The 55,187-nt window shown below is 64.2% G+C and carries 56 protein-coding genes and 1 tRNA gene (2 of these 57 only partly in view); 26 read left to right on the top strand and 31 right to left on the bottom strand.

The window, feature by feature from the left end; all coding sequences use genetic code 11:
- A protein-coding gene (locus FJ490_RS09380) for an error-prone DNA polymerase (protein ID WP_140728713.1) crosses the window boundary here: on the top strand, positions 1 to 1,572 show its 3' portion. 1,785 nt of this gene lie to the left of the window's left edge; 1,572 of the gene's 3,357 nt are visible here — the last part of the coding sequence; its start codon lies beyond the left edge, outside the window; the stop codon is at positions 1,570 to 1,572.
- Positions 1,573 to 1,949: 377 nt separating this feature from the next.
- On the opposite strand, the gene FJ490_RS09370 is transcribed toward FJ490_RS09380, so the two are convergent.
- From FJ490_RS09370 to FJ490_RS09355, 4 genes are all read right to left on the bottom strand, one after another.
- Positions 1,950 to 2,198 (bottom strand): Trm112 family protein, encoded by a 249-nt coding sequence (locus FJ490_RS09370; RefSeq protein ID WP_140514079.1) that lies wholly within the window; start codon positions 2,196 to 2,198, stop codon positions 1,950 to 1,952.
- A 19-nt stretch (positions 2,199 to 2,217) separates the two neighbouring features.
- Positions 2,218 to 2,889, bottom strand: coding sequence for an LON peptidase substrate-binding domain-containing protein (locus FJ490_RS09365; RefSeq protein ID WP_140514078.1), 672 nt, complete (start codon positions 2,887 to 2,889; stop codon positions 2,218 to 2,220).
- Between the two features lie 163 nt (positions 2,890 to 3,052).
- Complete coding sequence (gene trxA, locus FJ490_RS09360; RefSeq protein ID WP_140625342.1) at positions 3,053 to 4,045, bottom strand: thioredoxin; 993 nt, start codon at positions 4,043 to 4,045, stop codon at positions 3,053 to 3,055.
- 78 nt (positions 4,046 to 4,123) lie between these two features.
- Positions 4,124 to 4,621, bottom strand: a complete 498-nt coding sequence (locus FJ490_RS09355) for a prolyl-tRNA synthetase associated domain-containing protein (protein ID WP_140728712.1) — start codon at positions 4,619 to 4,621, stop codon at positions 4,124 to 4,126.
- Between the two features lie 216 nt (positions 4,622 to 4,837).
- On the opposite strand from FJ490_RS09355, the gene FJ490_RS09350 reads away from it, so the two are divergent.
- A tRNA-Gly gene (locus FJ490_RS09350) sits at positions 4,838 to 4,912 on the top strand.
- Positions 4,913 to 5,147: 235 nt separating this feature from the next.
- Here the strand turns inward: FJ490_RS09350 and pcaF are convergent.
- The 3 genes from pcaF to FJ490_RS09335 are packed head-to-tail and all read right to left on the bottom strand — an operon-like array spanning position 5,148 to position 7,747.
- On the bottom strand, positions 5,148 to 6,356 hold the full coding sequence (gene pcaF / locus FJ490_RS09345) for a 3-oxoadipyl-CoA thiolase (protein WP_140728711.1): 1,209 nt from the start codon (positions 6,354 to 6,356) through the stop codon (positions 5,148 to 5,150).
- Positions 6,357 to 7,028 carry a 3-oxoacid CoA-transferase subunit B gene (locus tag FJ490_RS09340; protein WP_140728710.1) on the bottom strand — a complete coding sequence of 224 codons (672 nt, stop codon included), beginning with the start codon at positions 7,026 to 7,028 and terminating at the stop codon, positions 6,357 to 6,359. It abuts the gene before it with no gap.
- A complete protein-coding gene (locus FJ490_RS09335) occupies positions 7,025 to 7,747 on the bottom strand; it encodes a 3-oxoacid CoA-transferase subunit A (protein ID WP_140563884.1) in 723 nt (240 codons plus the stop codon). The genes FJ490_RS09340 and FJ490_RS09335 overlap by 4 nt, the downstream gene beginning before the upstream one ends.
- A 123-nt stretch (positions 7,748 to 7,870) precedes the next feature.
- Between FJ490_RS09335 and FJ490_RS09330 the strand changes: the two genes are divergently transcribed.
- Entirely contained in the window at positions 7,871 to 8,632 is a 762-nt protein-coding gene (locus FJ490_RS09330; protein ID WP_140728709.1) for an IclR family transcriptional regulator C-terminal domain-containing protein, read from the top strand.
- A gap of 382 nt (positions 8,633 to 9,014) precedes the next feature.
- Here FJ490_RS09330 and FJ490_RS09320 read toward each other — a convergent pair whose 3' ends face one another.
- Positions 9,015 to 9,857, bottom strand: a complete 843-nt coding sequence (locus FJ490_RS09320; protein WP_140728708.1) for an IclR family transcriptional regulator — start codon at positions 9,855 to 9,857, stop codon at positions 9,015 to 9,017.
- Between the two features lie 292 nt (positions 9,858 to 10,149).
- Between FJ490_RS09320 and FJ490_RS09315 the strand changes: the two genes are divergently transcribed.
- The 8 genes from FJ490_RS09315 (at position 10,150) to FJ490_RS09280 (ending at position 18,127) form a co-directional block, all read left to right on the top strand.
- Positions 10,150 to 11,697, top strand: coding sequence for an aldehyde dehydrogenase family protein (locus tag FJ490_RS09315; protein ID WP_140728707.1), 1,548 nt, complete (start codon positions 10,150 to 10,152; stop codon positions 11,695 to 11,697).
- An 86-nt stretch (positions 11,698 to 11,783) separates the two neighbouring features.
- The gene (locus tag FJ490_RS09310) at positions 11,784 to 13,082 is read left to right on the top strand and encodes an aspartate aminotransferase family protein (RefSeq protein ID WP_224618152.1); all 1,299 of its coding nucleotides are present in this window, start codon (positions 11,784 to 11,786) and stop codon (positions 13,080 to 13,082) included.
- A 62-nt stretch (positions 13,083 to 13,144) separates the two neighbouring features.
- Positions 13,145 to 14,314: an FAD-binding oxidoreductase gene (locus tag FJ490_RS09305; RefSeq protein WP_140728706.1), complete on the top strand. Its 1,170-nt coding sequence runs from the start codon at positions 13,145 to 13,147 to the stop codon at positions 14,312 to 14,314.
- Positions 14,315 to 14,353: 39 nt separating this feature from the next.
- Positions 14,354 to 15,115, top strand: coding sequence for an amino acid ABC transporter ATP-binding protein (locus tag FJ490_RS09300; RefSeq protein ID WP_263483292.1), 762 nt, complete (start codon positions 14,354 to 14,356; stop codon positions 15,113 to 15,115).
- Entirely contained in the window at positions 15,112 to 15,756 is a 645-nt protein-coding gene (locus FJ490_RS09295) for an amino acid ABC transporter permease (protein WP_140492029.1), read from the top strand. The genes FJ490_RS09300 and FJ490_RS09295 overlap by 4 nt, the downstream gene beginning before the upstream one ends.
- Positions 15,753 to 16,412 (top strand): amino acid ABC transporter permease, encoded by a 660-nt coding sequence (locus FJ490_RS09290; protein WP_140492032.1) that lies wholly within the window; start codon positions 15,753 to 15,755, stop codon positions 16,410 to 16,412. The genes FJ490_RS09295 and FJ490_RS09290 overlap by 4 nt, the downstream gene beginning before the upstream one ends.
- Positions 16,413 to 16,450: 38 nt before the next feature.
- Entirely contained in the window at positions 16,451 to 17,266 is an 816-nt protein-coding gene (locus tag FJ490_RS09285) for a transporter substrate-binding domain-containing protein (protein ID WP_181165194.1), read from the top strand.
- A 297-nt stretch (positions 17,267 to 17,563) separates the two neighbouring features.
- On the top strand, positions 17,564 to 18,127 hold the full coding sequence (locus tag FJ490_RS09280; protein ID WP_140514067.1) for a type 1 glutamine amidotransferase domain-containing protein: 564 nt from the start codon (positions 17,564 to 17,566) through the stop codon (positions 18,125 to 18,127).
- A gap of 51 nt (positions 18,128 to 18,178) precedes the next feature.
- Here the strand turns inward: FJ490_RS09280 and FJ490_RS09275 are convergent, their stop codons facing one another.
- A complete protein-coding gene (locus FJ490_RS09275) occupies positions 18,179 to 18,976 on the bottom strand; it encodes a SapC family protein (protein ID WP_140563890.1) in 798 nt (265 codons plus the stop codon).
- Between the two features lie 349 nt (positions 18,977 to 19,325).
- On the opposite strand from FJ490_RS09275, the gene FJ490_RS09270 reads away from it, so the two are divergent.
- The gene (locus tag FJ490_RS09270) at positions 19,326 to 20,567 is read left to right on the top strand and encodes a Xaa-Pro peptidase family protein (RefSeq protein ID WP_140728705.1); all 1,242 of its coding nucleotides are present in this window, start codon (positions 19,326 to 19,328) and stop codon (positions 20,565 to 20,567) included.
- Positions 20,568 to 20,808: 241 nt separating this feature from the next.
- Here the strand turns inward: FJ490_RS09270 and FJ490_RS09260 are convergent, their stop codons facing one another.
- The 5 genes from FJ490_RS09260 to FJ490_RS09240 form a co-directional block, all read right to left on the bottom strand.
- Positions 20,809 to 22,245 (bottom strand): amidase, encoded by a 1,437-nt coding sequence (locus FJ490_RS09260; RefSeq protein ID WP_140728704.1) that lies wholly within the window; start codon positions 22,243 to 22,245, stop codon positions 20,809 to 20,811.
- Between the two features lie 214 nt (positions 22,246 to 22,459).
- A complete protein-coding gene (locus FJ490_RS09255; RefSeq protein WP_140728703.1) occupies positions 22,460 to 23,551 on the bottom strand; it encodes a Gfo/Idh/MocA family oxidoreductase in 1,092 nt (363 codons plus the stop codon).
- Positions 23,552 to 23,723: 172 nt separating this feature from the next.
- Positions 23,724 to 24,896: an ABC transporter substrate-binding protein gene (locus tag FJ490_RS09250; protein ID WP_140554766.1), complete on the bottom strand. Its 1,173-nt coding sequence runs from the start codon at positions 24,894 to 24,896 to the stop codon at positions 23,724 to 23,726.
- A 78-nt stretch (positions 24,897 to 24,974) separates the two neighbouring features.
- Positions 24,975 to 25,829 (bottom strand): ABC transporter permease, encoded by an 855-nt coding sequence (locus FJ490_RS09245; protein ID WP_140728702.1) that lies wholly within the window; start codon positions 25,827 to 25,829, stop codon positions 24,975 to 24,977.
- Positions 25,826 to 26,659 carry an ABC transporter ATP-binding protein gene (locus tag FJ490_RS09240; RefSeq protein WP_140563894.1) on the bottom strand — a complete coding sequence of 278 codons (834 nt, stop codon included), beginning with the start codon at positions 26,657 to 26,659 and terminating at the stop codon, positions 25,826 to 25,828. Before FJ490_RS09240 ends, FJ490_RS09245 begins: the two co-directional genes overlap by 4 nt.
- Positions 26,660 to 26,985: 326 nt before the next feature.
- On the opposite strand from FJ490_RS09240, the gene FJ490_RS09235 reads away from it, so the two are divergent.
- Entirely contained in the window at positions 26,986 to 27,930 is a 945-nt protein-coding gene (locus FJ490_RS09235; protein WP_140728701.1) for a MurR/RpiR family transcriptional regulator, read from the top strand.
- Positions 27,931 to 28,125: 195 nt separating this feature from the next.
- On the top strand, positions 28,126 to 29,916 hold the full coding sequence (locus FJ490_RS09230) for an NAD(P)/FAD-dependent oxidoreductase (RefSeq protein ID WP_140662653.1): 1,791 nt from the start codon (positions 28,126 to 28,128) through the stop codon (positions 29,914 to 29,916).
- 230 nt (positions 29,917 to 30,146) lie between these two features.
- On the opposite strand, the gene FJ490_RS09225 is transcribed toward FJ490_RS09230, so the two are convergent.
- Positions 30,147 to 31,382: an amidohydrolase/deacetylase family metallohydrolase gene (locus FJ490_RS09225; protein WP_140563897.1), complete on the bottom strand. Its 1,236-nt coding sequence runs from the start codon at positions 31,380 to 31,382 to the stop codon at positions 30,147 to 30,149.
- 42 nt (positions 31,383 to 31,424) lie between these two features.
- Positions 31,425 to 31,790, bottom strand: a complete 366-nt coding sequence (locus tag FJ490_RS09220; RefSeq protein ID WP_140524551.1) for a RidA family protein — start codon at positions 31,788 to 31,790, stop codon at positions 31,425 to 31,427.
- Positions 31,791 to 32,002: 212 nt separating this feature from the next.
- Between FJ490_RS09220 and FJ490_RS09215 the strand changes: the two genes are divergently transcribed.
- Positions 32,003 to 32,488, top strand: a complete 486-nt coding sequence (locus FJ490_RS09215; RefSeq protein WP_140728700.1) for a hypothetical protein — start codon at positions 32,003 to 32,005, stop codon at positions 32,486 to 32,488.
- Positions 32,489 to 32,528: 40 nt separating this feature from the next.
- Here the strand turns inward: FJ490_RS09215 and FJ490_RS09210 are convergent, their stop codons facing one another.
- Complete coding sequence (locus FJ490_RS09210) at positions 32,529 to 32,957, bottom strand: Lrp/AsnC family transcriptional regulator (protein WP_140492118.1); 429 nt, start codon at positions 32,955 to 32,957, stop codon at positions 32,529 to 32,531.
- Positions 32,958 to 33,083: 126 nt separating this feature from the next.
- Between FJ490_RS09210 and FJ490_RS09205 the strand changes: the two genes are divergently transcribed.
- From FJ490_RS09205 to FJ490_RS09185, 5 genes are all read left to right on the top strand, one after another.
- Positions 33,084 to 34,187: a saccharopine dehydrogenase family protein gene (locus FJ490_RS09205; RefSeq protein ID WP_140514046.1), complete on the top strand. Its 1,104-nt coding sequence runs from the start codon at positions 33,084 to 33,086 to the stop codon at positions 34,185 to 34,187.
- Between the two features lie 111 nt (positions 34,188 to 34,298).
- Positions 34,299 to 34,682, top strand: coding sequence for a RidA family protein (locus FJ490_RS09200; RefSeq protein WP_140625361.1), 384 nt, complete (start codon positions 34,299 to 34,301; stop codon positions 34,680 to 34,682).
- Positions 34,683 to 34,696: 14 nt separating this feature from the next.
- A complete protein-coding gene (locus tag FJ490_RS09195) occupies positions 34,697 to 35,047 on the top strand; it encodes a VOC family protein (RefSeq protein ID WP_140728699.1) in 351 nt (116 codons plus the stop codon).
- Between the two features lie 248 nt (positions 35,048 to 35,295).
- Entirely contained in the window at positions 35,296 to 36,399 is a 1,104-nt protein-coding gene (gene leuB / locus FJ490_RS09190; protein WP_140492129.1) for a 3-isopropylmalate dehydrogenase, read from the top strand.
- Between the two features lie 4 nt (positions 36,400 to 36,403).
- On the top strand, positions 36,404 to 36,886 hold the full coding sequence (locus FJ490_RS09185) for a GNAT family N-acetyltransferase (RefSeq protein ID WP_140728698.1): 483 nt from the start codon (positions 36,404 to 36,406) through the stop codon (positions 36,884 to 36,886).
- On the opposite strand, the gene FJ490_RS09180 is transcribed toward FJ490_RS09185, so the two are convergent.
- The 3 genes from FJ490_RS09180 to FJ490_RS09170 all read right to left on the bottom strand — a co-directional run bounded on the left by FJ490_RS09180 (position 36,876) and on the right by FJ490_RS09170 (position 40,312).
- Entirely contained in the window at positions 36,876 to 37,547 is a 672-nt protein-coding gene (locus tag FJ490_RS09180) for a DUF805 domain-containing protein (RefSeq protein ID WP_140492135.1), read from the bottom strand. The two genes, FJ490_RS09185 and FJ490_RS09180, sit on opposite strands and share 11 nt — an antisense overlap.
- Positions 37,548 to 37,619: 72 nt before the next feature.
- Positions 37,620 to 38,333 (bottom strand): DUF805 domain-containing protein, encoded by a 714-nt coding sequence (locus tag FJ490_RS09175; protein WP_140728697.1) that lies wholly within the window; start codon positions 38,331 to 38,333, stop codon positions 37,620 to 37,622.
- A 116-nt stretch (positions 38,334 to 38,449) separates the two neighbouring features.
- Positions 38,450 to 40,312 (bottom strand): DEAD/DEAH box helicase, encoded by a 1,863-nt coding sequence (locus tag FJ490_RS09170; protein WP_140514040.1) that lies wholly within the window; start codon positions 40,310 to 40,312, stop codon positions 38,450 to 38,452.
- 463 nt (positions 40,313 to 40,775) lie between these two features.
- Here FJ490_RS09170 and FJ490_RS09160 point away from each other — a divergent pair, with 463 nt between their 5' ends.
- A complete protein-coding gene (locus FJ490_RS09160) occupies positions 40,776 to 41,810 on the top strand; it encodes an aspartate-semialdehyde dehydrogenase (RefSeq protein ID WP_140492147.1) in 1,035 nt (344 codons plus the stop codon).
- Positions 41,811 to 41,986: 176 nt separating this feature from the next.
- Here FJ490_RS09160 and FJ490_RS09155 read toward each other — a convergent pair whose 3' ends face one another.
- Positions 41,987 to 42,394: an ACT domain-containing protein gene (locus FJ490_RS09155; protein ID WP_140524566.1), complete on the bottom strand. Its 408-nt coding sequence runs from the start codon at positions 42,392 to 42,394 to the stop codon at positions 41,987 to 41,989.
- Between the two features lie 276 nt (positions 42,395 to 42,670).
- On the opposite strand from FJ490_RS09155, the gene FJ490_RS09150 reads away from it, so the two are divergent.
- Positions 42,671 to 42,934, top strand: coding sequence for a glycine zipper domain-containing protein (locus FJ490_RS09150; RefSeq protein WP_140492153.1), 264 nt, complete (start codon positions 42,671 to 42,673; stop codon positions 42,932 to 42,934).
- Between the two features lie 84 nt (positions 42,935 to 43,018).
- Here the strand turns inward: FJ490_RS09150 and rpsP are convergent, their stop codons facing one another.
- The 6 genes from rpsP to FJ490_RS09120 form a co-directional block, all read right to left on the bottom strand.
- A complete protein-coding gene (gene rpsP / locus FJ490_RS09145; protein WP_140628282.1) occupies positions 43,019 to 43,420 on the bottom strand; it encodes a 30S ribosomal protein S16 in 402 nt (133 codons plus the stop codon).
- 57 nt (positions 43,421 to 43,477) lie between these two features.
- Positions 43,478 to 43,804 carry a chorismate mutase gene (locus tag FJ490_RS09140; RefSeq protein ID WP_140492160.1) on the bottom strand — a complete coding sequence of 109 codons (327 nt, stop codon included), beginning with the start codon at positions 43,802 to 43,804 and terminating at the stop codon, positions 43,478 to 43,480.
- Between the two features lie 7 nt (positions 43,805 to 43,811).
- Positions 43,812 to 45,395 carry a signal recognition particle protein gene (ffh, locus tag FJ490_RS09135; protein WP_140492163.1) on the bottom strand — a complete coding sequence of 528 codons (1,584 nt, stop codon included), beginning with the start codon at positions 45,393 to 45,395 and terminating at the stop codon, positions 43,812 to 43,814.
- A 289-nt stretch (positions 45,396 to 45,684) separates the two neighbouring features.
- Entirely contained in the window at positions 45,685 to 46,650 is a 966-nt protein-coding gene (locus FJ490_RS09130; protein WP_140628279.1) for a type II CAAX endopeptidase family protein, read from the bottom strand.
- 172 nt (positions 46,651 to 46,822) lie between these two features.
- Positions 46,823 to 47,419: a DUF1236 domain-containing protein gene (locus tag FJ490_RS09125; protein ID WP_140559212.1), complete on the bottom strand. Its 597-nt coding sequence runs from the start codon at positions 47,417 to 47,419 to the stop codon at positions 46,823 to 46,825.
- A gap of 62 nt (positions 47,420 to 47,481) precedes the next feature.
- Positions 47,482 to 48,579, bottom strand: coding sequence for a putative zinc-binding metallopeptidase (locus FJ490_RS09120; RefSeq protein ID WP_140628278.1), 1,098 nt, complete (start codon positions 48,577 to 48,579; stop codon positions 47,482 to 47,484).
- Between the two features lie 258 nt (positions 48,580 to 48,837).
- Here FJ490_RS09120 and FJ490_RS09115 point away from each other — a divergent pair, with 258 nt between their 5' ends.
- Positions 48,838 to 49,638, top strand: a complete 801-nt coding sequence (locus FJ490_RS09115) for a lytic transglycosylase domain-containing protein (protein WP_140492175.1) — start codon at positions 48,838 to 48,840, stop codon at positions 49,636 to 49,638.
- Between the two features lie 187 nt (positions 49,639 to 49,825).
- On the opposite strand, the gene FJ490_RS09110 is transcribed toward FJ490_RS09115, so the two are convergent.
- Positions 49,826 to 51,049 carry an argininosuccinate synthase gene (locus tag FJ490_RS09110; protein ID WP_140492178.1) on the bottom strand — a complete coding sequence of 408 codons (1,224 nt, stop codon included), beginning with the start codon at positions 51,047 to 51,049 and terminating at the stop codon, positions 49,826 to 49,828.
- 192 nt (positions 51,050 to 51,241) lie between these two features.
- Between FJ490_RS09110 and FJ490_RS09105 the strand changes: the two genes are divergently transcribed.
- Positions 51,242 to 51,883 carry a LysE family translocator gene (locus tag FJ490_RS09105; protein WP_140728696.1) on the top strand — a complete coding sequence of 214 codons (642 nt, stop codon included), beginning with the start codon at positions 51,242 to 51,244 and terminating at the stop codon, positions 51,881 to 51,883.
- Positions 51,884 to 51,962: 79 nt separating this feature from the next.
- On the opposite strand, the gene FJ490_RS09100 is transcribed toward FJ490_RS09105, so the two are convergent.
- The 3 genes from FJ490_RS09100 to rlmN are packed head-to-tail and all read right to left on the bottom strand — an operon-like array spanning position 51,963 to position 54,093.
- On the bottom strand, positions 51,963 to 52,415 hold the full coding sequence (locus tag FJ490_RS09100) for a hypothetical protein (protein WP_140728695.1): 453 nt from the start codon (positions 52,413 to 52,415) through the stop codon (positions 51,963 to 51,965).
- Positions 52,412 to 52,822, bottom strand: a complete 411-nt coding sequence (locus tag FJ490_RS09095) for a hypothetical protein (protein WP_140728694.1) — start codon at positions 52,820 to 52,822, stop codon at positions 52,412 to 52,414. The genes FJ490_RS09100 and FJ490_RS09095 overlap by 4 nt, the downstream gene beginning before the upstream one ends.
- A gap of 35 nt (positions 52,823 to 52,857) precedes the next feature.
- Positions 52,858 to 54,093: a 23S rRNA (adenine(2503)-C(2))-methyltransferase RlmN gene (rlmN, locus tag FJ490_RS09090; RefSeq protein ID WP_140728693.1), complete on the bottom strand. Its 1,236-nt coding sequence runs from the start codon at positions 54,091 to 54,093 to the stop codon at positions 52,858 to 52,860.
- Between the two features lie 266 nt (positions 54,094 to 54,359).
- Between rlmN and FJ490_RS09085 the strand changes: the two genes are divergently transcribed.
- Together FJ490_RS09085 and FJ490_RS09080 are read left to right on the top strand one after the other, a co-directional pair.
- Positions 54,360 to 54,659, top strand: coding sequence for a hypothetical protein (locus FJ490_RS09085; protein WP_140563905.1), 300 nt, complete (start codon positions 54,360 to 54,362; stop codon positions 54,657 to 54,659).
- A gap of 307 nt (positions 54,660 to 54,966) precedes the next feature.
- On the top strand, positions 54,967 to 55,187 hold the 5' end (the start) of the coding sequence (locus tag FJ490_RS09080) for a chloride channel protein (RefSeq protein ID WP_140728692.1). 1,135 nt of this gene lie beyond the right edge of the window; only the first 221 of its 1,356 coding nucleotides appear in the window; the start codon lies at positions 54,967 to 54,969; its stop codon lies off the right edge, out of view.

Below are 55,187 nucleotides of genomic sequence, written 5' to 3'. Positions count from 1 at the left end.
CGCGCGCAGATGTCGATGCTGCCGCGTCTCAAGCCAAAAGAATTCTATGACCTTGTCATCGAGGTGGCGATCGTGCGGCCCGGCCCGATCCAGGGCGACATGGTCCACCCCTATCTGCGCCGCCGGCAAGGCAAGGAGCAGCCCGAGTATCAGAAACCGGAGCTGGAGGCGATCCTCCACAAGACGCTGGGCGTTCCTCTGTTCCAGGAACAGGCGATGAACATCGCCATCGTGGCCGGTGGCTTCAAGCCTGGCGAGGCCGACGAGTTGCGCCGCGCCATGGCCACCTTCAAGCGCACCGGCACGATCGGCAATTACCGCCGGCGCATGATCGACGGCATGGTCGGCAAGGGCTACACCCGGGATTTCGCCGAACGCTGTTTCAAGCAGATCGAGGGTTTTGGCGAATACGGCTTTCCCGAAAGCCATGCCGCCTCCTTCGCGCTGCTGGTCTATGCCTCCTGCTGGTTCAAGACCTTCTATCCCGACGTGTTCTGCGCCGCGATCCTGAATTCACAGCCCATGGGGTTTTACCAGCCGGCCCAGCTTGTTCGTGATGCACGCGATCATGGCGTCGACATCCGCGAGGTCGACGTCAATTTCTCCGTCTGGGACTGCACGCTGGAACAGGCGACTTTCGACCCGGCCCACATCCTGCCGCGCCATGCCGACATGCGCGGCGTCATCGCGACGCAGCACGCAGTGCGGCTCGGCTTCAGGCAGATCAAGGGACTTTCCAAGGAGCGCATGGACGCCTTCGTCGAGCGGCGCGGTTCAGGCTACGCATCCGTGCGGGATGTCTGGCTGCGCTCCGGCCTCGATGTCGCCGAGATCGAAAGACTGGCGCAGGCCGATGCCTTCCGCTCGCTCGGCCTCGACCGCCGCGCCGCACTTTGGGCGGTGCGCGCCCTCGACGGCAAGAGTGCCGCCGAAAAGCTGCCGCTTTTCGATCAGCCGGCGCTGCGGCTACGCGAGCTGGAGCCGGAGACGAAGCTGCCGAAAATGCCGCTCGGCGAGCATGTCATCCACGATTACCGCTCGCTCGGCCTGTCCTTGAAGGCGCACCCGGTCGCCTTCCTGCGCGAGCGGCTCGACCGGGCCGGCGTCACGCCCAATGCCAGGCTGTGCTCGGTGCGGGACGGACGGCGCGTCTCGGTCGCCGGGCTCGTTCTGGTGCGGCAGCGCCCCGGCAAGGGCAATGCGGTCTTCCTGACGCTGGAGGATGACGAAGCCGTCGTCAACGTCATTTTCTGGCAGCGGACCTTCGACCGCTTCCGTCCCATCGTCATGGGCGCGCGCTTCGTCAAGGTCACCGGCAAATTGCAGTCGGAATCGGATGTCGTCCACATCGTCGCCGAGAAGATCGAGGATCTGACGCCCTGGCTCACGGTGTTGCTGGAGAAGGTCGACCAGGCCAGTTTGCCGGGCGCCGGTTCTCAGGGGCACGCCTCGAGGGAGGATCCGGATCGTCCCGGCCGGCCCGCGATGCGGAACCCACCGGCCGGGCAGGATTTGGCAACACTGTCGGAAGAAGCGGAAAGCGTCATGCCCAGGGGCCGCAATTTTCAGTAGACACATCAATGCCTTCGTCATCCACCGGCGGAGCAAGGAGCGAAGCGACGCGGCGCGAGGATTCATGCCGCGACGTCTCCGCACCGCAGCGGTGCGAAACTTGACGCTGGCGGGCGAGCCCCCCTCTCGCCTGCCGGACCCGGCCCTTCGCTGTCGCTTCGGGCGCTCTTCGTTCGCAAAGCCAAGCAATTGGCTTTGCGTCCACTTCATGGACCACTCCTCGCCCCCTCAAGGGGGAGATTGGCAGTTTCAACGCTCCGCCAATTCCTGCAACAATGGAGATTGGCGAAGGCGGAGGTGACATTCGATCTCCCCCCTTGAGGGGGAGATGCCCGGCAGGGCAGAGGGGGGCGCCGTAGAATGCCGACCGATAATTTTCACGTCGAGCCGGCCGGCCCGCCCAGCCGCGGCGGCAGCACGTCTTCCGCCGAGATGCTCCGTGCCTCCGAAGGCAGCATGATCGGGATGCCGTCGCGCACGGGATAGGCGAGCTTGGCGACCCGCGAGATCAGTTCGCCGCGCTCGGGATCCCAGGCCAGCGGCCCCTTGGTCAGCGGGCAAGCCAGCAGCTCCAGCATCCTGGGGTCGACATTCGCTCTCTTTCCGTCACGCCCATCCGCCGCCATCGTGCCCTCTCTCAACATCCTACTGCAGGCTCGAGCCAAAATCCTCGTTCTCGCGCGCCAGCGCCATTTCGGTGATGGCGATCAGCGTTTCGGCGCGGGTCTTGAGATCGGCCGCTTCGAGCAGCGCCTGCTTCTCGGCCGGTCCATAGGGCGCCATCATCGACAGCGCGTTGACCAGCATGGCGTTTTCGGCCCGGCTGACGCTTTCCCAGTCGGCCTCCAGGTCGTTGGCCTGCAGATAGGAGCGGAACGCCCGCAGCAGCGCCGGCCGGTCGACCTCGGCGGCCGCCTGGTCGTCGTCGAGATCGGCGAGAAAGGGGGCGATCTTGCCTTGGCGGAACGGCGTCTTGACCGTCAGCTCATGGGTGACACGGAACCGGCACACACCCTGCAGCGAAATCAGGTAGCGGCCGTCGCCGGTCTCGGAAAGCGCTATGATGCGGCCGGCGCAGCCGACATTGCAGAGTTCCGGCTCGCCATCGTCGCGCAAGGCGCCGTCAAGGCTGGGCTGGATGACGCCGATCAGCCGTGAGCCGGCGATCGCCTCGTCGACCATCTGCAGGTAGCGCGGCTCGAAGATGTTGAGCGGCATGCGGCCGCCCGGCAGCAGAAGCGCGCCCTCGAGCGGAAAGACCGGGATGGTCGACGGCAGATCCCTGGCGAGCCGGTAGTGAGCGTTTCCCGCTTGCACCTCGTTCCTCCGATCGCTTCGCCTGGGAAGCGCCTCCATGCCGCGATCCGCCTGTCGCTGCCCGGGGTTGTTGGCTTCCCGAGGGAAAGGCGGGCCGGATTCGTCCTATCTGGCGCGGCCGGCGCCGGGTGCAAGCCCCGCGCGACCATTCGGCCGCGCCGGCTCAGGAAAACAGCAGCGACGACAATTTGCGCCGCGCGGCAAGCGTCGCCTCGTCGGTCATGCCCCAGGCCTCGAAGAAGCGCAGCAATTGCGCCTTGGCGCCGTCCTCGTTCCAGCCGCGGTCAGCCTTGATGATGGCCAGGAGATTGTCGGCGGCCGCATCGCGCTCGCCCCTGGCGTTCTGGACCATGGCCAGATCGAAGCGGGCCTGATGGTCGCCGGGATTCTCAGCCAGCCGGCGCTCGAACTCCGCCGGGTTGCCGAGTTCGGACGCTTGCGCGGCCAAGGTCATCCTGGCGCGCAGCGCGGCCAGCGGCGGCGCATCGGCCTTGGCCTGCGGCGCCCGCGCCAGCATCGCCTCGGCGCCTTCGGTATCACCGGCCTCGAACAGCAATTCGCCTAGCCCCGCTATCGCCTCGATCGTCTCCGGCGCCTGCTCGAGCACGGCGTCATAGATGTCGGCCGCCGTCTGCACGTCGCCGGCAGCGCGCGCCTCGGCCGCCGCCGTCAGCGCCTCGGTTACATCAGCCGCACCATTGCCCTTGCCGCCGACCTTGTCGATGAACTGGGTGATCTGGCTCTCGGGGATGGCGCCCATGAAGCCATCGACCGGCTGGCCGTCCTTGAAGGCGATGACCGCGGGAATGGACTGGATGCCGAGCTGGCCGGCGATCGAGGGATGGTCGTCGATGTTCATCTTGACCAGCTTGACCTTGCCGCCGGCGGCGCGGACCGCCTTTTCCAGTTGCGGCGTCAGCTGCTTGCACGGCCCGCACCACGGCGCCCAGAAATCCACCAGCACCGGCTGGCGGCGCGATTCCTGGATGACATCGGCGGCAAAGGCCGCGGTGGTCGTATCCTTGATGACGTCGCCGGCGGGGGCGGCGCCGGCCGCAGGTTTCTGCGGTTCCGCGCCGCCGCCATACTGCACCGTCGTGGCATACTGGCCGCCGCTATTGCCAAAGGAGCCGCCAAACGGATTGTTGTCACTCATGTCGTCGCCCTTTCGGTGGCGCCAGCGGATCGGCGCACTGTCCTTGGTTGGAAACCGGTTTCGCCATCCATGTGGCGATCATGCCGAGACTTTCAAGATAGCAGCATCGTGCCCGGTTGCCTCGACGAATCTGACGAGGTCGCCCGATGCGATCGACGTCGTCGCCTCATTGGTCAGCGGATGCGCGTTGATCACCGCATGCCGCATCAGCGCCTCGTCGAGCACGACCTTGACCCTGTGCTGCGTGTCGTTGATCAGGCCAAACACCGTGACTGCGCCCGGCGCGACCCCCAGAAGCTCCATCAGCATCTCCGGCTTGCCGAAGGAAACGCGGCCGGCGGCGCCGATCACATGATGGATCTGCTTCAGGTCGACGACAGCGTCCTCGCCGACCGTGACCAGGAAAAAGGCGTGCTTCTTGTCCTTCAGGAACAGGTTCTTGGTGTGGCCGCCGGCGATTTCGCCGCGCAGCGCCTGCGAATCGGCGACCGTATAGAGCGGCGGATGGCGTTTCGTCGAAACGGCGATGCCGAGTTCGGCAAGAAAGGCAAAGAGCTCGGCTTCGGTCCTGGGCATGGGGTTCTCGTCTTCGGCTGGTTTCCAGCCATGCCGTTTACGGCCAATGACATGGTCGAGACAAGACCGCCGCGCGACGCGGCGCCGAATCCTTCCGGCTGCCGCCGGCGGCCCGCCGGCCTCGTCCGGCGCATTGAAAAAAGCCTGCGATTTCCCTGTTGCAATCGCCGCGCTCTTCAGCCATATAGGCCCGGCTTGCGGCCCAAAGCCGCGCGAGCGGGTGTAGCTCAGGGGTAGAGCACAACCTTGCCAAGGTTGGGGTCGAGCGTTCGAATCGCTTCACCCGCTCCAGTTTCCTCCTTGGGGAATCAAGCAATTAGAAGAAAGCGCCGCCCAGTGCGGCGCTTCTTTTTTGCCCGTAGGTCATAGATATCCACGACTTGGCGAGCCAGGGCACGATCTTTGTCGGTTCGCCACAGCGCTGGTCTGTTAGCGAATCGACAAGCTGACGAACCGATCCATACCCGTAGTTACTTCGCTGCGGATCGATGCAATCCGCCTGACTCGGACCGTCGCATCATCTCCGCTACGCACTGGCCAGAGCGATCGCGATACCCTGTCCGACACCGATGCACATCGTGGCCAGGGCCAGTCGTGCTTTTCGGGACCGCAACTCAAGCGCGGCAGTGCCGGTGATGCGAATGCCCGACATCCCAAGCGGGTGCCCGAGCGCGATCGCTCCGCCGTTCGGGTTCACATGCTCCGCGTCCTCGGGGATACCGAGTTCGCGGAGCACGGCGATGCTTTGGGAGGCAAATGCTTCATTCAGCTCGATGATGTCGAAGTCCGAAGGCGCGATGCCGAGCCGCGCGCAAAGCTTGCGTGTCGCCGGAGCCGGACCGATTCCCATGATCCGTGGGGCAACCCCGGCGGTCGCGACGCCCGCAATCCGGGCGATCGGTGTGAGCCCGAATGCCTTGACGGAAGCTTCGGACGCGATGATCAGCGCTGCCGCGCCGTCGTTCACGCCAGAGGCGTTGCCCGCGGTGACGGTGCCGCCTTCCTTTTTGAACGGCGCTGCAAGCTTGGCGAGCGACTCGGTTGTCGTTCCGGCGCGTGGATGTTCGTCGCGATCGACCATGATCGCATCGCCTTTGCGCTGGGGCACAGTCACCGGCGTGATCTCCAGCGCGAGCCGGCCATTTTCCTGAGCGGCGGCGGTCCTGGCCTGGCTGCGTGCGGCGAAGCCATCCTGATCGGCGCGGCTGACCTTGAAGGCTTCCGCAACGTTTTCACCCGTCTCCGGCATCGAATCGACGCCGTACTGCTTCTTCATCAATGGATTGACGAAGCGCCAACCGATCGTGGTGTCGTAAATCTCGGCGTTGCGCGAGAACGCCTCGCCCGCCTTCGGAAGCACGAACGGCGCGCGGCTCATGGATTCGACGCCACCGGCGATGATCAGGTCGGCTTCGCCGGCCTTGATGGCCCGTGCAGCGATGCCCACGGCGTCCATTCCAGAACCGCACAGGCGGTTGACCGTGCTGCCCGGGACTTCGATCGGCAGTCCCGCCAACAGCGATGACATGCGCGCGACATTGCGGTTGTCCTCGCCTGCCTGGTTGGCGCAGCCAAAGATGACCTCATCCACCGCGGACCAGTCCAGGCCTGGATTGCGTTGCCGCAGCGCTCGCAGCGGCACTGCGCCGAGATCGTCGGTCCGGACCGAGGACAGCGAACCGCCAAACCTGCCGATCGGGGTGCGGATGTAGTCGCAGATGAAGGCCTCGGTCATTCAGAGCTCCGGTGCAGTCAAGGATTTGATTTCGCCATCGACCTTAAGCTCTGCGCCGGTCAGCGCCTGCAATTCATCGAAGCTCATCGCAAACAGCTTCTCGCGCAGCACGAAACGACAATCGATGATGTCTATGACCGCAAGGCTCGTGTAGACCCTCGTCACGCAATGCACGCCGGTCAGGGGAAGGCTGCAGGCCTTCACCAGTTTCGGACGACCGTCCTTGGTGACGTGATCGGTGATGACGGCCACGCGTTTTGCTCCGTGCACCAGATCCATAGCACCACCGACCGCTGGTATGCCCTTGGGTCCTGTGCTCCAGTTCGCGAGGTCACCGGTCTCGGCCACCTCGTAGGCGCCGAGAATGGCAACGTCGAGGTGTTCGCCGCGCACCATCGCGAAGCTGTCGGCATGGTGGAAGAACGAAGCGCCCGGATTGAGCGTGACCGCCTTCTTCCCCGCATTGATCAGATCCCAGTCCTCGTCGCCTGCCGCCGGGGCTTCGCCAAAATTGAGGATGCCGTTTTCGGTGTGGAAGATCGCCCGACGCCCAGGCGGCTGAAAGCTCGCCACCATCTCGGGAAAGCCTATGCCGAGGTTCACATAAGCGCCGTCCTCGATGTCCTGCGCGGCGCGCCATGCAATCTGCGCGTTGGTCAGCTTGACTGTCATGCGTATGCGACCCCTTGGCGGATAAGCGCCTCTTCTTGCATCGGGTTCGAGACCTCGATCACCTGGTCCACGAAGATCCCGGGCGTCACGACCAGCTCGGGATCAATCGCACCGGGCTGGACGATCCGGCGCGCCTGAACGACGGTCGTGCGTGCGGCCATCGCCATCAGCGGCGAGAAGTTGCGTGCCGCCTTCCTGTAGGTGAGGTTACCATGAGGGTCGGCAAGTTCCGCCTTGATGAGGGCCACATCCGCCTTCAGCCAACGTTCCTGCACATAGTGGCGCCCCTCGAACTCGGCCACAGGCTTGCCGGCCGCGAGATCGGTCCCGTAGCTCGTCGGCGTGTAGAAAGCCGGGATACCCGCGCCACCGGCGCGGATTCGTTCGGCCAGGGTCCCCTGTGGAACCAGTTCGAGCGCGATTTTCCCGGCGAGATACCGCTCGGTGAATGCCCGCGGATCGGACGAGCGCGGGAACGAGCAGATCATCTTGGCGACCATGCCATTGTCGATCATGGCGGCGATGCCGATCCGTCCGTTCCCTGCATTGTTGTTGACGATCGTAAGGTTTTTCGGGGCGCCGGTAGCGCGAAAACGGTCAATCAGGGCGTGGATCAGCTCTATCGGAGCACCTGCGCCGCCGAAGCCGCCGATCATGACGGTCATGCCGTCTTCGACGATTGCCACTGCTTCCGCGAGGCTCGCGATTGTCTTGTCCACGTAACCAGCCTTTCCCGGCACCAAGATCGATTTCGCCGCCACACGTATCGGCAGATGAGATCTTTCGGCAAGCCGGCTTGTGCGATATCATTCGTTTGTTGACATATCGCACAAGGTGAATGGATGCCCATTTCCGAACGGGACAAGATGGGTGGCTTGGCCAAGGGATTGTCCGTCATAGAGACGTTCACGGTGGAACGGCCACGGCAGTCGATCACGGACGTCGCGAATGCATCCGGTCTCGACAGGGCGACAGCCAGACGCTGTCTCCTTACGCTTTCCCATCTCGGCTACGCAGACTACGACGGAAAGTTCTTCACGCTCACGCCGCGCGTGTTGAGGCTCGGGACAGCCTGTCTGGCAACCATGCCGCTGCCGCATCTGGTGCAGCCTTTGCTGGATGGCCTTTCGGAGCGGCTCGGCGAAAGCTCGTCCGTCTCGATTCTGGACGGCACCGACGTCGTCTATGTCGCGCGCGCGGCGCAGCGAAAGGTGATGTCGATCGCGCTGATGCCCGGCTCGCGGCTTCCGGCATACTGCACTTCCATGGGGCGCGTGCTCCTGGCAGCCATGCCTCCGGAACGCGCTGCACATCTTCTATCTTCCCATGCCCTGCCGGCGCGGACTGCTCACACCTTGACCGACCCCGACACCATCCTTGCGGAGTTAGGGCGGGTGCGGACGCAAGGGTTCGCGTTGATCGATCAGGAGGTCGAGCTCGGATTGCGCTCGATCGCCGTGCCGTTGATGACCGTGCGCGGGACGGTGATCGCAGCCGTGAACGTCGGCGTTGCGGCGACACAGGTGAGTGTCAGCAATCTCGTTGCGCTCTACCTGGAGCCGTTGCGTGCACTTCAAGCTGAGCTGCGGGCAGTGCTGCGTTAGGGCGCTGCCATGGAGGGAATTAGCGTCCAAGTCGCTCGAAGTAGGAGAGCATGTTCCCACCCATGATCTTGTCGACGCCCGCTTCATCGTAGCCGCGGCGGGCGAGCTCATGGAAGATCGAGGTGGCGGATCACGCCGAACACATCCTCGTCCGGAACATCCGCGAGAAGGCGGTCTCCAGCGCCTGCACCCTTGGGCGTGAGGCGATATTCGATCCGGGCAGCAAACCCTGAACGCAATGGGCGAGGCCTTCAACATGAAGGATTTCTATCGAGTGGCTTTCGGAGGGGCGGAGCCGGACATTCGCCTCCGTCGAGACGGAGATCGCGAACTACATTCTCGGTTCAAAGCGCGACGTGTCTTCGCGCAAGTGACCGGCCTCTCACACACCGCCCTGTCGCTGATCCGCGGCGGCATTCTTTGCGGCCATAGCCCATCCGTTGTAGGCGTGCATCTGCGCCAGCTTCGCCATGCGCTGGGCGGCCTCTGCGAGCGCTGCGCAATGCTGCTTGAAGTTTTGCTCTATGATCTGACCGTAGGGTCCCGTAAGTCCCACCGCGTATATCACCTCACCGCTCGTCGGCCTTATCGGAAATGCTATCGAGCCCAGGCCCGGAACATGCTCGGCCAGGTCCATGGCGTAACCCTGCTCCCGAACCTCGGCCAATTCCCTGGTCAACTCCGCGATCTTCGTTTTCGTCCGATCGGTGTAGCTGCGCAGCTCCGTCGCCAGGATCCTCTTCACGGTCTCCTGCGGATGAAACGCAAGGATCGCCTTGGCCGAAGCGGTCGCATTTACAGGCATGGCCATGCCCGGCATGACATAGGTCCGGACCGGAGTGTCGGGCGCGACGCAGGTGACCGAGCGCACTTCGGTACCGTCGAACTTCGACAGGAACGCCGACTGGCCGGTGCGGTCGGCCAAATCCTGAAGCGGTCGCTGCGCGAGCGTCGTCAGCCAGCCGCTATCCGGAGACATCTGTAGCAGCTGCAGCAGGCGATCGCCGAGACGGTATGTCCGATTGCGAACGCTCTCGGCGGTGATCATCCCGCTTTCGATCAAGGCATGCAGCAGCCTGTTGATCGTGGTTTTGGGCAATCCAAGCGTCGTTTCGAGTTCGATCGCCGTCAGGCCATGCTCGAACGGCGCGACCGTCTCCATGATCGAGATGTAGCGCTCGAGGGGGCTGTCCTTGGCGCTCGGCTTCTTCGACTTCGTATTCAAGGGCACCTACGCCGATCTGACAATTGCAACTGCAAGAAGGTTATCGTTCAAAACAGACATGAGGGGCAAGGTCAGTCCCTTGTTATTCCGCCGCGCCTTGAGCCCGGGGTCTCCGTAGAATAGCCGAACGGCCGCACGCCCTCGATCAATCGGGCTCCGTTAGTACCCGAATCCGGAAATGTCCTCGCAAATTCCGAAATTCGGTATTATCCCCATTTTATGGTCCCCTCGATTGACTCGCAAGCCAAATCCTGATTATCGGACTAAATACCGATTTTCGGAGGAACTTGAAATGGCTGAACTCCCGCGTGTGACCTACTCGAACATCGGAGTGGATTTTTCCCCGGTTCACGCTCACCTCGACGCAATGATCCCGGATTTCGAGAAGAACACACTGGGTCGCGAGTGGTCGACGCCGTTTGCGACTGGCGCTCGGAAAGAGATCCTGAGCCCGATCGACAAGAAGATCTCTCTCGGCAAGTTCCCGGCTTCAACCCCGTCAGACGTCAAGTCGGCGATCCAGGCTGCCCGAGCCGGCGCGAAGGCCTGGAACCGTTCGACGCTGGACGATCGCCTTGCATTCGGCGCCCGCTGGCGAGAGGCGCTGGCGGAGCGGAAGTATGACCTTGGTTTGGCGGCGCTATACGAGATCGGAAAGTCCCGCCTCGAGGCAGTCGGCGAAGCCGAGGAATGCCTCGACATGGTCGAGTACTACGCATCGGAGATGAAGGCGAACAACGGGTTCGTCCGGCCGATGAACATGTTGGTCGAAAACGAGACCGCTACGAGCGTCATGAAGCCCTATGGCGTCTTCGCGGTCATCGCTCCTTTCAACTTTCCGCTCGCCTTGTCGATCGGCATGGTCTCGGGTGCGCTGTTGACAGGCAATGCGGTGGTCTACAAGCCGTCGCCGGGTTGCGCGCTGACCGGACTGCTGATTGCCGAAACGCTTCGCAAGGCGGGATTGCCCGAAGGTGTTTTCAACATCGTGCTTGGCGATGGAGAGGTGGGGCGCCTTCTTGCCACCGACAACGGCATCGACGGCGTTGCATTCACGGGCTCCCATAAGACCGGCATGAGCATCTTCCGTCACATGGCAACGCTGCCCCACATGAAGCCCGTCATCGCCGAAATGGGTGGCAAGAACCCTGCCTACGTGACCAGCAAGGCCGATCTCGACCGTGCGGCGCAGGGAGTGGCGCGCTCCGCTTTCGGCCTGCAAGGCCAGAAGTGCTCCGCATGCTCGGTCGTGTATGTCGACGAGAAGGTCAAGGCGGAATTCATCGAGAAGCTGGTAGCATTCGCCGCAAAGCTGGTGGTCGGAGATCCTCGCAAGGCCGAGACCTTTATGGGCCCTGTCTATGGCGACGCCACAGTCGCCCGTTTCCAGGCCGCACTGTCGGAAGTCGAGGGCAAAGGCAAGGTGCATTTTGGGGGCGCCGCCCTGGGCCAGGGCTTTGCGGACAACTACGTCCTGCCGACGGTCGTCGAACTTGATGGTCCGGGCCGGCTGACCCGCGACGAACTCTTCATGCCTTTCGTGGTCGTCCGCGGTTTCGACAGTCTCGATGCCGCGATCGAAGAGGGCAACGACATCGCCTACGGACTATCCGCCGGCATCTTTACCAACGACCAGGAAGAGTTGCGTCACTTCCTCGACACCGCCGAAGCAGGGGTTCTCTACGCCAACCGTGCGAGCGGCGCGACGACGGGTGCATGGCCAGGCGCGCAGCCATTCTGCGGCTGGAAGGGCACCGGGGTCAGCGGCAAGGGCGGTCTCGGCTCGTGGTTCCTGCCACAGTACCTGCGCGAGCAGAGCCACACGATCATGACCAGGTGATCGAAAGAGGTCGCGCTCTTCGCCGCGGCCATCCAAGGCTGTCTCCTTCATCGGTTTACAAGATTATGCGCCACTATCCAGATTCAATGTCGAAATCCCGCGAGATGTTCGAACGGGCCCGCAAGGTCATGCCGGGAGGGAACACCCGGACAACGGTCTTCATCGACCCGTTTCCGATCTATGCCCAGCGCGGCGAGGGCTGCCGCGTCTGGGACGTCGATGGAAACGTCTACTACGACTGCATCAACAATTTCACGGCCATGATCCATGGCTACGGCCATCCCGCCGTCACGGCGGCGGTGGTGGACCAGATGCCCCGGGGATCGGCTTTCGGAGCGCCCACCGAGAGCGAACTTGATCTTGCTGAACTGTTGGTGGAGCGCCTCCCGTCGGTCGAGCAGGTTCGCTTCGCCAACTCCGGCACGGAAGGCGTCATGATGGCGATCAAGGCGGCTCGGGCGTTCACCGAACGGCCGAAGATCGTCAAGATCGAAGGTGCCTACCATGGCTCCTACGACTTCGCGGAAGTCAGCCTGGACAGCTCGCCCGCCAACTGGGGCGACATGCCTGCCTCGACGGCATACGCGAAAGGCACGCCGAAGGGAGTTCTCGACGACGTCATCGCGGTGCCGTTCAACGATACGGAGGCGCTGCGTGCCGTCTTCGACGCGCATGGAGACTCGATAGCGGGTGTTCTGATCGACCCGATGCCGAACCGCGCCGGACTTATTCCCGCGCGGAAGGATTATCTCGACGCGATGGTCGAGATCGCTCATGCCGCCGGCTCGCTGGTGATCTTCGACGAGGTGATCTCGCTCCGCCTTGGCTATTCGGGGGCGCAGGGCCTGTGGAGCATCACGCCCGATCTGACGGCTCTCGGCAAGATCATCGGCGGAGGGTTCCCGGTCGGCGCCGTCGGCGGCCGCGCCGACGTGATGGCGGTGTTCGATCCAACGCGAGGCAAGCCTGCATTGCCGCATGGCGGCACCTTCACCGCGAACCCGGTGACGATGCGAGCCGGTCTGGCGGCGATGCGCGCGTTGACCCCGGCCAGCTTCGCGCATCTGGACGCTATCGGCAGCCTGCTTCGCGACGGCATCACGGCCTCGCTTGCCCGCCATGGCCTCAACGGGCAGTGCGTCGGTCTCGGCTCGCTCTTCAAAGTCCATTTCACGGCGTTGCCGATCACGGACTATCGGTCGGTCTATCCGGGTGCGTCCGAACGCACGAAGCTCGACCTGTTCCACAAGGGTCTGCTCGACCGCGGCGTGCTTTCGGCGAGTTACGGACTCTTCGCGCTTTCCACCTCGATGACCGAGGAAGACGCACGCGAAATCCTTTCCGCAATCGACGGCGCCCTCGCAGCAATCGCGGCGAAGCAATGACGTAGCGCGTCCGGCGCCGGATCCATCCGGCACGGGACGACGCAGCAACAGATGGAAGTCACATGACAGCTTCTCCTCACGTCGTCGTCATCGGTGCAGGCACCCTCGGCATGTGCTCTGCGCACGCGCTCGCGGAACAGGGCGCTCGCGTCACCGTCATCGACGCACAATCCATTGCGTCAGGATCCAGCGGCCGCTCGGTCGGGGTCGTTGGTACACAGCTGACGGATCCGTTCGAGATCCAGCTGCGCATGCAATCCGTGCAGCGCATCCGCCGGTGGCAGGAGCGCCTCGGTCTCGGCTTCAGCCCTATCGGCTATCTGCGTCTGGCGCGCACCTCCGAGCAGATGGAACTGTTCGCCCGCTCGGTGGAGATCCAGCGCAATGCCGGCTTCAGATCCAGGGTCTACCAGGCGAACGAGCTCCAGCAGCTCGTGCCGCACTTGAGTTCAGATGGGCTCGAAGGCGGCATCTTCGGGCCGGACGACGGCTTCCTCGATCCCCACGAAATGTGCACGTTGCTGGCGCAAGAGGTGAAGAAGCTCGGCTCCGAGGTTTTCCAGTTCCGCAAGCTGCTTGGTGTCGCGCGGACATCCGGTGGCTATCGGTTGGACACCAGCAAGGGTCCGATCGGCTGCGACTTCGTCGTGAATGCGGCAGGCGCCTGGGCGCCACGCGTTGCCGAGATGCTTGGACAGACGCTTCACATCCGCCCCGAGCGCCACGAGGCGCTGACAATCCACCTGGACGCGCCGCTTCCCTACACAATGCCGATGGTCATGGATCTGGTGAACGGGCAGGGCACCGGACTCAACTTTCGGCACGAGAAAGCGAGCGAGCTCATCGCCGAGATACACAAGGTAAGCTCGCCCTCGCCCGAGGATCCGGACAATTACAACGAGCAGTGCGAGGAAGGGTCCAAGGTCATGCTGGCCGAGATGCTGATCGAGCGCGTGCCTGATCTGCCGGGCGCCCGGCTCGGCCGGGGCTGGGCAGGCCTCTACCCTGTCACCGCCGACCACCGTCCCTATGTCGGACCAGTCGATCAGTCCGAGCCCGGTCTGATCACTGCGGCCGGTGCGGGCGGCTACGGGATACAGCTCGCGCCGGTGATAGGCCTGATCGTCGCGGACTGGGTGCTCAAGGGCTCTCCCGCATCGATCCCAGGCACCGAGAGTCTCGCTCCAACTCCGGAAAGAAACGTCCCCGCCGTACATACCGCGGCGGCTTGACCAGTAGGACACCGGCGTTAGCGCAAGGACAAAGAAGCCATGCCCGAGGCAGAAAACATCGTCCGCATCAAGAACATCAACGTGATCTATGGCGGCCATCACGCCGTGAAAAACGTCTCGCTCGACATTACGCGCGGCGAGGTCGTGGCGATCGTCGGACCCAGCGGCGCGGGGAAGAGCACGCTGCTGCGTGCGATCAACATGCTCGAACAGCCGTCATCCGGTACCCTCGAAGTGGGCGCCATCCGGTTTTCGGTCGACCGCAATCTGTCCGCCGGAGAGCTGTTGAGGCTCCGACGTTCCACCGGGATGGTTTTCCAGTCCTTCAACCTGTTTCCGCACATGACCGTGCAGCGCAACATTTCGCTGCCGCAGATGCGGGTTCTGGGGCGCACCAGGGAGCAGGCGGACGCGCGCACCGCCCAATTGCTCGAACGCGTACACCTTACGGACAAGGCGCACTCCTACCCGGCGCGCCTGTCGGGTGGCCAGCAGCAGCGTATCGCGATCGCACGCGCCCTGGCTCTTGACCCCAAGGTGATGCTCTTCGACGAACCCACGAGCGCCCTGGACCCCGAACTCGGGCTTGAGGTGTTGGCCGTGATGCGCGAGCTCGCCCAGGAAGGCATGACAATGATCATCGTCACGCACGAGATCGCCTTTGCCGCAGACGTCGCCGACCGCGTGATCGTCATGGCCAATGGAGAGATCATCGAGCAGGGTCCGCCTGATGCCGTGATCCGCAACCCGTCGTCGCCGCGCACGCGGCAGTTCTTCCGTGCCGTGGTCGATCGCAGATGATCGACCTGCTGGTTTCACTGCTCAGAGGCGTTCCGGCCACGCTGCTGGTGACCTTCGGCGCTTTCGCAGTCGGAGCCATCGCAGCCGTGCCGCTGGTGCTGATGCGACGGTCCCGGTGGCTCCTTCTAAGCATGCCGGCGCGCATATACATCGACGTTGTCCGGGGAATCCCGCCGATCGTCTGGCTGTTCATTATCTTCTTCGGATTGGGCAGCGGAGTGATCGTTCTCAGTTCCTATCAGGCTGCCATCCTGGGTATGGGGCTGGTATCAACGGCCTATCTCGCTGAAATCTACAGGGGTGGCTTCCTGGCCCTCTCGAAGGGCCAGCGGGAGGCGTCCACGGCGCTCGGTATGACGCGCCTGGATACGCTGCGCTACATCCTGGCGCCGCAGGTCCTGCGCGTCTCGGTTCCGCCCATGGCGACCTTTCTTGTCAGCCTGCTCAAAGACACGACCGTGGCCTCCACGATCGGTGTCCGCGACGTGATGATGTACGCGTCGCAGCAGGCCCAAGGCGGAGGCGGCAGCTTCATGCCGTTCATTTTCGCTGCGCTTCTCTACATCGCGCTGTCGATACCCGTTGTCGTGTTGGCACGCGCCGTGGACGAGCGGCTGCGCTCAAGAGGGCAAGCGAAATGAGCGAGATGCTGGCCAACTGGCTGGACTGGTCCCCCCAGCTTTTCCAAGGAGTTCTTGTCAGTCTCCAGTTGGCGGGCCTGGCGCTGCTGTTCGGATTGCCTATCGGTCTCGTTCTTGCGCTTGCCTCCTCCTCTGGAAACAGGCTCGTCCGCTATTTCGCGGTGGTACTGGTCGAGATCGGGCGCGGCGCGCCTGCACTCGTCGTCCTGCAGATGGTCTACTATGGATTGCCTGCTTCGGGGATGACCGTAAGTGCCTTCACCTCTGGCGTGATTGCGTTGGCGCTAACGACAGGCGCCTACACCAGCGAGATCCTTCGGGCCGGTCTGAACGCGGTTCCGCATTGTGAGATCGAGGCGGGCTTGGCGCTCGGCATGACCCGCCGGGACATCCTGCGCTTCGTGGTGGTCCCCCAGGGAATCCTGTTCGCAATACCCGCGCTGATGGGCTTTGCCATTCTCATCTTCCAGGCGACGGCCCTTACATACACGATCGCCATCCCCGAACTTCTGGCGCGCGCCTATCGCGTGGGTGCGGCCACCTACCTCTACCTCGATGTCCTGATCCTGGCGGGCCTGTTCTACCTCGCCATCACCGTCCCGTTCGGGTGGCTGGTCTCGTACACCGAACGTAGGCTGGGCAGCCATCTCGGCTGACCTGCAATCAAAAACCATCAATGTCAGAGGAGAGCAAAGTGAAAAATTGGAGTAAGATCATCTCGGCCGCAGCCATTGCCACGGCCTTGGGTGCCAGCGTCGCGTCCGCACAGGATTGCAAGCCGCAGCATGCTTTCGAAACCGTGTCGGCGGGCAAACTCACCGTCGCGCTCACCAACACCGCTCCGTATTCGCTCGAAAAAGACGGCGGCATCGCGGGTATCGACGGCGATCTCGTGAAGCGTTTTGCCAAGGAGAACTGCCTGGAGATCGCTTATGAGATCTTCACATATCCAGGCGCGGTTTCCGCAGTTCAGTCGCGGCGCGCGGACATCGCGCTTGGCGGCTTCTATCGTACCGCCGCCCGCGCGAAGGTCGTCGCTCTGTCCACGCCGGTCTATCTCGACCAACTGTCCGTCACCTCGACCAACGGCATTGATACCGTGGACGGTCTGCTGGGCAAGAAGGTCGGCACCGTGGAAGGATATCTGTGGGTCCAGGACATGGAGAAGCTCTACGAAGGCTCCAAGACCTATCCGTCGTCGCTGAACCTCGCTCAGGACCTTCATGCCGGTCGTATTGAGGCGGCGCTCGACGGCTTCGGCTCCGCTGTCATTCAGAACGAAGGGCAGAACTACAAGGTGCATGTCCTGAAGCCGGATCCGCGCATCGATGCGACCATGAACCCGTCGCAGACCGCCTTCCTGCTGGACAAGAGCAATGAGGGCTTCGTTAAGGCGGTTGACGCTTCGCTCGATGTCTACCGCAAGAACGGGGCTATCGCCGAAGCGCTCAAGGCTTACGGGCTGGATCCGTCGGCCGCAGATGTCGGTGAAGCCCGCGTCATCGAGTAAGCCGCTGGTATGAAGGGCCGCCCTGCCTGCCCCGCTTCTAGGAAGAAAACCGGGTGCGGGGGGCGGCCTGTACGTTTGCCGCGCGGCTGCGATCCGCGAGCAGAATTCCGTAGTGCACCCCGAGTCTGAGACACGAAAAGGGTAACAGTCCTTCACTAAGGAGAGCTGATGAGGAAAGGAGACCCGTGGTGCAGTACAGCGCACCACAGATCCCTCCGGTCACATAAGGTTACAGCGAGGAACGGTACCGGTTCAGGCTCGTTAGCCCTGCATCCAATCCAATCATGGAGAAAAACGATGCAGGATATTTCCGGCAAGCGCGTCGCCATCCTTGCGACGAATGGTTTTGAACAGTCCGAGCTTGAGGTACCGCTGAACAAGCTGCGCCAGGCCGGCGCCGAGGTCGAAATCGTGTCGCTCGAAAGCGGCAAGATCAAGGGCTGGGACCACAAGGATTGGGGCCGCGAAGTTCCGGTCGACAAGACCTTGGACGAGGCCCGCGCCGATGCCTACGATGCGATCGTTCTGCCCGGCGGCGTCATCAATCCCGACCTCTTGCGGGTCGAGCGCAAGGCGCTGGATTTCATCAGTTCGTTCTGGTCGGCCAACAAGGTCGTCGGCGCGATCTGCCATGCGCCCTGGCTTCTGGTCGAGACCGGGATCATCAAAGCCCGCCGCGTCACATCCTACAAGTCGATCAAGACCGACGTGATCAATGCCGGCGGCCTGTGGCAAGACAGCGAGGTCGTCACCGACCAGGGGCTGGTCACCAGTCGCAATCCCGGCGATCTCGAGGCCTTCTGCGACAAGCTCACGGAGGAGATCAGGGAAGGGCGGCACGACAGGCGGGCCGCGGCTTAGCACCGAACCTTGTTCCCCAGCCGCGCCGCGAAGGATCTCGGCGTGGGTTGTTCAGGCGCTCTTCGCCCCCTCCGCCTTGCGCAGCGACGCCTGATGCACCAGCGACGTCCAGCTGTTGGTCGAAGCAAGGTGGCAGTAGAGCAGGCTGAGCGCGCCTGACTTTCTCAGGTCGAGGAAGGCCTCGTCGCTCAATCTGTTGAAGGCAGCCTCGTCTATCACCTGGAAATCGGTGAGGTTCAGCACCTCGCCTCCTTCCAGCGTCACCTTGCTCTGGCGCGGCGCGAACAGGGCATGCGCGTCGATCTTGTCGACCATCTCGCGGGTCTCCCTGAAGTCGATCTGGAACTGGTTGCAGAAGGCGAGCGCCTGCTTCGTCGCCTCGGTCGCTTCGTTACCGCTGAAGAACGGCAGCACCTTGTCGTCGCGGAACGGCGCCAGCAGCTGGTCGATGACGCGCTCGCTCGCCCGGTCGACGCACAGCGTCAGCCGGCCGGGCTGCTTGGGATCGTCGGCGAGAATGAAGGGATAGCGGCGGACATAGGCGGGGATGTAGTGCGGCCCGGCCCAGTTGCCGTCGGCGTCGACGAACAGGTTCTCGTCCTGGCGCAGGCCGGTGATGATGACGGGCGCCTTGGCGGTGCCGATGAAAACGATCGGGTAGGAGCGCATCGCCGCCGGCATTTCCGAGGCCACCACCGGGATGGCATGCGCCGAGCGGGCGAAGGAGAAATCGCTGCGCGCCGTCAGGCCGAGTGAACCGTGCCGCGCCGGATTGAGCGCCTCGGGCCTGGAATAGAACAGCGGCAAGGCCTCGCCCGCCGTTTCCGTCTTCGCACCGCTGTCAGCCATGTGTCCGTTTTCCTCCTCGCGCCGGCCAACCAGGCCGGCCCGTCCAGCATTGAATTCCCAAAGCGGGGTCTGTTCTTGTCGCGCCGGCCTTGCTTCGAAGCAATCCTGCGCAGGGACAAAGTACTACAGCGTCGCCGGCGCGCATAAAAGGACACGCGCTGCTGTATTTTGGCGTTTGCGCCCTAATCGCCTTGCGGGACGCCCGCAACCATGCCGGCCTATGGACAGCCTGCCGCGAAGCGGCGACAGTGGCATCACATGGCAAAATTCCGGGAAGCCGTGGGAGTCTTCCGTCCGGGATTGCAAGGATACGAGGAGCCGATGTCGCTTCAGCCATCCGGAGGGAACCATGACGGGCTTTGTCGACCGCGAACACGCCGCGCAGCTGATGCAGCGCGCCGGCCTGCAGGCGCTGGTGCTCTCAGCGCCCGAGGCCTTCCACTATGCGACCGGCGTGTCGATCGGACCGGCGGGGCTGTTCCGGCGTGCCGGCGCCGGCTTCGTTGTCATCCCGGCCCGGCAGGACCTGCCGATCGGCGTCGTCGTCGCGGATTTCAGTGCGGGACAGTTGCGGATCGCCGCGCCCGAAGCAGTTGTGCGTTCGCACCCGATCTGGATCGAATTCGCGCCGGTCGAGACGGGAACCCGCGGCCCGTTGGCGGAGCGTATCGAGGCTGGCCTTGTCTCGCTTGGCCGCGCGCCGGATTTCGCGCGCCCGGCCACCTTCGATCTCGCCGGCTCGGTGCGCCAGCTGCAAGCCTTGCTTGCCGAATTCGGACTGGAGCGCGCAACGCTGGGCATCGATCTCGGCTTTGTTCCAGCCGCCGATTTTTCCGCCATGCAGGCGCTGCTGCCGCAGTGCCGGATGATCGACGGCTCGCCGGTGCTGGATCGGCTGCGGGCGATCAAGTCGCAACGCGAGATCGAGCTCTTGCAGCAAGGCATTATCCTGTCTGAAGCAGGGCTGGAGCGGCTGCAGGTCGATGCGATGGCAGGCATGCGCCAGGCCGATCTCGTCGCGCTCTACCGGCAAGGCGTGGCCGCGGCGGCGGCGGGCCTCTCCCATCCGGTCGCGACGGCGGAATATGTGACGCTCGGCGCCCGGGCCAAGGGTGCCGATGCCAAGGCAATGCCCGGCGATCCGCTGAAATGCGACATGGTCTGCACGGTCGGCGGGTATGCGTCCGACATGTCGCGCAACTTCACTTTCGGTCCCGCTTCCGCCGACCAGGTCGAACTGCACGCGATCGCCGAGCGCGCTTTCGAGGACGGGCTGGCGGCACTCGTGCCGGGAAATTCGCTCGGCCATGTGCACCGCGCCGCCACCGACAGCCTGACGCGGCAAGGCCTGCGCTCCTACCGCCGTGGGCATTTCGGCCACGGTGTCGGGCAGTCTGTGTTTTCGGAGCAATGGCCGTTCATCGCGGCCGAGAGCGATGTCGTGGTCGAAGCCGGCATGGTGCTGGCCTTCGAGATCCCGCTCTACATCGACGGCCTCGCCAGCTTCAACTTGGAGGACCAGTTCCTGATCACGCCGGACGGGCCCGTCGCCATGAACCGGCTGCCGAGGCGGTTGGAGAGGATAGGATAGCGAGGGCGGGATCGTGACGGTGTCACTGTCAGCGCCCTACGGCGCCCCCCTCTGCCCTGCCGGGCATCTCCCCCTCAAGGGGGGAGATCGATTATCGCTCCCGCTTTCGCCAATTTTCAACGTTGCAAGAACAAGATGAGCCGGCGCCGAAACTTCCAATCTCCCCCCTTGAGGGGGAGATGTCCGGCAGGACAGAGGGGGGCGCCACAGAACTCGGCGATGGGTGCCCTGCCGCGAGCGATTAACCGCTCACCGGCGGCCGCCTGTCCCTCCACGGCATTTCCCGCTCGAGCTGCGCCGACGCGGCCAGCACCGTCGCCTCGTCGCCGTAGCGGCCGACAAGCTGCACCCCGATCGGTACGCCGTCTTTCGACCAGCCGAGCGGCAGCGAGATGGCCGGCTGGCCTGAGATGTTGAAGGGGAAGGCGAACGCCGCATCCGTCCATTTGGCGTTGTAGCGGTCGATGTCGGTCTCCGACATATCGTAATAGCCGAACGGACGCGGCAGTTGCGTCAGCGTCGGGGTGATGAAGAGATCGTAGGGCGAAAGGTCGCCGACGATGTCGCGGCCGACCTGCCTGAGCTGCTCGACATCGGAAATGTGCCTGGTGCCGCTGGTCGCACGGCCGCGTTCGATGATCGCCCAGGTCACCGGTTCGACATCATCAGGCGTCACCGGCCGGCCGATCACCGTTTCATGATAGTCGAAGGTCGCCGCCGTCTGTACGCAGGTCATGTTGGTGTAGGTGGTCCACATGGCATCGGCATCGAGCGGCATGTCGTGTTCCTCGACGTCATGTCCCAGCCGCTCCAGCGCCGCCACGGTGGCCAGCACGGCGGCCTTCACTTCCGCATCGATGGCCGTGCCGTTGGGCGGGGTGACGGTGAAGCCGATGCGCAGTTTCTTCGGCGCCTGTGCCGACAGGCTGAGCCAGGAGGCGTCGGGGACCGGCGGCGTATAGGGGTCGCCCGGCAAGGCGCCGGCCACCGCGTCGAGATAGGCCGCCGTGTCGCGCACGCTGCGCGAGCAGCACAGGAAGTAGGCGCCGCCATACCAATAGTCGCCGAACGGTGCCAGGCTGACGCGGCCGCGCGACGGCTTCAGCCCGACGATGCCGCAGCAGGAGGCCGGAATGCGGATCGAGCCGGCGCCGTCGCTGGCCTCGGCGATCGGCACCATGCGCGAAGCGACGGCCGCCGCCGCGCCGCCGCTCGAGCCACCTGGCGTGATGCCTTCCTTCCACGGGTTCTTCGTCGTGCCGTAGAGCTTCGGTTCCGTCGTGATCGACCAGCCGTTTTCGGGCGCGTTCGACTTGCCGACCAGCACCAGCCCGGCCGCCTTCATACGGCGCACGACTTCGGTGTCGAAATCGGCGACGACATCTTTCAGGTAGAGGCAAGAGTTGGTGTTCGGCGCGCCGGTCCAGGACGAGGCCAGTTCCTTGAGCAGGAACGGCACGCCGGCGAAAGGTGCTGATCTGTCGACCGTCTGCGCCTGGGCGCGCGCCATGTCGTAGAGGCGATGGATGACCGCGTTCAGCGCCGGGTTGAGCTGCTCGACCAGCGTGATCGCCGCCTCGACCAGTTCCGCAGGTGAAACCTTGCCCCGATGCACCAAGTCAGCAAGGTCCAGCGCATCGGAGTTCGCATAGGTTTTCAGCAGGCTGTCGGTGACCATATCTCTCCTCCTAGTCTTTGCCTCGCGCCGCGCCCGAGCTATCGCTTCGGGCCGACGTTGGCGCCGCCCCTCATCCGCCTGCCGGCACCTTCTCCCCGTCATGACGGGGAGAAGGAAAGCGCTCTGATGCTGGCGACCGCCTCCCGTTCTTCTCGGGAGAGGGCTGAGTGAGGGGCACCGACCTGAAACTGCTGCCCCCAGCAGCGCGCTTGTCTCACGCCAGCTCGACGGTGCGCCCCAATTCGATGCTCTGTTCCGCGGCGAGCACGATGCGCAGGCTGTTGACGGCGGCGTCCATCTGCTCGGTCAAATCGAGATCCTCGCGGATGGCGCGCAGGAAGAAGGCCTGCTCGCGGTCGCAGAGCTCCTGGTGGCCGGGCTCGTCTTCCATGCTGACGATCTCGTCGGGTTTCGCAAAGTTCTTGTCGGCGTCTACCGCCGCATAATGGATCTTCAGCGCGTCGGTCTTGGTGTGGCGGTCGATGTCGGCCGAGTTCGACACCTCCGCCGCTTCCGCCGCGCTGCTCGTCTCCTGGCCGGCGACGATCGACACCGCGCCCTTCGGCCCCACCACGTCCTTCACGAAATAGGCCGTCTCGCTCATCATCGGGCCCCAGCCTGCCTCGTACCAGCCGACCGAACCGTCATCGAAGGTGACGTGGAGATGGCCGTAATTCTGCTTGTCGGCTTCCGCCCAGAGCTTCGCGCCGATGCCGTGCACGCGCACCGGCCTGGCGCCCGTGAGCTGGCACATGACGTCGACATAGTGCACGCCGCAATCAACGATCGGGATCAGCGAATCGATCAGGTTCTTGTGCCAGTGCCAGGCGCTGCCGCTGCTCTGCTGGTTGAGGTTGAGGCGCATCACCAGCGGCTTGCCCAGCGTCTTGCCGACCTCGATGAATTTTATCCAGGACGGGTGGACGCGCAGGATGTAGCCAAGCACCAGCTTGCGGTTCTTCGCCCGCGCTGCCGCGACGACCTTTTCGGCATCCTCGATGTTGGTGGCGAGCGGCTTTTCCATGAACACGTGGCAGTTGGCCGCTATCGCCTTCAGCGCGTATTCGGCATGGGTGTTGGGCCAGCTGTTGATCGACACGGCGTCCGGCCTGGTCTCCGCAAGCGCCCGGTCGAAACCCTCGTAGAGCGGATAGCCGGCAAGTTCGGCGGGGATTTTCTTGTTGCTCTTGATCGAGCGGCTCATGATGCCGACGATCTCGAAGCCGTCCGAGCGGTGATAGGCGCTGGCATGCGAGGCGCCCATATTGCCGAGACCCACAACCAGCACTTTTATTTTGTCGGCCAATTCAGCCTCCCAATTTTTTGATAGGACCTGGCGAGCTGCTGCCGCGCCTGGGCATCCAGAACAATCACTTCAGGTTGGCGCCGCCCCTCATCCGCCTGCCCTTTCCTCTCCCCTGTCCGGAGGGAGAGGAAAGGAGCCAAGACAGGGCAATGAACGACCTCTTTTGCAGCCCTTACTTCACCGCCGAATCGAACAGATGCGCCTTGATCTTCTCGACATCGAGCGCGGCAAAGCCCTCCGTCAGCTTGACGCCGTCGGCATCGGCCTTGACCTTGGCCTTGTCGAAGTCGTTGGCGGCCGGGATCAGCTCGTTGGTGCAGACGTCCTCGGCCTTCACCGGATTGGTGATCTGGCCGATCTTGTGGATCTCGTCGAAGAAGCCTTGCCAGCTCGCCATGTCGTGCGAGCCCCAGCCGCCGCGCTTGTCCATGTCGCCGCGGAAGACGTTGATCTGCTGCAGGATCGAGGTGGTGCCGAGCTCGGGGCCGAGGTTCTTGGCCAATGTCGGGAACTGCTCGAACACCGCTTCGACCGCCGCGCGCGGGTTCTGGTAGCCGAACTCCAGCCCCATCGCCCAGCCGCGCAGATATTTTTCCAGGAACGCCTTCTTGTCGGGATCTTCGAGATCGGCGGCGCGCACGACGAAGGTGTTGGCCGGCAGCTTGGAATTCTTTACGCCGAGCCAGTATTCGAAGTCGAGGCCCTTGGCGATCCATTCGGCGCGCAGCCCCTCCCACGACAAGGCAGCGTCGCCCTGGCCGCCGGCGAGCGCGGTGCCCCACGTCGGCCAGCCGGCCTCGACATACTTGACCTTCTTGATGTCGACGCCTTGCGCGGCGAGCAGCGGATCGGTGATCGACTGCCAGGCGGCGGAGCCGAGCAGGATGGTCTTGCCTTCCAGCTTCTTCAAGTCGTTCGTACCCTCGCCCTTGCGGAAGGCGATGGAGAACGTGTCGCGCGCGCCCATGTGGAACACCGACTTCAGCTTCATGCCGTTCTGGATGGCGAAGGAGAACACGCCGGGCGAGGGAAAGCCCATATCGGCCTGGCCGACATCGACGAACTTCACCGTCGCCGTGCCGTCCGACGGGCCCGGCTGCATGTCGGTGCTGAGCCCGTCGAAATAGCCTGCCTTCTTGGCTGCCCAATAAGGATAGTCGTCGAGCACTTCGAGCGTGCCGCGCGGCGAGATCCAGGTGAATTTTTCGTAGGCCGCCGCCCTGGCCTTCAAGCCCGATGCACCGAGCGCGGTGGCGGTCACGACGCCGGCTGCCGTCACCTGCAGGAAGGTGCGGCGGCTGATGCCCGTTCTTGTCGCCGTCTGGAATGAGTTCTGGTCGGTCATGGCATTCCCCTTTTGTTGATTGACCTTCTTGTTGATCGATGGCCTTTCGCCCGCTCCGGGGCGTTCATGATCTCGTGCTCAAGCCTCCCAGCTCGCCCATTTCTTGCCGATCAGGAAGAACAGCACGTAGATCAGGATGCCGAGCGTCGACAGGATCAGCACCACGGCGAAGAATTGCGGCATCTGGATCATCGACGAATAGGTGGTGAGCCGGTTGCCGAGGCCGAAGCCGCCGCCGACCATCTCCGCGCCGACTGCGGTCAGCAGGCCGAAGATGGCGCCGATCATCAGCCCGACCAGGATCATAGGCAGCGCCATCGGCGCGCGGATCTTCCAGAATATCTGCAAGGTGCTGGCGCCGTAGGAGCGCGCCAGCACGATCTTGGCGCTGTCGACGCGGCGAAAGCCGGTGGCTGCGTTTATCATCACCATCGGCCCGGCGGCCAGCGCCACCGCGATGATGCGCGGCGTGTAGCCGAAACCGAAGCGAAGGATCAAAAGCGGCACCAGCGCCAGCATCGGCGTGGTGACGAGAAGCAGGATGTAGGGCGCGACGATCTTTTCGGCGAAGGGAAACTGGGTGATGACGGCGGCCAGCACCAGGCCGACGACGGCTCCGATGGCGAAGCCGGAAACCAGCTCGACCAGCGTGTAGCCGAGATGCGGCGCAATCAGCGGGAACTCGTCGAACAGCGCATAGGCGATCGAGCTTGGCGGCGGCATGATGTAGAGCGGCACATGGAACAGGCGCAGCGCCAATTCGATGCCGCCGATTATGATTACGGCGACAGCTATGATCGCCGCCACCTCCTTGCCCGACTTGATGCCGGGGCCGCTGGCGAAGGCCGAGAGATTGGTCAGGCTGACGTCCTGCCCATCGCCGGACTTGGCACCCGATTTGGATTTGGAGAATTCCGGGATGGCGTCGCTCACGGCCTGATCCTCACGATCTCGGCGCTGGCGCGTTCCTGTTCCGGTGCCTTGGGCCTGGCGCGCTCGCCGACGATGTCCATCTTGATCCGGTTGGTGAGGTCGAAAACCTCTTTCGTCGCCATGATCTCCAGCGAGCGCGGTCGCGCGAACGGCACGCGATACTCCCTGGCGACGCGGCCGGGCCGCGCGCTCAGCACCACCACGCGGTCGGAGAGAAAGATTGCTTCCTCAATGCTGTGGGTGATGAAGACGATGGTGGTCTTGGTGTCGAGCCAGATCTCCTCGACGAGACGGTTCATCTCCTCGCGGGTAAAACTGTCGAGCGCGCCGAACGGCTCGTCCATCAAAAGCACGGAGGGTTTTGGCGCCAGCGCCCGCACGATCGCGGCGCGCTGCTGCATGCCGCCCGAAAGCTCGCGCGGGAACTTGCCGCCGAAACCGTCGAGCCCGACGCGGTGGAGCAGATGCGCGATCCATGCGCGGTCTGGTTTCTCGCCCTTGATCTCGAAGGGAAAGCGGATGTTGGCATCGAGATTGCGCCAAGGCAGCAGGTTCGCTTCCTGGAACACGATGCCGATGTCGGGATGCGGCCCGGTGATCTTGACGCCGTCGAGCCGGATCTCGCCGCCGGTCAGGCTGTGCAAGCCCGACATCGACCACAAAAGCGTGGTCTTGCCGCAGCCGGACGGGCCGACGATCGAAACGATTTCATTGGCGTGGACGTCGAGGCTGCAGCGGTCCAGCGCCAGGAGGTCGCCGGATGCGGTGTGATAGATCTTGGTCGCTGCCTGCACACCAAGCTTCGGCGCTGTTGTTTCGCCCGCGTTCATCCGCCCCTCGGAGAGTGCGTCCAATCGACTGCCAAAGTCAGTGTGTAACTATCCTACTTTGGTGTCAAGCGAAGAGCGCGATCGTTCCGTCGTTGAGAGCCGCCTATTCCTCTATATACCTGCTTTCGCTGTCTTTTCTTTATCTTGAAATGCGTGTTGCTTTCCTACATACTCGGGAAAAGTGGCACAACAAGCGGGCGTTGCAGATGGGCAAAGCCGGGTGACATGCCGCAACGGCACGCAGCAGTTGCAGCGGGGCCGTGCACATGGAACGACAGCGTGCAAGCATGGTAAGAGGTCGACAAGGGACCAGGGAAGGCCACTTCATGACCGAAGCTGACAGCCGGGAAAACCTGATGACGGATGGCGAGGCGGACGGGGGTGAGCCTGTGCGGCGCATTCCCGACATCATCTCGCTGGTCAAGGATACCTATGCCGAGCTGCGTCCGGCCGAGCGCCGCGTCGCCGATGTCGTGCTCGACGACGTCAAATACGCGGTCGATGCCTCCAACGCCGCCCTTGCCCAGCGTGCCGGCGTCAGCGAACCGACGGTGACCCGCTTCTGCCGCGCCATCGGCTGCGAGGGCGTGCGTGATTTCAAGCTGAAGCTGGCGCAGAGCCTCGTCGTCGGCGCGCTCTATCTGGACACTTCGCCAGCCAGGGAGAACGACACCGGCATGCCGTTCTGGAACGCGGTGTTCGGCGAAGCGCGGCGGGCGCTGCAGGAGGCCGAGCGGCAGCTCGATCCGGTCCAGCTGCAGAAGGCCGCCGAGCTGATCGCCAAGGCGCGCCAGGTTACGGTGTTCGGACTGGGCGGCAGTTCCTCGGCGCTGGCGCAGGAAACGCAGTACCGGCTGTTTCGCTACGGCATATCGATCAGCGCGCAATGCGACCCTTATCTCATGCGCATGACCGCCTCGACCTTGAAGCCCGGCGACCTGGTGATCGCCATTTCGGCGACGGGGCGCACGCGCGAGGTGATCGAGGCGGTCGAACTCGCCAAGCACTACCGCGCCAATGCCATCTGCGTGACGGCGCCCGACACCGAGCTCGCGCGCGTCGGCGACGTCAGGCTGACCGTAGGGGTGCCGGAATATCCCGATACGCTGAAGCCGACGGCATCGCGCTTCGCCTTTTTGGCCATGATCGACCTCATGGCGGTGGCTGCCGCCTACAAGCTCGACGGCTCGGCCCGCGAGACGGTCCGCCGCATCAAATACAATGCCCAGATCCACCGCACCGGCAAGGAGATGGAGCCGCTCGGGGATTAGGAGGCTTTTCCCTTCTCCCCTTGTGGGAGAAGGTGGATCGGCGCGCAGCGCCGAGACGGTTGAGGGGTGGGTGACGGAGTGCCGGCCGTCCCGAGCTGGAGCACCCCTCATCCGACCTCGCTCCGCGAGGCCACCTTCTCCCACAAGGGGAGAAGGGAACACCGGACAGCGCCAACGCGAAAAAGAGGGAAACAAATGCTCGAAATAGCACCATCGCAACAGGCAGCCGCATGGCTCGGCGCTTTCGACAAGGCGCTCGAAGCCGGTGACATAGCGGCCGCGGCCAACCTGTTCGTCGACGATTGCTACTGGCGTGACCTCCTGACCTTCACCTGGAACGTCACCACGATGGAAGGGCGCGAGGCGATCGCCGACATGCTGAAGGCGACGCTGGCAGCGACGCGGCCGGCAAGATGGCAGCTCACCGGCGAAGCCACCTCGGACGAGGGGATAATCGAGGCCTGGTTCACCTTCGAGACCGCCGTGGCCTCGGGCCAGGGCATCATGCGCCTGCGCGACGGCCGCTGCCGGACATTGTTCACGGCAATGACCGACCTGAAAGGATTCGAGGAGCGCAAGGGCGCGACGCGGCCGCTGGGCGTGCGCCACAAGGCCGACCCGGAGCGCGAGACCTGGTCGGAGGCGCGCGCGCGCGAGACCCGCGAGCTTGGCGCTTCCGAGCAGCCCTATTGCCTGGTCATCGGCGGCGGCCAGGGCGGCATCATGCTGGGCGCGCGGCTCAGGCAGCTCGGCGTGCCCTCGATCGTCATCGAGAAGAATGCCCGGCCGGGCGATTCCTGGCGCAAGCGCTACCGCACGCTCGTGCTGCACGATCCGGTCTGGTACGACCATCTGCCTTACATTCCGTTTCCCGACAATTGGCCGGTCTTCACGCCCAAGGACAAGATGGGCGACTGGCTGGAAATGTACACGCGCGTCATGGAGCTCAACTATTGGGTCGCCACCAGATGCGTCAGCGCCAGCTATGACGAGGCCGAGAAGGTCTGGACCGTGGTCGTGGACCGCGTCGGCCAGCACATCACGCTGAAGCCCAAGCACATCGTCTTCGCCACCGGCGCCTACGGTCCGGCGCGGCCGATCGACCTGCCGGGCGCCGGTGACTTTAAGGGCGAGCTGCTGCATTCCAGCCAGTATTCCAGCGGCGAGAAGCTCCGCGGCAAAAAGACCGCGGTCATCGGCGCGGCGAGCTCCGGGCATGACGTCTGCGTCGATCTCTGGGAAAGCGGCGCCGAGGTCACCATGATCCAGCGTTCGCCGACGACCGTGGTCAAATCGGACACGCTGATGGAAGTCGGTTTCGAGATCTTTTCGGAGAACGCGCTGGCGCGCGGCATCACCACCGAAAAGGCCGACATGATCGTCGCCTCGACGCCCTTCGCGCTGGTGCCCAAGGGCCAGCGGGCGCTCTACGACGTCATCCGCGCACGCGACGCGGCTTTTTACGAGCGGCTTCGCGCCGCCGGGTTCGCCCTCGACTTCGGCGACGACGAGACGGGCCTGCTGATGAAGGCCTACCGCACCGGCTCCGGCTACTACATCGATGTCGGCGCCTCGGACCTGATCATCGACGGCAAGATCGGCATCCGCAGCGGCGTGGCGATCAAGTCGCTGACCGCGAAAGGCATTCTCTTCGAGGACGGCAGCGAGCTTGAAGCCGACGCCATCATCGCCTGCACCGGCTATCAGTCGATGAACGAAACCGTGGCGCAAATCGTCTCGCGCGAGGTCGCCGACAGGGTCGGCCCGTGCTGGGGCCTCGGCTCCGGCGTCAAGGGCGACCCCGGGCCATGGCAGGGCGAACTGCGCAACATGTGGAAACCGACGGCACAGGAAGCGCTGTGGTTCCACGGCGGCAATCTGGCGCTCTCGCGCTTCTATTCGAAATATGTGGCGCTGCAGATCAAGGCGCGGATGGAGGGGATTGATACGCCGGTTTATGGGGCGGTCAGCAACGCGCGACGGTGAAGCGGAAGCGTTGCTTCAAGGGAAGGTCGCCCCCACTCCGTCGAGCTTCGCTCGACACCTCTCCCCCGATCGACGGGGGAGAGGAAGGGCGCGAGCTTATGCCGGGAGGCTCCCTTCCTCTCCCTCCGGAGGGGGAGAGGTGGCGCTGCGGAGCAGCGACGGAGTGGGGGAAGCCATTCGCCAAACTCGCAGCCGCGGCAAGACAGGCGGCGCAGTGCTACCGAGATCAATCAATCATGCCGGTGCCCAAAATGCCTGGCCGCGACCTCGACATGCGTATGCCCCACATGCGCCTCGAAACGCTCGGTGTCGCCGACATCGTTCATCGTCTCGTTCGGCCACCAGGCGCCGCCGATGGCGATGCCTTCGCAGACCAGCCGCTGGTCGGCGACCAGCGAGGCGCCGACCGCGTCGACAAAGGTGAAGCGGCCGGAGTGCTGCCGCAGCAGCGCGACGTCGCCGGCGGTTCCGACCTTGAGCGTGCCCAGATCAGGCCGCGCGATCGCCTGCGCCGGCGCTTGGGTGGCGGCGCGCAACACCTCGACCAGCGGCATGCCGAGCGCCAGCAGCTTCGACATGCACACCAGTATGTCGAAGGCCGGACCGTCGACGCAGTAGAGATGCACGTCGCTCGAGATGACGTCGGGCGCCAGCCCTTCGGCCAGCATGGCGCGAGCGACCTCGAAGTCGAACGAGCCCATGCCGTGGCCGAGATCGAAGATGACGCCACGCTCGCGCGCCAGCCGCATGTCGGGCCGCACGGCGCCGGAGGCGAAGACCGGCGCGTTCGGAAACGGTCGGAAGCAGTGGGTGAGAATGTCGCCCCTGCGCAGGCGCGGCAGCACTTCCGAGCGCCCGGGCGGCGGTTCGTCTATGTGCGCCATCAGCGGCAGACCGGATTTGTCGGCCGCCTCCAGCGCCAGATCGACCGGCGCGATGCCGCTGGTGCCGCCGGCATGCTTGCCGGAGCGGACCTTGACGCCGACGACGACGTCCGCGTGCTCGCGCACCGCCGCCACCACTTCGCGCGGTTCGCAGAGCCTGAGATCGCTGCACTCGCCGACCGAGACGGTCTGCGAGAAGCCGAAAATGCCGGCGAAGGAGATGTTGACATAAGCCAGGATGCGCACCTTCGAGCGCTCCATGACATGGCGGCGGAAGCCGAGGAAATTGCCGGCGCCGGCACTGCCGGCATCAATGAAGGTGGTGGTGCCGCTCTTGGCCGCCAGCCGGTCGGCATCGACGCCGAGCGAGGTGCCGCCCCAATAGACGTGGCTGTGCAGGTCGACGAGGCCGGGCGCCACGATGCAGCCCTTGGCATCGATAACGCTGGCCGCCCGGTCGGCGGGAATGTCGGCGTCGACGGCGGCGATGCGGCCATTGGCGATGGCAAGATCGCGCGGCGCGTCGAGCCCGGCCGCCGGATCGATCAGCCGCCCGCCCTTGAACAGAAGATCAAATTGCATCGGGCGCGCCTCTCCGCTTCGTTCCATCCTCGCCGACGGCCGTCAGAGCGGCCGGTAGGCGACGGCTTCCACTTCGATCTTGATGTCGATCATCAGCCGCGATTCGACCGTGGTGCGGGCCGGCGGGTTCTTCGGGAAATGCCTGGCATAGACGGCGTTGAAGGCGCCGAAGTCGCGCGCGTCCTCCAGCCAGACGGTGGTCTTGACCACATCGTCCATGGTGCAGCCGGCCAGCGCGAGCGCCGCTTTGACGTTGGAAAGCACCTGCTCCGTCTGTTCGGATATGCCGCCCCTGACCACGATGCCGTCGCCGCCGACCGGCACCTGGCCCGAGATATAGACGAAGTCGCCGGCCCGCACCGCGGGTGACAGCGGGACATGCGACGTTCCAAAACATTGCTTGGGCAAGAGCGGACCTCCTCTGATGCTATGACGGGACACGATGGGAGCGCCCGCTTCGGCCGAGATTTACCCCGATCGAGGCGATCCCGATAGAGGTCTTGTTGGAAAGCAACATTCCTGGAAATCCATGTTGCTTTATTACAGAAGCGCTTGCATCGTGCGCGCTCGCCGGCCGGGCCTGAAACGGACGGGCGCATTTCCAGAGCGGAGAACCGAGAATGACCTTCGACAAGAACCCGTTTCCATCAGGTGATGCCGACCGCCACGCCCTCTGGGAGATGCTGGTGCGGCGCGACATCGATGCCTTCATCGGTCAGGACTGGTCCATGGTCGAGGACGATTTCATCGCCGAAAGCTTCTTCGGCATGCATGCGCATTTTCTTGCCAACGCCGACGCCTGGCGGCTGCAGTTCCCGCGGCTGGAGATCTATCGCGACGAGTGGCTGCGCCAGGCCAAGGAAACGGCGGCGACCAAATTCGCCGAGCCGCTGCGCGAGGCGCTGTTCCGCGTCACCAATCTGCGCGACATTGATGTCGACGGCGACCGCGCCGTGCTGCACAAGAAATTCGACGGCACCGTCGCCAAGGCGGATGGCGATGTCGATCGGCTGAAATGGCAGACGCTGTATTTCTGCAGGAAGGTCGGCGGCATCTGGAAGATCGCGGGCTTCGTCGGCTACATGCCCTACCCGCTGGGAGGCTGAGGCGGGCGCCTTCATCCAGATCGTCTGTGGCCCAAGTGCTCTAGCGATCGATGCGCGTCGACAGGATGATCGACGACGACGTCCGTTCGACCCCTTCGAGGGCGCCGATCTGGTCGAGCAACGTGTCCAGGTCCTTGATCGACGGCGCGTCGGCGATGACGATCATGTCGAAATTGCCGCTCACCGAATGCAGCGTCCTGACCGGCGCCAGGGCGCGCAGGCTGCGCACCACCTTGTCGGCGAGCTTGGGCGTTACGGTGAGCAGCACATGCGCCCGCACCAGTCCCTGTTCATAATCGGGCGCAAGCTTGACGCCGTAGCCGGCTATGATGCCGCGCTGCTCCAGCCGTTCGATGCGGCTCTGCACCGTGGTGCGCGACACGCCGAGCCGGCGCGCCAGCGCGGCGGTCGAGGCGCGGGCGTTCTCGCGCAGCAGGGCAAGCAGGGCCTGGTCGGCATCACTCAGCATTTCAACGAACCTGGTCGGCATATTGATAGAAACTGTGCTTCATTTCGCATAATTCCACGCTTCCTTTCGTCCGGCAAGCCGCGATTGTAGCGGGACAAATCAACTGTCGGGCGAGGGAACCGGGTCATGAAGAAAATTGTTGTCGTCGGCGCCGGCAAGATCGGCTCGACCATTGCCGAGATGCTGTTTTCAACCAGGGACTATCATGTCACCCTCGTCGACCGCTCGGCCGCGCAGCTTGCCGCGGCTGAATTGCCTGACGGAGTAGAGACGCTCGAACTCGACATCGCGGCCGCGGGCACGCTGGAAGCTGCGCTCGCCGGAAAATTCGCGGTGCTCAGCGCCGCTCCCTTCCATCTGACCACGCGCATCGCCGAAGCTGCCGCAAGCGCCGACGTGCATTATCTCGATCTCACGGAGGACGTCGTCTCGACCCGGCGCGTGAAGGAACTGGCGCGTTCGGCCAACAGCGCCTTCATCCCGCAATGCGGGCTGGCGCCGGGCTTCATCTCGATCGTCGCCAACGATCTCGCCAGCCGTTTCGACACGCTGGAAAGCGTGCGCATGCGGGTCGGCGCGCTGCCGCAATATCCCTCGAACGCGCTGAACTACAATCTGACCTGGAGCACCGACGGCGTCATCAACGAATATTGCGAGCCCTGCGAGGCGATCGTCGAGGGCGAGCTGGTCGAGGTGCCGCCGCTGGAGGAGCGCGAGGAATTCTCGCTCGACGGGGTAACCTACGAGGCCTTCAACACCTCGGGCGGGCTCGGCACTTTGGCGGAGACGCTGAAGGGCAAGGTGCGCACGCTCAACTATCGCACCATCCGCTATCCCGGCCACGCCGCCATCATGAAGGCGCTGCTCAACGATCTCGGCCTGCGTCACCGCCGCGAGGTGTTGAAGGACATTTTCGAAAGCGCGCTGCCAGCGACGCTGCAGGACGTGGTCATCGTCTTCGTCACCGTCTCGGGGCGCAAGAACGGCCGCCTGCTGCAGGAGACCTACGCCAACAAGATCTATTCGAAGCGGGTCGGCCAGACGGTGCGCAGCGCCATCCAGATCACCACGGCATCCGGAATCTGCGCCGTGCTCGACATGCTGGCCGACGGTACCTTGCCGGCGACCGGCTTCGTCAAGCAGGAGGACATCGCGCTCGACGCCTTCCTCGCCAACCGCTTCGGCCGGGCCTACGCCCAGCACGAGATGGTCAGCCGGCTGGCGAGCTGAGGCCCAGCGGACGATCAAGATCATCGGGACAACGGCCAGCTCCGTCTGGCCTATGGCCGCGCGAGGCTTTTGCCCGCAAAGTGGTTGCCAACACCCCTTTGCGAGGATGCCATGCGAAAGCTGATCTCCACCGGTTCGCCCTTCGAGAAGACCGCCGGCTATTCGCGCGCCGTGGTGCAGGGCGACTGGTGTTTCGTGTCCGGCACGACCGGCTATGACTATGCCTCGATGACGATGCCGGAAACAGTCGAGGCCCAGACGCGCAACTGCCTGGCAACCATCGCCAAAGCCTTGCTGGACGGCGGCTTCGATATGGAGGATGTGGTGCGCGCGCATTACTACATAACCGACCAGGCCTTCGTCGACGTGGTGTTCCCCATTCTCGGCGAGGCGTTCGGCGAGATCAGGCCGGCGGCGACGATGATCGTGTGCCAGCTCAACAGACCGGAGATGAAGATCGAAATCGAGGTGACGGCGCTTCGGCGCACAGACTGAGGAGGGCCAATGCCATGAAGGTGCGGCGCATCGTAGCCAATATCGAAACAAAGGACGCGGCATCGGCGAGGCGCTTCTACCATGACGTGCTCGGCCTCGATGTGCTCATGGATCAAGGCTGGATCGTCACCTACGGGTCCGAGGAAAGGATGCAGGTGCAGGTCAGCTTCATGGCGCAAGGCGGGTCGGGCACGCCGGTGCCGGACCTGTCGATCGAGGTCGACGACGTTGATGCCGCACTCGACGCCATGAAGGCAGCCGGCTTCGCCATCGAATACGGACCGGCCGACGAGCCCTGGGGCGTGCGGCGCTTCTATGTGCGCGATCCTTTCGGTCGGCTGGTCAACATTCTCTCGCATCGGTGAATATCTGCAAAGCGCCGAGGCGACTGCAGGCCTGGACATGTTGGCGGACAGCGCCCCCCTCTGGCCTGCCGGCCATCTCCCCCTCAAGGGGGGAGATTACGCACTTAGCCGCCTTCGGCAATTGTTCCTCCTTGCGTCGCAACCGCTTGGCGGTTAGCAAGGCCGCGGTCGCACAGCGCCGCGCGCCTCATTGGCGCGCGAAGGATGCTGTGCAAAATCGAAACGCATTCTTTCTGGGACGGCTCTCCATGGCTTCGAAACATCTCTTCCTGCTTCCCGGCGACGGCATCGGCCCCGAGGCCATGGCCGAGGTCAAGAAGCTGATAGCGGCCATGAACGAGAAGCTCGGCAGCGGCTTCGCCACCGACGAGGGGCTGGTCGGCGGCTGCGCCTACGATGCACATGGTGCCGCGATTTCCGATGCCGACATGGAAAAGGCTGTTGCCGCCGACGCCGTGCTGTTCGGCGCCGTCGGCGGGCCGAAATGGGATGCCGTGCCTTACGAGGTTCGCCCCGAGGCCGGCCTGCTGCGCCTGCGCAAGGACATGGAGCTGTTTGCCAATCTCAGGCCCGCGATCTGCTATCCGGCGCTGGCGGCGTCCTCCTCGCTGAAGCAAGAGGTGGTCGAAGGCCTCGACATATTGATCGTGCGCGAACTGACCGGCGGCGTCTATTTCGGCGAGCCCAAGCAGATCATCGATCTCGGCAACGGCCAGAAGCGCGGCATCGACACCCAGGTCTACGACACATTCGAGATCGAGCGCATTTCGGGCGTCGCCTTCGAATTGGCGCGCACGCGCAAGAACCATGTCACCTCGATGGAAAAGCGCAACGTCATGAAGTCCGGCGTGTTGTGGAACGAGGTCGTCACCCAGACCCACAAGGCCCGATATTCCGACGTCAAGCTCGACCACATGCTGGCCGATGCCGGCGGCATGCAACTGGTGCGCTGGCCCAAGCAGTTCGACGTCATCGTCACCGATAACCTGTTCGGCGACATGCTGTCCGATATCGCCGCCATGCTGACCGGCTCGATCGGCATGCTGCCTTCCGCCTCGCTCGGCGCGCCTGATGCCAAGACCAAGAAGCGCAAGGCGCTTTACGAGCCGGTGCACGGTTCGGCGCCCGATATCGCCGGCAAGGGCATCGCCAACCCGATCGCCATGATCGCTTCCTTCGCCATGTGCCTGCGCTATTCCTTCGCCATGGTCGATGAAGCCGACAAGCTCGAAGCGGCAATCGCTGCCGTGCTGGACGACGGGCTGCGCACCAAGGACATCCTCTCGGCTGGCATGACCGAGGTCGGCACGGTCGAGATGGGCGACGCGATCATCGCCAAGTTCCTGGGCTGAGCCCATGACGGTCGACGTCCGCTGGGCGACGACCGGCGACGCGACGGCGCTCGCCACAATGCTGTGCGACATGGCGGTGCACTACCGGCAGCCGCCGCTCGACCACGAGCGCGCCTTGTCGGCGGCACGCAAATGGCTGGATGAGGAAAGCCCGGCCTATCCGCATTTCGCGCTGGCCTTCATCGGGGCCGAGATCAGCGGCCTGGCGTCGGTAGCGATCGCGCATCCCGGCATCGACCTCGAGCGGCTATTGTTCCTCAAGGATCTGTTCGTGCACGACAAGGCTCGCAACGCCGGCGTCGGCCGGGCGCTGGTCGGCTTTCTCGCCGACCATTGCCGGCGCAACGGCATCGGCCGCATCGACCTGACCACCGAGGACTGGAACGAAGGCGCGCTGCGCTTCTACGACCGGCTTGGCGCCGAACGCCACGGCCAGAAGATCTTTCTCAGGCTTTCGGGCGAGGCGCTGGGGGCGGTCAGACCCTGACGCCCGCCGGCACCGGTCCCCAAGGATTTTCGCCCAGCTGAGGCGGCATAAGCCCGAAGACTAGCACGGCGATGCCGCCAATGAGCGGGATGAAGCAAAGCAGGGCAAACCAGCCGCTCAGGCCGGCGTCATGCGCACGCCGTACGAGGAGCGCAATGCAAGGCAGGATCAATCCCGAAAAGAACACCAGTAGGGGTATGAACCCTATGAACCCCATCGGCGTCCTGTCCGCGTTGGTTTCGAAGCCGTTGATCGCCAGTTCAACAAGTATCCCGAAGCCGAAAAGCGCGAGCACCCCGAGGGTGTAGAATAGCCAGAAGGCCCAGAATTCCTTGCGGCGGGAGCGTCCGGTGAAATTGCCATAATCCGCGATCACCGCGCGCCAGAAATAAGCCCACAGCCCTGTGGAGTAGGCGGGCCGGCTTCGGGCAGAACGGCTGGTCTGCCGTGGCTGACCGGTGGTTGACGACGATGCGGCCGAGGCCGTGGCGACAATGTTGTGCGCCGTGCCGTCGCCCGGCTGGAACTCGACAAGGGTACCCCTGCCGAGGGGCAGTTCCAGGCTGAAATCGATACGGGAAAAGATGTAGCGTTTGCCGTCGGTTCCGTTGATGTAGCCGTAGTCCTGGCCTTCGTCATAGTGGAACACCGTCCCGCGCATGCTCTGCCCCATTTCACATTGCGTCGCGAGACGCTACTTAAAGTTGCATGTAATTGCAATACGCACGCAGGGCTACGTTCTGGCGCCCGCCGGCACCGGTCCCCACTGGTTCTCCCGGGCCTGGGTCGGGATGAGCGCGAAGACCAGGATGATCAGGCTGCCGATGGTGGGGATCAGGATCACCAGGAAAAGCCAGCCGGTCAGGCCGATATCGTGCAGACGACGCACGGTCATGCCGAGGCCAGGCAGAAAGGTCGCAAGTAGGAAAAGGCCGAACAGGCCAATCGTTACCGCCGGCATTTCAGCGTCGTCGAGATTGCCCATCGCGGCATCGGCGAAAATGCCGATGCCGGTCACTGCCAGCAGCGCGACGAACCAGAACAGGCAATAGGCCCAGTATTCCTTGCGGCGGGCGCGGCCGGTGAAGTTGAAATAATTCTCGGTGATGCCGCGCCAGAAATGACCCCACAGGCCGGGCTCGGCCGGCCCGGTGCTGGCGGCGCGGCCAAAATGCCGCGGCTGTGCGATTTGAGCAGCGGAAGAGACGGACGCACCGGTTCGCGCATGGGCGCCGGCGGCCACGCCGGTTGGAGGCGCGGATTGGGCGCCGGCCGGGAAGATGTCGCGCGCCTGGCCGCCGCCGGGCTGGAATTCAACGGCCGTGCCTCGGGCAATTGCGATTTCGCGGCGCAGATCCTCACGCGCGAAAGTATAGCGCTCACCATCCGCCCCGGTGATGAAGCCGAAGCCCTGGGTCTCGTCATAGTGAAGAACTTCGCCGCGCATGCCCCGATCCCCCGAACGCCCGACCAGACTGTTCAAAGTTCCGGCGGATCGCAAGGGGCAGCATGAAAATGCGACGGCTGGCGCGGCAGCCATCGTGACGGCATGGCCGGGAGATCTCAGCTCGGCCGCTTCTTCGCCTTCTTGGGTTTCGGCGGTCCGGCGTTGTCGAATTTCGGCTTGCCCGGCTTTTTCGCCCAGGGCTTCGCGTCAGATGCGGCGGGGCGCTGGTCGCCAGCCGGCGCGCGCTTCTCGAATTTGCGCTTCGGCGCGTTCGGGTCGAACGGCGCCTTGCCGCGATGCGGTTTCTTGTCCGGACCTGGCGGCTGGTAGCCGGCGCGCGACAGGTCCGGCATGCCGTCCAGCCGTTTCACCACGATGTTACCCTGCAATTTGCGGTCGGGACCAACGGCGGCGAGGAAACGGTCGGCCCAGTCGGCGGCGATCTGCACGAAGGTCTCTTCCGGCTGCATCTTGATGGCGCCGATCTCGCGCTTGGTGATGCTGCCGGTGCGGCACAGCATCGGAATCAGCCAGCGTGGCTCGGCATTCTGCCGGCGCCCGACCGACAGCGAAAACCAGACGCTGGCGCCGAAATCGTCGCGGCGGCTGGGCGCCTCGTCGCGGCGCGCGAAGTTTTCGCCCGCCGGTCTTTCACGCGACGGCGTGAACGGCGCGACGTCCATCAGATCCTCTGGCGCCGAGCGGCTCGAGCGGCACAGCCGCACGAAGGCGGCCGTCACCTGCTCGGCGCCGTGCTTGGCGAGAAGCGCGTCGATGAAGCCGCGTTCGTCGTCCTTCACCGGTTCATCGAAGGTGGGATCGGCAAGGATGCGCTCGTCATCGCGGCGGATCACGTCGTCGGCGGATGGCGGACTTGCCCATGTCGCGGTCAGCTTTGCGCTCGCCAGCAGGCGTTCGGTTCGCCTGCGGGCGCTGTTGGGCACGATCAGCGCGCTGACGCCCTTGCGACCCGCGCGTCCGGTGCGGCCGCTTCGGTGCAGCAGCGTTTCCGGGTTGGTCGGCAGGTCGGCATGGATGACCAGCTCCAGATTGGGCAGGTCGATGCCGCGCGCCGCGACGTCGGTGGCGATGCAGACCTTGGCGCGGCCATCGCGCATCGCCTGCAGCGCGTGGCTGCGTTCGTTCTGGCTGAGCTCGCCCGAGAGCGCGACGACTGAAAAATTGCGGTTGTTGAAGCGTGCGGTGAGATGGTTGACGGCGGCACGGGTGTTGCAGAACACCAGCGCGTTTTTCGCCTCGTAGAAACGCAGCACATTGATGATGGCGTTCTCGCGATCGGCCTGGGCGACGCTGAGCGCCCGGTATTCGATGTCGAGATGCTGCTTCTCCTCGCCGGCGGCCGAGATGCGCACGGCGTCACGTTGATAGCCCTGGGCGAGGGTTGCGATGGAGCGCGGCACGGTGGCCGAAAACATCAGCGTGCGGCGCTCGGCGGGGGCGGCGTCGAGGATGAATTCCAGGTCCTCGCGAAAACCGAGATCGAGCATCTCGTCGGCTTCGTCCAGCACCACCGCCTTCAGCGCCGACATGTCGAGCGAGTTCCGCGTGATGTGGTCGCGCAGCCGACCGGGGGTGCCGACGACGATATGGGCGCCGCGCTCCAGCGCGCGCCGTTCGGTGCGCATGTCCATGCCGCCGACGCAGGAGGCGACCGTGGCGCCGGTCAGCTCGTAGAGCCATTCCAGTTCGCGCGTCACCTGCAGCGCCAGCTCGCGCGTCGGCGCCACCGCCAGCGCCAGCGGGGCCGCGGCATGGGCAAAGCGGTCGGCGCCGCCGAGGAGCGTCGGCGCCATGGCAAGGCCGAAGGCCACCGTCTTGCCGGAGCCGGTCTGCGCCGACACCAGCGCGTCGGCCTGGCCAAGTTCCAGGACCGCCTTCTGCACCGGCGTCAGTTCGGCATAGCCGCGTTTTTCCAGCGCCTTTGCCAGCGCAGGAACAAGTGCTTCGAAGTTGGACATCTCACTCTTTCGGAATTCAGGGCTTGCGCTCATCATGGAGCACATACAGGGCTGGCGCAGCGCCAGCCAGACGATCTCGCCCGTTCGTACTTGCTGGCGCCGCTCTTGTACAGGGCAGGCGGCACCGCCTTCCCTTCTCCCGCAAGGAGGGAAGGAAGAAACACCACTGATTGACTCCTGCCGCAAACCGCGTAAAAGCCCGCTTCGAACGGGATCGTTTTTCGATGCGCGGCCTTTTGATGGCTCTTCTTGCATTCGATGCCCCCAGCCGCAATGAGCATCATTGCGCCGGGCGTTTCGGCGCGTCCCCCCGTTCCAGCAAAGTAACGGCCAAAACCACCACCAAAACGGTGTGATTCCCTTGGCCTGACCACCCTCTCCCGGGTTCGGCCCGGGGGACGGAACCCGCACCTGGCCGGCGGGTTTTCTCCAACAACCAAGCGGAGAGGGATAGGAGATCTTTATGAGTTTCAAGGTTGCGGTAGTTGGCGCCACGGGCAATGTGGGCCGCGAAATGCTCAACATACTGGAAGAGCGCGGTTTTCCGGTCAGCGAAGTGGTGGCGCTTGCCTCGCGCCGCAGCCAGGGCACGGAAGTGTCGTTCGGCGACCGCACGCTGAAGGTCCGCGCACTCGACACCTACGACTTTTCCGACACCGACATCTGCATCATGTCGGCCGGCGGCAATGTCTCGAAGGAATGGTCACCCAAGATCGGCAAGCAGGGCTGCGTCGTCATCGACAATTCCTCGGCCTTCCGCTACGACGCCGACGTGCCGCTGATCGTCCCGGAAGTGAACCCGGATGCGATCTCGCTGTTCACCCGCAAGAACATCATCGCCAACCCGAACTGCTCGACGGCGCAGCTCGTCGTGGCGCTGAAGCCGCTGCATGACGCGGCCACCATCAAGCGCATCGTCGTGGCCACCTACCAGTCGGTGTCGGGCGCCGGCAAGGAAGGCATGGACGAGCTGTTCACGCAGACCCGCGCCGTGTTCGTCGCCGACCAGGTCGACGTCAAGAAGTTCACCAAGCGCATCGCCTTCAACGTGATCCCGCATATCGACGTTTTCCTCGATGACGGCTTCACCAAGGAAGAGTGGAAGATGGTCGCCGAGACCAAGAAGATGCTCGATCCCAAGATCAAGCTGACGGCGACCTGCGTGCGCGTGCCGGTGTTCATCGGCCATTCGGAAGCGGTCAACATCGAGTTCGAGAACCCGATCACCGCCGACGAGGCGCGCGACATCCTGCGCGAGGCGCCGGGCTGCCAGGTCTTGGACAAGCGCGAGGACGGCGGCTACATCACGCCGCTGGAATCGGCCGGCGAGGACGCCACCTTCATCTCGCGCATCCGCGAGGATTCGACCATCGACAACGGCCTGTCGATGTGGATCGTTTCCGACAATCTGCGCAAGGGCGCCGCCCTCAACGCAGTGCAGATCGCCGAACTGCTGGTCGAGCGCGGCCTGATCCAGCCGAAGAAGAAGGCAGCCTGACGGCTGTTTGGCTTTCGCTCGCGGGCCGCACCGCCGCTGCCGCGGCTGGCCCTCCGCGAGGGCGCCGGACGACCGGCGGCCCGCAGTCGCGGGCTCGGCCTTCGGCCGTTAGCTCACCTTCCCCCCGTCCTTATATGGGGAGAAGGTGCCGGCAGGCGGATGAGGGGGGCGCCGGCCTATGTCCGATTTTCCGCCGCCAGTTCCCGCAGCAACCTCATCGCTTCCTCGGCCCGGTCGACCGGCACGAACAGATGGTCATGATAGAAGGCGGAGACGGGATTGACGCCCATGCCGGCGGCGGCGAGGCGTGCGGTGATGGCGGCGAGGAAGCCGACGGCTTCCAGCGACGAATGGATGTTCAGCGTTATCATGCGGCAGCGGAAAACGGCTTCCAGCCCGGCTGCCTGCGCCTCGTCTTCGGGCAGGATCAATGTCGTGCCTTCGCATTCGCGAAACAGCATGACCGCTTCGAGTCCTTCCGGAACCGATACACCCGCCGGCAGCGTGGCGAAGACATGGATGCCGGCAATCAATTGCGGCATCATCGACGCCAGCAATGTCTTCAGATCTGTCTCTCCGGCCATCTCGCCTGCTCTTGTCTGACGGGCCACGCCCGCCAGCTTTTCATATACGCGACCGAAGCGGGCCGATAGCCACGCCGGCGCGCTGCACGGACAACCCGGCGAGAGAACTGCGCTGCGGCGTGAGAGCATCAACGATTTCATATGCTTGCCGGAGATCGGCATGGCCTTGGCAGGCGCGGCGAAGCGCCGGCCTTCAATGTCTAGGGATCAAATCGGCCGCCTGGGAGTTAGGAACATGGCGGCGAGGACGGCGATCCCCGTGAGAGAGGAACGACAATGAAGAAAATCATGACCATTCTGGTGCTGACGGCAGCGCTTGGCGCCTGTTCGCAGACGGAAAAAGGCGCGGCCGTCGGCGGCCTGGGCGGAGCAGCGGTCGGCGCGGCGGTGGCGGGCGATCCCGTCCAGGGCGCCGTGGTCGGCGGCGCGGTCGGTGCCGTGGCCGGCGCGCTGATCGGGCGGGCCAGCGAACCGGGCCGCTGCCGTTATCGCGACAGCCGCGGCCATGTCTATGTCGATCGTTGCCCGAGCGGCTATTGAGCGGCAGCATCCGCCCAATGAATTCGAAAATAGAAAACGGCGGGCTAAGGGCCCGCCGTTTCGAAAAAGCCGATCGGTGATCGATTACTCGGCCGTGGCGGGCTCCGCGTCGGCCGGCGCGGCCGCAGCCGCCGCGACGGCGGCAGCGGCGTCGTCCTGCGCCTTCTTCAGAAGCGCGGCGCGCTCCTGCGCCTTCTTGCCGGGCTCGGCCTTCTTCGGATTGGAACGGGCGTCGCGCTTGGCGAGGCCGGCCTCATCGAGGAAGCGCAGCACGCGGTCGGTCGGCTGGGCGCCGTGCGACAGCCAGTGCTTGACGCGCTCTGCGTCAACCTTGACGCGCTCGCCGTCCTTCGGCAGCAGCGGGTTCCACGAGCCGAGCGACTCGATGAAACGGCCGTCGCGCGGCGAGCGCGCGTCGGCGACGACGACGTGGTAGTAGGGACGCTTCTTCGAGCCAGCGCGGGCCAGTCTGATCTTCAGTGCCATTTCTTATCTCCTAAAAGCTCTGATTTCGTTGGTAGGGTTGCGGCTAAATCCTTGTCTTCAGCCGGTTTTCGTCACGCCGTTGGCAGCGGCGATCTGTTCGTGGTGGCGGATCACTTCGCGGACGACGAAATTGAGGAATTTCTCCGCGAAATCCGGGTCGAGATGCGCATCGTCCGCCAGCTGGCGAAGACGGGCGATCTGCTGCTGTTCGCGCGCCGGGTCAGCCGGCGGCAAGCCATGCTCGGCCTTGAGCAGGCCGACCGCCTTGGTGCAGCGGAAGCGCTCGGCCAGCATGTGGATGAGGGCGGCATCAATGTTGTCGATCGAAGCACGGTAGCCGGCCAGGATGGTGCGGGCGTCCGCCATGTCCTTTTCCTCGTTCATCGCGTCCTCACTTCTTCTTGCCGAGGCCAGGCAGACCACCGCCGCCGAGACCGGGAAGTCCGGGAAGCTTCATGCCGCCGGGCAAGCCGGGCAGGCCACCGCCGCCGGGAAGGCCGCTGGGCAGGCCCTTCATGCCGGCGGCCTGCGCCTGCTTCTGCAAGGCTTCGAGCTGCTTGGGATCCATCTTGGAGAGGTCAGGCATGCCGCCCATGCCACCGGGCATCATGCCGCCGAGGCCCATCTTGGAGGCGAGCCCGCCCATCATGCCGCGCATCAGGCCGCCGCCTTTGCCCTTGCCGCCCATCGCCTTCATCATGTCGGCCATGCCGCGATGCATCTTCAAGAGCTTGTTGATCTCGGCCGCGTCGGTGCCGGAGCCGGCGGCGATGCGCTTCTTGCGCGAGTGCTTGAGAATGTCGGGGTTGGCGCGCTCGGCCTTGGTCATCGAAGAGATGATGGCGAGCTGGCGGCCGAACATCTTGTCGTCGAGACCGGCGGCGGCCATCTGGTCCTTCATCTTGCCCATGCCGGGCATCATGCCCATGATGCCGCCCATGCCGCCCATTTTCGACATCTGCTGAAGCTGCTGGGCGAGGTCGTTCAGGTCGAACTTGCCCGACTGCATCTTTTTGGCCATCGCCGCCGCCTGCTCGGCGTCGATGTTCTCGGCGGCTTTTTCGACAAGCGAAACGATGTCGCCCATGCCGAGAATGCGGTCGGCGATGCGCTTGGGATGAAATTCCTCCAGCCCGTCCATCTTCTCGCCGGTGCCGATCAGCTTGATCGGCTTGCCGGTGACGGCGCGCATCGAGAGCGCGGCGCCGCCACGGCCGTCGCCGTCCATGCGGGTCAGTACCAGCCCGGTGATGCCGACGCGCTCGTCGAAGCTCTTGGCGAGGTTGACGGCGTCCTGGCCGGTCAAGGAGTCGGCGACCAGCAGGATCTCGTGCGGGCCCGACACCTTCTTGATGTCGGCCATCTCGACCATCAGCGGCTCGTCGATATGGGTGCGGCCGGCAGTGTCGAGGATGACCACATCGTGACCGCCGAGCCTGGCCGCCTGCACGGCGCGCTTGGCGATATCGACCGGGTTCTGGCCGGCGACGACAGGCAGCGTCGCCACCTTGACCTGCTCGCCGAGCTGGCGCAACTGCTCCTGCGCGGCGGGGCGCCGCGTGTCGAGCGAGGCCATCAGGACCTTCTTGTTCTGACGCTCGGTGAGCCGCTTGGCGATCTTGGCCGAGGTCGTCGTCTTGCCGGAACCCTGCAGGCCGACCATCATGACGACGACAGGCGCCGGTGCGTTGAGGTCGACGGCGACGCCTTCGGCGCCGAGCATGTCGACCAGCTCGTCATGCACGATCTTGACGACCATCTGGCCGGGCTTGATCGACTTCAGCACCGCCGCGCCGACCGCCTTCTCGCGCACCTTGTCGGTGAAGGAGCGCACCACTTCCAGCGCCACGTCGGCCTCGAGCAGCGCACGGCGCACCTCGCGGAGCGCCGCCGAGACATCCGCCTCCGACAGCGCGCCGCGGCCGGTCAGGCCGTTCAGGATGGAGCCAAGGCGCTCCTGAAGTGATTCAAACATTCTGTTTCCTTTTCCCTGGCAACCGGATGGTGCCCGAGAGGTAATGCGTTCGCGCCAAGTGTCCAAGTCTCGTGGCAAGCAAAAGCCAAAACCAAAAAGCACCCGGGGGCGCACAGCGCTGCCGGGTGTTGGCCTCCAGGATCTGTTTACAGCACTTGGCCTCAAAGAGGCTTCGGCGTCCTGGTCGGCTTGCTCGGAGGGATACTCGTCGCGGAATTCGGGGCTGTAGACAGGAAAACGGCCGCGGAGTCAAGACAAGGACCGTTCCGCCGGTCTCCCCGCGCAGCAATCAAGTCGCCTTCGTTGCGTCTGCAGGTTCGGCCGAGACGCTCAGCGGCGAGCGCGGATGCAAAAGCAGCAGGGCCGTCAGCAGGCTGCAGGCGATGCCAATCATGGCGATGAGGACCGCGTCCGAGGTCGCCCAGCCCGGCCCTTCGAGTGGTCTGGCGGTAAACAAGGCGAAGGAATTGTAGCTCTCCTGATGCGAGATCAGCAGGAAGCCGGTCAGATTGTTGCCGAGATGGGCGCCGAGGGCCGCGCCGAGATTGCCGGTGGCATAGACGACGAGCGTCAGAAGCAGTGCAAAAGCGGCGATCGAGACCAGCACGCAGGCGTTGATGGCGGCCGAGGCGTTCGCGCTCCAGTGCAGCGAGGTGAACAGCAGGCCCGGCAGCAGCGCCCAGACGAACGGGCTCCTGAACCGGTAGGCAAGACCGCGCAGCAGGTAACCTCGGAACAGCACCTCTTCCGATGACGTCTGCAGAAAAGTGAGCGCCAGGATCGGGATCAGGAACAGCAGCCAGGACGACAGGGCGATCGAGCCGCGCGCGATCTCGGGCTGCATCAGGTAGAGCAGGACCTCGGACACGAGCGACGTGACCAACACCGCGACCAGTCCCTTGATGAAACCCGAGCGCGAAATGCGACGGCTGTTGCCGAGGAGCGCCGACAGCTTCTCGCCATGCACCCAGCGCATGGCGATCCACAAGCCGATCCAGATGCCGGCGAAAGACGCGAGCGCGGTGAGAATGCCGATTGGCGACGCAAGGAAACCCTGCATGCCGCCGGCGGGCGCAGCCGCGCCTTGCGCTGTCCGCCAGGCGAAAAAGGCATAGGTGCCGCCCAGCAGCACGACCCCCGTCGACGCGGCCCAGAACAGGACGACGATCCCGGTCCCGAGAAGCAGGCGCGGCAGGGTCGTCTTTTCGTTGGCTGTGTTTCGATAGTGCTCGAAGGCGGCAGGGTCCGATATCACGCTCTCTCGCAAGCTGGTGCTTCGCGTCGCATGATCTATGGGATCGGGCGGTTCTGCGCAATCATTCCTATTCGATACGCCCCGCCAGCCTTCGGCGCATTCGCGCCGCCCTCGCCTGCCTGCCGGCAGGCGAAAGGCATGCTCCGATGATTAACCCCGTGTCCTATCCGCCTCAGCGGACCACATAGACGATGCGCCGCGTCTGCGGGTCGATCAGCGCCGGCTGGCCGTTCACATAGACGTAGCGGTAGTCGTAATCGGGGATCTCGCGCAGTTCGACACTCTCGGGCAAAACGGCCCCGGTGACCACCTCGCCCTCAAGATAGACAGGGTCGACGCGATGCGTGTCGACATAGGTCCTGACTTCGGCGGGAGGCTGCGGGATGGCGTCCTCGACCGGCTCGCCGGCGATGATCGAGCCGGTGTAGTCGGTGGAATAGCCCTCGGGCGGCGACACGACGGCGACGCTGGAGCCGAGCGGACGTCGCGTCAACACGACCCGGTTGCCGCCGAAATCAGCCGTCACATAGTCCGAATAGACCCAGCCCTGGCCACCGGCTTCGGCGATGGTGCACCATTTGCTGTTTTCGATACAGCCATTGAGCGTCGCCGACTGGCCGGCGGCGAGCACGCCGATGACAGGATATTGCGGGCCCGGGCCAGCGCGGACATTGAGATCGGTGATTGCGGAGACGGGGGTGTCGGCCATGGCGGCGCCCGAGAAGAGCGTGAGCATTCCGGCGACCGCGGGAAACAATACGGATTTCATGGTTTCTCTCCGTTTCATGGTCCCTCGGCAGCGAAAACGGGAGAGCGGCGCATGCGTTCCAGCTAAAATGTTGAAGCCAACTCACGATTTGTTCCCGTTTCTTGCGGCAGGCCGGTCAGAAGGTCGTGAACGAAGGCCAGTTTGCGCGCCGCGACATCCGAGATGACGAAGGGGTAGAGGTCGGGCAGACCCATGCAGCGATTGATGGAATTGGAGGCTTCCGACAGCACCAGCCAGCGCGACAGGATCTTTTCGAACGGTTCGGGAGCGGGTGTCGGTTCGGACGGCGCTGGTTGTAGCATGCCCCCGGTGTCGCCCTGGGGCAATTCGTTGGCTTCCACCGTCTCCAGCCGGCCGAGCGGGAAGTTCAACGCATGGACCATTTCCAGCGTGTCGGTGATGTGCAGGTGGTGGGCCCAGCTTTCGGCCCAGTCCTCCCAGGGATGAGAGGTGGCATAGGGCGAGATGTGGCGTTGCTGCCAGTCGGGTGGGGCACCATTGGCGTAGTGGTTCTTCAATGCCTGCTCGTAGCCGGTGCGCTCGTCGCCGAACAGCGCGCGGAAGGCGTCAAGCCTTTGCGGATTGTCGCGGATCAGCCGGTCCCAGTAATAGTGGCCGAGCTCGTGGCGGAAATGGCCGAGCAAGGTGCGATAATTCTCGCCCATTTCAACGCGCCGCCTTTCGCGCTCGGCGGAGTCGGCTTCGGCGACGTTGAGGGTGATCAGGCCATTGTCGTGGCCGGTGAGGATACGCTCGCCGCCCGGGCCGCCGCCGATCGGATCGGCAAGGAAGTCGAAGGCAAGGCCGGCCTCGTCGGCGGGGTTCTGCTTGGGCGTCACCGGCAGTCCGAAAGCCAGCAGCGAATAGACCGCGCGCTTCTTCGCCGCCTCGACGCGTATCCAGCGGCGGCGGTTGCCGTCGACGGAGAGGTCCGGGATCAGCTGGTTGAGGGCGCAGGCGCGGCAGAAGGGCTGTCCCGGCTCGGCCATCCAGTTGCAGGCGCATTCGTCGGCATTGGCGCATGGGGAGCCGCCGTCGGCACCGGACAGGGCAAAGCGGGCGCGCTGCGGATCGTAGAGGACGGCACTGGAGCAGTTCAGACACCGGGCGTTCTCGAAATAGAGACGATGGCCGCAATGAGGACAGTCGAAGAGTTTCATCTCGGTCTCGGACCACGGAACAGGGGGAAGGCGCATCGTGCAAAAAACGCCGGCCGACAGACGTCGTTCCCCACTGTGACGTCATTGAGCAACATGGCGCAAGGATCGTCAGGCCATGGGTGGTTCTTGCCACAATATTTGCTTGATCGTAGGCAAATTCCCTTCCATTGGCCAGCTTGCGCGCGCGACAGTGACAAGTGCGCGTTTCACTGGCAAATTCCGGCCGGGACGTGATTCAGGCAACCAGGAGAGAACAACATGGCGTTTCTTGCCAAGGGTAAGATGTTTGCAGCGGCCACTGTGGTGGCGATGCTTGCGCTGGCGACGGGCGCGCAGGCGGCGGCCAGCTGTGGCAAGACCGGAGCCGGCTTCGATGCCTGGAAGCAGGACTTCGCAGCGGAGGCCAGGGCCGAGGGCGTGGGTTCGAGGGGGCTGGCCGCCCTGGCCGGCGCGACCTACGCGACCAGGACCATTTCCGCGGACCGCGCCATCCACAAGGCTTTCAGCGGCTCGGTGGAAGCCTTCATGAAGCGCCGCGGCGGGGCGGCGATCATTTCCAGGGGCCGGGCGCTGAAGAAATCGAATGCGGCGCTGTTCGACAAGATCGAAAGGACCTACGGCGTCTCGCCGGGCGTGCTGCTTGCCATCTGGGGCATGGAGACGGGCTTCGGCGCCTCTATGGGCAACCAGAACACGGTGTCCGCCATTTTGACGCTTGCCTATGACTGCCGCCGTCCGGACTATTTTCAGCCGCATGCCATTGCGGCCCTGAAGCTGGTCGATCGCGGAACGTTGACCGCCTCGTCGGTCGGGGCCATGCATGGCGAGATCGGCCATACGCAGTTCCTGCCCGGAAATGTCCTGAAATATGGAGTGGGCAGCGGAAACCTGCGCGATAAGAGCACCGCGCTGGCTTCCACGGCCAACTTCCTCAAGGCGCATGGCTGGCAGGCCGGCGCGAGCGCTCAGGCGAATATGGGTGCAATTGCCGGCTGGAACTCGGCGAGTGTCTATCAACAGGCCATCGCCCGTATCGCCACCGCAATCGATGGCGAGTAATCGTTAGGGCAGTTCACCGTTTCACGGAGACGGCGAACCGCTCTATGTCTTTGTTTTTTGCGCGATTCCCAAGGGAAAGCGCTACGCGCTTTTCCCGGGAAAACCGTACACACTTTTCCTGGAATTGCTTTTCAGCAGAAAGCCCGGCCGCGTTGCCGGGGTTCCTGTTCGCTGACTGGCAGAGTGGTCAGTCCCGGCGGTTGCGTGCGGCGAGCGTGCGCAGCCTCAGCGCATTGAGGCGGATGAAGCCGGCGGCGTCCTTCTGGTCGTAGGCGCCGCGGTCGTCCTCGAAGGTCACCAGCGCGTCGGAATAGAGCGTCTTCTTCGACTTGCGGCCGGTAACGATGACATTGCCCTTGTAGAGCTTCAGACGCACCGTACCTTCGACATCCTCCTGGCTCTTGTCGATCATCGTCTGCAGCATCAGCCGCTCGGGCGCGAACCAGAAGCCGTTGTAGATGAGTTCGGCGTAGCGCGGCATGAACTCGTCCTTGAGGTGGGCAGCTCCCCTGTCGAGCGTGATCGATTCGATGGCTCGGTGGGCAGCGATAAGGATGGTGCCGCCGGGGGTCTCGTAGACGCCGCGCGACTTCATGCCGACGAAGCGGTTCTCGACGAGGTCGAGCCGGCCGATGCCGTTGTCGCGGCCGAGATCGTTGAGGGCGGCGAGCATGGTTGCCGGCGACAGCTTCTTGCCGTCGAGCGCGACCGGATCGCCCTTCAGGAACTCGATCTCGATCTCGGTGACCTTGTCCGGCGCGTCCATGGGCGAGACGGTGCGCTGATGGACGAATTCCGGCGGCTCGCTCCACGGGTCCTCAAGCACCTTGCCCTCGGAAGAGGAATGCAGGAGATTGGCGTCGACCGAGAACGGCGCGTCACCCTTCTTGTCCTTCGGCACCGGAATCTGGTGCTGCTCGGCGAAGTTGATGAGGTCGGTGCGCGACTTGAACGACCAGTCGCGCCAGGGCGCGATGACCTTGATGTCGGGGTTGAGCGCATAGGCCGAAAGCTCGAAGCGCACCTGGTCATTGCCCTTGCCGGTGGCGCCGTGGGCGATCGCGTCGGCGCCGGTCTCCTTTGCGATCTCGACGAGGTGTTTCGAGATCAGCGGCCGGGCGATCGAGGTGCCGAGCAGATAGGTCCCTTCGTAGACGGCGTTGGCGCGGAACATCGGGAAGACGAAGTCGGCGACGAATTCCTCGCGCACGTCGACGATGCGGATGTCCTTGATGCCCATCATCTCGGCCTTGCGGCGCGCCGGCTCCAATTCGCCGCCTTGGCCGAGGTCGGCGGTGAAGGTGACGACCTCGGCGCCGAGTTCGGTCTGCAGCCATTTCAGGATAATGGATGTGTCGAGGCCGCCGGAATAGGCGAGCACGACCTTCTTGACGTCTTTTGTTTTCGACATTTGCTGTTTCCGCGACAAGAGTTCTCGGCCGGCGAGGTATCACGCCGTTTCCGGTCACTGCAAGGGATGAACGGGGCAAGGCGCGGAGAAACAGGCATCCGGGACAGCTGGATCATTCTTTCCGTCGCACAGCCGCTGGCAACGGCAGTAGCCATTCGTTATAGCAGCGTCTTTAGAGCCAACGGACTGCCCATGTCCTTCATTCCCAACACCGCAACGCTGATCCAGTTCGCCATCGCCACGTTCATCCTGGCGATCACGCCCGGACCGGACATGACGCTGTTCGTCTCGCGCACACTGAGCCAGGGCCGCGCCGCCGGCTTCGCCTCGATGGCGGGGGCGCTGTGCGGCACGCTGATCCACACCACCTTGGTGGTGGTCGGTGTCTCGGCGCTGATCGTCGCCTCGCCGATGGCCTTCTTCGTGCTGAAGATCTTCGGCGCCGGCTATCTCGTCTTCCTGGCCTGGCAGGCGATCACCAAGGGTTCGGCCTTCTCGCCGGAGAAGAAGACGGGCCCGCAAATCTCGCTGTTCCGGAGCTGGATGGTGGGGCTGGGCGTCAACCTGCTCAACCCGAAGATCATCCTGTTCTTCATGACCTTCCTGCCGCAATTCGTCTCCGCGCATGATCCGCACGCGCCGGGAAAGCTGTTCTTCCTCGGCGCCATGTTCGTGGTGCTCTCGACCCCGGTGACGACCCCGATGGTGCTGGCGGCGGAGAAATTCTCGGCGGCGATGAAGGCCAGCCCGCGCGTGACGCGGGTGGTCGACTATCTCTTCGCCGGCGTGTTTTCCGCGTTCGCGCTCAAAATCCTGACTGCCCAGGCGAAGTAGGATTTTGCTGTTCGCTGCTGATCTCTTCCGAACCGGAGGTCAGCAAAGCTCCCTGCTTACGCGGGCGCTCGGTTCGAGGTCAGGGTTCGGCTTTCCACCAGGTTCCGGCCCAGCGCCCGGCGCTGAGCCAATAGAAAATGCCCCCGACCATGCCGCCGCCGATGACGGCGGCCATGGCGCGCGGCTCGGTGATGGCGAATGGCGTATCGCCCATCTGGTCGGCGAAGCCGAGGAAGATGGCGGCGACGATCGCACCGGCCAGCGCATAGAACAGCCAATCGCGCCGGCCGAGAATCTCGGCGATCAGAATCACGAGGGCCGCCGGCATGAAGGCGAAATAGGCGGCAAACAGCGCGACGAAGGGGATCGAGAAATAGAGCGAGGCGGTCGCCGCCGGCTCCGCATGCGCCGGCGTGTAGCCGAGGGAGGCCAGGAACAGGACATTGAGGAACGCGCTGGCCGCCAGCGCGGCGACGGCATAGCCGAACAGGATGACGGCAAGGCGCACGATATAGGCGACGAGACGGGTCATTGCTGATCCCGGCGTAAGGGATGGCCGGACTTGCGCCCGGCCAGAAACCAGTAGACCGAACCGGCGGCAATGCCGGCGGTGGCCAGGAAGCCGAGAAAGCCCGGGTTGAAAACAAACCCTCCGGCCGAGCCCGGGACAAGAACCCCGAATGCGATGGACGTGATCGCGCCCGTGGCCGCGAAGTAGAACCACCCCCGAAGCGACAAGCGTTCGGCCATGAAGATCGCGGGGCCGACGATCAACAGCGCGCAGACCGCCACTGTCACTACCGCGAGCGGGAAGGAAACCAGCCAGTCGAACGCGAAAACGATGGACCAGTTGCCATATTCGAGCCCTTCCAGAAGAGCGATCAGCAGCACAGGCACGAGGATCGAGGTCAGCACGGCGGCGATATAGCCGACTGCCATGGTGACGAAGCGCTTGAGCCCGGCGACGAGACGCCTCACGCCTCGCCGTGCCCCGCGATCATCATGGCTTCCAGCGCCAGCCGGTCGACTTTGCGCATGCGCTCCGATTCCGACTTGAGCTGGCCGCAGGCGGCGAGAATGTCGCGGCCGCGCGGCGTGCGGATCGGCGAGGCGTAGCCGGCACTGTTTATGTAGTCGGCGAATTTCTCGATCGTCTCCCAGTCCGAGCACTGGTAGTTGGTGCCGGGCCAGGGGTTGAACGGGATCAGGTTGATCTTGGCCGGAATGCCCCTGAGCAGCTTGACCAGCGCCTTGGCGTCGTCGAGGGAATCGTTGACGTCCTTCAGCATCACATATTCGAAGGTAATGCGCCTGGCGTTCGACAGGCCAGGATAGGCGCGGCAGGCTGCGATCAACTCCTTGAGCGGATATTTCTTGTTGATCGGCACCAGAAGGTCGCGCAGATCGTCATTGGTGGCGTGCAGCGAGATGGCGAGCATGACGCCGATCTCCTCGCCGGTGCGGAAAATCTCCGGCACCACGCCTGAGGTCGACAGCGTGATGCGGCGCTTCGACAGCGAAAGGCCGTCGCCGTCGGAAGCAATCAGCAGCGCCTTCTTGACCGCCTCGAAATTGTAGAGCGGCTCGCCCATACCCATCATGACGATGTTGGACACTTTGCGGCCCTCGGCCGGCACGATGGCGCCGTCGGGCGTGTCGCGGTCGGGGAAATCGCCGAGCCGGTCGCGCGCGGTGAGCAACTGGGCGAGGATTTCCTCGGCAGTCAGGTTGCGCACCAGCTTCTGCGTGCCGGTGTGGCAGAAGGAGCAGGTCAGCGTGCAGCCGACCTGCGAGGAGATGCAGAGCGTGCCGCGGCCTTCCTCGGGGATGTAGACAGTCTCGATCTCGACCGGGCGGCCGGCGCCGCGCGGCGGGAAGCGGAACAGCCATTTGCGCGTGCCGTCGGCGGAGACCTGCTCCTCGACGATCTCGGGCCGCGCCACGGTGAAATGCTTGTCGAGTTCGGCGCGAAGATCCTTGGAGATGTTGAACATGCCGGCGAAATCGGAGACGCCGCGCACATACATCCAGTGCCAGAGCTGCTGTGCACGCATTTTTGCCTGGCGCTCCGGCACGATGCCGGACGCGACGAGCGCCTCGCCCAGTTCGGCGCGCGTCAGGCCGATCAGCGACGGCTTTTCCGGCTGTATCGCGCGGGCGCGCAACGCGTCGCGGGCGCCTTCGGCGGTGAGGTCGAATGAAAGGGTCATGGTTGCACTGATATAAGCGGTTTGCTGCCGATTTCATCCATCGGCCGGATATGAAGCGCGGCCCATAGCACAGCTTGGCGGCGGAGTCATGCGATGGCGAGGCGATCCGTGTGCCGACCGATTGACAGATGCGCCGGCCGGTCAGACCTGCGGTCCGTGCTTTTCGCCCGAAAACGGATCACTTGATCGTGTTGAAGTAACGGTTCTCACCGCGTGTTCGAACCCTGAATGGGGCAACCATGCCCTGACAAATGGGAGTACGCACGATGAACTCTATCAAGCTCGCCGTCATTGCCGGCTTCGTCGGCCTTTCAGCCTCGCAGGCATTTGCCGAAGACGCGATGGGCACAATGACCATGATGAAGGCAGGGCAAGTCACGGCAATCATGCCGGACGGGCATATGGGCACCATAACGCCGGACGCGAAAATGAGTGCCGAGATGATGAAGATGGCAAAGCCGATCAAGCATTGCATGATGATGATGACCGACTCCAAGGGCAAAGCCTTCATGATCGACACGTCGACCAAGAAGGCTCAGGCGGAATGCGAAAAAATGGCCATGTGAGGCCTGCCGTCGATCGATATTCCCGCCGGCTCGAAGGTCGGCGGGAGCCCATCCGAGCCTTGTTCCCGCAGACCACTCAGCACACGCAGGTCGAGATATCCACCTGTCGGTGTTGAGGGTGTCTCATGATCAATGCGGAGACGACGATCATTGCGCCGAACCGGCATAACTCATGGTTCCTTGTTCATGGTGCCAAACCGCAGCCATGGACTTTTGCTCCACGTCCGTCTTCCATTTCACGTTTGATGCGAACGCTTGATCGAGGCCATGCCTGTGTTAGGGCTGGGGCTCCGTCGAGAGGACACACATGGCCGGTACAGTGCGAAAATACCCCTTGCTGCGGCGTTCGCGCGCGATGTGGGGCTCTCGCCGGGTGTGGCAGCCGCGGCTGGTGTTCTGGGCCGGCGCGATCTGCATCGGCGTGATCAGCGTGCTGTTCGCGGTGCTCGCCGACAAGGCGCAGGCGCTGTTCCATGCCATGACCGGCGATGACGGCGGCTGGCGTTTCTATCTGCCGCTGGCGATCAC

Source organism: Mesorhizobium sp. B2-5-11, assembly GCF_006440835.1.
GTDB lineage: Bacteria > Pseudomonadota > Alphaproteobacteria > Rhizobiales > Rhizobiaceae > Mesorhizobium.
Note: the sequence above shows the minus strand (reverse complement) of the source record. Positions and strands in the feature narration are given on the sequence as shown.

Coding starts and splice junctions, on each gene's coding strand:
- FJ490_RS09370 (WP_140514079.1), bottom strand. CDS start 2,198: ATGGCGGCGGATGGGCGTGACGGAAAGAGAGCGAATGTCGACCCCAGG.
- trxA (WP_140625342.1), bottom strand. CDS start 4,045: ATGAGTGACAACAATCCGTTTGGCGGCTCCTTTGGCAATAGCGGCGGC.
- FJ490_RS09355 (WP_140728712.1), bottom strand. CDS start 4,621: ATGCCCAGGACCGAAGCCGAGCTCTTTGCCTTTCTTGCCGAACTCGGC.
- pcaF (WP_140728711.1), bottom strand. CDS start 6,356: ATGACCGAGGCCTTCATCTGCGACTACATCCGCACCCCGATCGGCAGG.
- FJ490_RS09340 (WP_140728710.1), bottom strand. CDS start 7,028: ATGACAGTCAAGCTGACCAACGCGCAGATTGCATGGCGCGCCGCGCAG.
- FJ490_RS09330 (WP_140728709.1), top strand. CDS start 7,871: ATGCCCATTTCCGAACGGGACAAGATGGGTGGCTTGGCCAAGGGATTG.
- FJ490_RS09315 (WP_140728707.1), top strand. CDS start 10,150: ATGGCTGAACTCCCGCGTGTGACCTACTCGAACATCGGAGTGGATTTT.
- FJ490_RS09310 (WP_224618152.1), top strand. CDS start 11,784: ATGTCGAAATCCCGCGAGATGTTCGAACGGGCCCGCAAGGTCATGCCG.
- FJ490_RS09305 (WP_140728706.1), top strand. CDS start 13,145: ATGACAGCTTCTCCTCACGTCGTCGTCATCGGTGCAGGCACCCTCGGC.
- FJ490_RS09300 (WP_263483292.1), top strand. CDS start 14,354: ATGCCCGAGGCAGAAAACATCGTCCGCATCAAGAACATCAACGTGATC.
- FJ490_RS09295 (WP_140492029.1), top strand. CDS start 15,112: ATGATCGACCTGCTGGTTTCACTGCTCAGAGGCGTTCCGGCCACGCTG.
- FJ490_RS09290 (WP_140492032.1), top strand. CDS start 15,753: ATGAGCGAGATGCTGGCCAACTGGCTGGACTGGTCCCCCCAGCTTTTC.
- FJ490_RS09280 (WP_140514067.1), top strand. CDS start 17,564: ATGCAGGATATTTCCGGCAAGCGCGTCGCCATCCTTGCGACGAATGGT.
- FJ490_RS09275 (WP_140563890.1), bottom strand. CDS start 18,976: ATGGCTGACAGCGGTGCGAAGACGGAAACGGCGGGCGAGGCCTTGCCG.
- FJ490_RS09270 (WP_140728705.1), top strand. CDS start 19,326: ATGACGGGCTTTGTCGACCGCGAACACGCCGCGCAGCTGATGCAGCGC.
- FJ490_RS09260 (WP_140728704.1), bottom strand. CDS start 22,245: ATGGTCACCGACAGCCTGCTGAAAACCTATGCGAACTCCGATGCGCTG.
- FJ490_RS09250 (WP_140554766.1), bottom strand. CDS start 24,896: ATGACCGACCAGAACTCATTCCAGACGGCGACAAGAACGGGCATCAGC.
- FJ490_RS09240 (WP_140563894.1), bottom strand. CDS start 26,659: ATGAACGCGGGCGAAACAACAGCGCCGAAGCTTGGTGTGCAGGCAGCG.
- FJ490_RS09235 (WP_140728701.1), top strand. CDS start 26,986: ATGACCGAAGCTGACAGCCGGGAAAACCTGATGACGGATGGCGAGGCG.
- FJ490_RS09230 (WP_140662653.1), top strand. CDS start 28,126: ATGCTCGAAATAGCACCATCGCAACAGGCAGCCGCATGGCTCGGCGCT.
- FJ490_RS09225 (WP_140563897.1), bottom strand. CDS start 31,382: ATGCAATTTGATCTTCTGTTCAAGGGCGGGCGGCTGATCGATCCGGCG.
- FJ490_RS09215 (WP_140728700.1), top strand. CDS start 32,003: ATGACCTTCGACAAGAACCCGTTTCCATCAGGTGATGCCGACCGCCAC.
- FJ490_RS09210 (WP_140492118.1), bottom strand. CDS start 32,957: ATGCTGAGTGATGCCGACCAGGCCCTGCTTGCCCTGCTGCGCGAGAAC.
- FJ490_RS09205 (WP_140514046.1), top strand. CDS start 33,084: ATGAAGAAAATTGTTGTCGTCGGCGCCGGCAAGATCGGCTCGACCATT.
- FJ490_RS09200 (WP_140625361.1), top strand. CDS start 34,299: ATGCGAAAGCTGATCTCCACCGGTTCGCCCTTCGAGAAGACCGCCGGC.
- FJ490_RS09195 (WP_140728699.1), top strand. CDS start 34,697: ATGAAGGTGCGGCGCATCGTAGCCAATATCGAAACAAAGGACGCGGCA.
- leuB (WP_140492129.1), top strand. CDS start 35,296: ATGGCTTCGAAACATCTCTTCCTGCTTCCCGGCGACGGCATCGGCCCC.
- FJ490_RS09185 (WP_140728698.1), top strand. CDS start 36,404: ATGACGGTCGACGTCCGCTGGGCGACGACCGGCGACGCGACGGCGCTC.
- FJ490_RS09180 (WP_140492135.1), bottom strand. CDS start 37,547: ATGCGCGGGACGGTGTTCCACTATGACGAAGGCCAGGACTACGGCTAC.
- FJ490_RS09175 (WP_140728697.1), bottom strand. CDS start 38,333: ATGCGCGGCGAAGTTCTTCACTATGACGAGACCCAGGGCTTCGGCTTC.
- FJ490_RS09170 (WP_140514040.1), bottom strand. CDS start 40,312: ATGTCCAACTTCGAAGCACTTGTTCCTGCGCTGGCAAAGGCGCTGGAA.
- FJ490_RS09160 (WP_140492147.1), top strand. CDS start 40,776: ATGAGTTTCAAGGTTGCGGTAGTTGGCGCCACGGGCAATGTGGGCCGC.
- FJ490_RS09155 (WP_140524566.1), bottom strand. CDS start 42,394: ATGGCCGGAGAGACAGATCTGAAGACATTGCTGGCGTCGATGATGCCG.
- FJ490_RS09150 (WP_140492153.1), top strand. CDS start 42,671: ATGAAGAAAATCATGACCATTCTGGTGCTGACGGCAGCGCTTGGCGCC.
- rpsP (WP_140628282.1), bottom strand. CDS start 43,420: ATGGCACTGAAGATCAGACTGGCCCGCGCTGGCTCGAAGAAGCGTCCC.
- FJ490_RS09140 (WP_140492160.1), bottom strand. CDS start 43,804: ATGAACGAGGAAAAGGACATGGCGGACGCCCGCACCATCCTGGCCGGC.
- ffh (WP_140492163.1), bottom strand. CDS start 45,395: ATGTTTGAATCACTTCAGGAGCGCCTTGGCTCCATCCTGAACGGCCTG.
- FJ490_RS09125 (WP_140559212.1), bottom strand. CDS start 47,419: ATGAAATCCGTATTGTTTCCCGCGGTCGCCGGAATGCTCACGCTCTTC.
- FJ490_RS09120 (WP_140628278.1), bottom strand. CDS start 48,579: ATGAAACTCTTCGACTGTCCTCATTGCGGCCATCGTCTCTATTTCGAG.
- FJ490_RS09115 (WP_140492175.1), top strand. CDS start 48,838: ATGGCGTTTCTTGCCAAGGGTAAGATGTTTGCAGCGGCCACTGTGGTG.
- FJ490_RS09110 (WP_140492178.1), bottom strand. CDS start 51,049: ATGTCGAAAACAAAAGACGTCAAGAAGGTCGTGCTCGCCTATTCCGGC.
- FJ490_RS09105 (WP_140728696.1), top strand. CDS start 51,242: ATGTCCTTCATTCCCAACACCGCAACGCTGATCCAGTTCGCCATCGCC.
- FJ490_RS09100 (WP_140728695.1), bottom strand. CDS start 52,415: ATGACCCGTCTCGTCGCCTATATCGTGCGCCTTGCCGTCATCCTGTTC.
- FJ490_RS09095 (WP_140728694.1), bottom strand. CDS start 52,822: ATGGCAGTCGGCTATATCGCCGCCGTGCTGACCTCGATCCTCGTGCCT.
- rlmN (WP_140728693.1), bottom strand. CDS start 54,093: ATGACCCTTTCATTCGACCTCACCGCCGAAGGCGCCCGCGACGCGTTG.
- FJ490_RS09085 (WP_140563905.1), top strand. CDS start 54,360: ATGAACTCTATCAAGCTCGCCGTCATTGCCGGCTTCGTCGGCCTTTCA.